The organism is Streptomyces sp. HUAS 31 (assembly GCF_028198125.1).
GTDB classification, from domain to species: Bacteria; Actinomycetota; Actinomycetes; order Streptomycetales; family Streptomycetaceae; genus Streptomyces; species Streptomyces chartreusis.
Window position 1 is genome coordinate 2,732,556 of sequence record NZ_CP116353.1, and the last position, 57,671, is coordinate 2,790,226.

The following is a 57,671-nucleotide window of genomic DNA, read 5'->3' on the forward strand; positions in this document are numbered from 1 at the left end:
GGCCCAGTGACCACCGCTGCCCGCTCGGCGAGACTGAGCGGCATGACCAACGACACGAAGAGCGGCCCCGGTACGGGTTCGAGGGCGCGGGGCATGGGGATCGCCGCGGTGCGCGGGCTGGCGCTGGCGCTGGTGTCCCTGCCGGGATCCGTCCTCTGTCTCGTCCTCTCCCTCGTCTCCATCGCGCTGATACCGATCGGCGTCGGCATCGTCACGACGCCGTGGGTGCTGACGGGGGTACGGGCGTTCGCCGACTGGCGGCGGGTCCTGGCGGCCGAGTGGGGCGGGGTGCGGATCCCGCCCGCGTACCGGCCGCTGCCGAAGGACGCCAACCCGTGGACCCGCACCTTCGGCATGCTGGCCGACCCGGCGACCCGGCGGGATCTGCTGTGGCTGCCGGTCGACATGACGGCGGGGTTCTTCACCGCGCTGCTCCCGGCCGTGCTGCTGCTCTACCCGCTGGAGGGGTTCGCGATCGCGGCGGGCCTGTGGCGGGTCTTCACGGACGCGGGCGGCACGTACTGGTACGGCTTCGTGCCGGTCACCGACCAGACGTCCGCGTTCGGCGCCGCCGCCCTGGGCGTCGGCCTGCTCTTCCTCGCGCACTTCTACACCCCGAGCCTGCTCCAGACCCACTTCCGGCTCACCCGGGCGGTCCTCGGTTCCAACCAGGGCGAACTGGCCGAACGCGTGCGGGTGTTGACGGAGACCAGGCGGGACGCCGTCGACACCTCGGCCGCCGAACTGCGCCGTATCGAGCGGGATCTGCACGACGGGGCACAGGCACGGCTGGTCGCGATGGGCATGGACCTGGGGACGATCGAGATGCTGCTCGACAAGGACCCGGAGAAGGCCAGGCAGCTCGTCGCGCAGGCCCGCAGGTCGTCCGCCGACGCGCTCTCGGAGCTGCGCGACCTGGTGCGGGGCATCCACCCGCCCGTCCTCGCCGAACGCGGACTGGGCGACGCCGTCAGGGCGTTGGCGCTGCGGCTGCCGGTGACGACCGAGGTGAACGTGGAGCTGGGCGGGCGGGCGGAGGCGCCCGTGGAGTCGGCGGCGTACTTCGCGGTCAGCGAGGTGCTCACCAACGCGGTCAAGCACGCGGGCGCCGACCGGATCTGGATCGACCTGCACCACTCGAAGGACATGCTGCGGATCAGCGTCACCGACAACGGCAAGGGCGGTGCGGTGATCGGGGCCGGCTCGGGGCTGGCCGGGGTCGAGCGGCGACTGGGTACATTCGACGGCGTCCTGGCCGTCAGCTCGCCCGCGGGCGGTCCCACCATGGTCACCATGGAGATTCCTTGCGCGTTGTCCTAGCCGAAGACCTGTTCCTGTTGCGCGACGGGCTCGTCCGGCTCCTTCAGGCCTACGACTTCGAGATCGCGGCGGCCGTCGAGACCGGGCCCGAGCTGTCCCGGGCGCTGGCCGAGCTGGAGCCCGACGTCGCCGTCGTCGACGTGCGCCTGCCGCCGACCAACACCGACGAGGGCCTCCAGTGCGCGCTGGAGGCCCGCCGCAGGAAGCCGGGGCTGCCGGTTCTGGTGCTGTCGCAGCACGTGGAGCAGCTGTACGCGCGGGAGTTGCTCGCCGACGGCAGCGGCGGTGTGGGGTATCTGCTGAAGGACCGCGTGTTCGACGCGGACCAGTTCGTGGACTCCGTACGGCGGGTCGCGGCGGGCGGCACCGCGATGGACCCGCAGGTGATCCAGCAGCTGCTGAGCCGGCGCGCGGCCGACGACCAGCCGCTGGCGAGGCTCACGCCCCGGGAGACGGAGGTGCTGGAGCTGATGGCGCAGGGGCGGTCGAACGCGGCGATCGCCGAGCGGCTCGTCGTCACGGAACGGGCCATCGCCAAGCACACCGCCAACATCTTCGCCAAACTGGGTCTGGAGGTGTCGGACGACGACAACCGTCGCGTGCTGGCGGTTCTCGCGTATCTCGACCATGGCCGGTAAAACCGGACCCGCCCATTCACCCGCCGTACGGGATCAACAACTCCAGGTATTTCAGGGGTTGTTGGGTACACAGTGTTCTCACGAATCTCTCAACAATTTCTGTGGCGGCTGAACACCCCTGGGACCCCCTCCGTATGAAAGGGAGCCGCTTCACTCCTGTCGGGCGCCTCGATGCCCCGAAAAAGGAAGTCAGAGGAGTTCCATGGGACGCAACATTCGAAAACGCCGTACGCCGCTGGCCACCAAGGCCATAGCCGCATCGGCGGCCCTAGCGCTCGGTGGGGGCGGGCTTGTCTGGGCCAACTTCTATGCTTCGGCACACGAGGACAACTCCGGGTGGAACCGGACGAAGTCCACGAACGCCCGCGTCGCGACGATCAACTGCCCTGATGTCGGCCAGAAGCTGACGAAGGTGCCGCGGAGCGCACGCAGGGGCGTCGCCAAGGAGCTGGCGCTGCTGGACCGGCAGGTCACGGATGCCTACAAGCGTCTCGCCGAGACGCGGCAGGCCCAGGCGGGGGACGCCAACTACGTCAACAACGCCATCCTGAGCCCGCTGAAGTCCAAGCGCGTGGCCACGCTCGACCGGATCGGCATCAACATCAACCGGGCCGGCGGCAAGCGACCGCAGAACCTCGATCAGCTCGCCCAGTGCCAGGGCGTCCCGGCCGAACAGCCCCAGACCAATGACGGTCAGCAGGGCGGGGACCAGAACCAGGACGGTCAGGACCAGAACAACGACGGTCAGGACCAGAACCAGGACGGCCAGAACAACGGCGGTCAGGACCAGGGCGGCCAGGACGGCGGCGGACAGGACCAGGGCGGCAACGGCGGTCAGGCCGGCAACGGTCCGTCGGCGGACGACTTCGTCGACATCACGCAGGTCCAGGGCAACGCGCAGCTGGGCGTCGGCGCGAACGGCCTCCCCGCGAACGGGGACAGCGGTTCGACCGGCAGCTTCACCACGAGCTGCGGCACCAACGAGAACGAGAACCGCAACTCGGACAACGTGATCGTCGCCCCCGGTGTCAGCAACGGTGCGCAGCACCAGCACGACTACGTCGGCAACCAGGCCAACAACGCTTTCGCGAGCGACCAGGACCTGGCGAACGGCGACACCACCTGCCAGAACCAGGGTGACCGGTCGTCGTACTTCTGGCCCGTGCTGCGTGTGCAGGACGGTCAGGACGACATCGACGCGAACGCCCCCGGTGGCGGTCAGGACGGCAACGTCGGCACGATCGTCCAGGCCAGCGAGGCTCAGCTGAAGTTCGTCGGCAACAAGAACAGCGATGTCGTCGCGATGCCGCAGGCCCTGCGCATCATCACCGGTGACGCCAAGTCCTTCGTGAACGGCAACAACAACGCCAACGCGAACTGGAGCTGCACCGGCTTCGAGGACAAGGTCCAGCTGCACGACAAGCTCCCGATCTGCCCCGAGGGCAGCTCCGTGGTGCGGACGTCGAACTTCCAGAGCTGCTGGGACGGTCAGAACATCGACAGCGCCAACCACCGTACGCACGTGGCGTTCGTCCAGGGCGACGGCACCTGCGCCAACGGTTTCCAGGCGATCCCCCAGCTCCAGGTGCGTCTGGTCTACGACGTCCAGGCCCCGCAGATCCAGAACGGGCAGGTGCAGAACGCCTTCGCGGTGGACTCCTTCCCGGACCAGCTGCACAAGGCCATCACCGACCACAACGACTTCATCAACTTCTTCGACGAGAACACGATGAACGAGATGGTCCAGTGCATCAACAGCGGGCAGGACTGCCAGTAGTCCTCATCCAGTAGGAAGCCGGCGGTGGGATTCCCACCGCCGGCTTTCTTCTGTGCGGAGTTCGCGTTCAGCTGTGGTGGCCGCCGCTGTTGTGGCTGCCTCCGGGATTCATGTGTGCGGAGCCTTCCTCCATGGTTCCGCCGAGCTTGCTCTGAAGCGTGGTGACCGTCTTCTCCTGGCCGACGGCGACCCATTTGCGGCCGACAAGGTAGTAGCCGCCGTAGTCCTTCGCGCCGCTCAGCCATTCGGCCTGGCCACGGTCGGTGGCGAAGGTGGCGAGGATGTACTTGTCCTTGCCGGTCTTGCAGATGGCCTGGCGGATCTCGTCGGCGTCGGTCTGCATGTTCGGGTCGCACTTGGCCATCGATGCCAGATGCTCCAGGCTGCCGGTCGCCGTCTCGGGCATGTCGGCCGCCTTGTCGCCGCCGGCGCCACAGCCGGCCAGCGCGAGCACTGCCACCGCGCCGGTCAGCGCGAGCATCGGTCGGGTCAATGTCATCTGTTCCTCCGGTCCATGCCGCACGGAGCCCCGGCAAGGGCCCTCGTCTCCCATACGGCTGTGGCGGGCGATGCGCTCAAACAGGAGGCTCTCACAGGCACAGGTGTGCGAGTGTGTGCCGGTGAACCAGGACTGGGAAGACCGCGTGGCCGCCGCATGGGCATCCTTCGACACGTACGCCGAGGCGGAGGCGGCCGACTTCCGCGCCGTCGTCGACGCCCTCGTCGCCGAACTGCCCGACGGCAGCCCGCTCGGGCTGTTCGAGCGGGCCTGCGCGTGGGACTCCACGGGCCACTCGGACAAGGCGGTGCCGCTGTACCAGGAGGCACTGGAGCTCGGGCTGACCGGCTACAAGGGGCGGCGGGCCAAGATCCAGCTGTCCAGCTCGCTGCGGAACGTCGGGCGGGCCGAGGAGGGGGTCGCGCTGCTGACGCCCGAGCTGGACGCGCCGTCGGACGAGCTGGACGACGCGGTGCGGGCGACGCTGGCGCTGTGCCTGTCGAGTCTCGGGCGGGATCGGGAGGGGCTGTCGCTGGTGCTGGGTGCGCTGGCCGCGCATTTGCCGCGATATCAGAGGTCGATGGCGAATTATGCGCGGGCCCTGGTGGATGCGCCGTAGGAATTGCCGGGATTGGTCGTGTGGCGTCTGCGGGTGCGTTGTGGCTGGTCGCGCAGTTCCCCGCGCCCCTGGGCGGCGCTGCCGAACCGTTGGCTGTGACCTACCCGCCATTCGCTCGTTCTGCTGAACGTGCAGTCACAGGATGTCGCCCCGCGCCCCGCAGCCGAATCCGTCGATCCGGTCGTCGACGTCGAGCGGGCCGAGGCCGCGCTCGTCGAGCACTACCCGCGTCTGGTCCGGCTCGCCTACCTGGTGCTGCCGCCGAGCCTCGGCCGCAACCGGCGCGTCCTGACCGCGCACTCCCTCACCCAGCGCGCGCTGCCCCGCGGCCGGACGGCGGCGACACCCGTGATCCCGGCGCAGTCGACCGGCCGCGACAGCGACCCCGGGTACGCCTTCCTGCGGCTGCGCGTGCTGCGTACGGCGCTGGAGGCGGGCTGGACGCTCAAGCGCGCCGCCTGGCCCAAGCGCTCCCAACTGCCGCCCCTGCTGCCCCAGGTCTGGGGCCTGCGCCTCTTCCCCAGGTCGGGCGGCGCCGACGAACTCGCCCTGGACCAAAGGCTGTCGGCGCTGTCCGGCCCGGCGCGGGCGGCCTACGTCCTGCGCGGCCTGGAGAAGCTCCCGGACGGTGACGTGCGCGAGGTGCTGACGGCGGCCGGGGTCGAGGACGCGGATGACGCGCTGGAGGAGGCCGACGCCGTACCGGCGCAGTACGCGCTGCTCGACTCCCCCGAGTTCGACCCCTGCTCGCTCCAGGCCCGGCCCACCGACCTGATGCGGCGCAGGCAGCATCTGCGGGCCGCGCTCGCCGCCGGGGCCGCCCTGCTCGTGTGCGGGGCGCTGCTCGGGCTGCCCGGCGAGGGCTGGGGCCCCGACGGTCCCGCCGCGCCCTCGTACGCGCAGAACCCGGCGGCCGAGGCCGCCCTCGACCCGGCCCAGCTGACCAAGGTCCCGGCGCTGGCCTGGCAGTCAGCCACCCGCGCCGACTTCTCCGTGTGGCCGGCGCGCGGCGACCTCACCGGCGACTCGGCCCTGCTGCGCCGCGCCCTCGCCGTGTGGGCCCGCCCCGGCGAGACGGTCACCGTCTCGGCCACCCCCGGCACCCCGGGGGGCGGCCCGCCCGGCGCGCCGCAGCTGCTGTACGCGGGGACGGTCGACACCGCGCGCGTGGTGATCCTCTACGACGGTCTGCGCATCGCCCGATACGCCGAGCCGACGGACGGCACGGCCGGCGCCGCCCTGGACTTCTCCCGGGTCGACGGCGCGGGCCGGGCGGAGGCGAGCGCGGTGGTGCTGAGCCGCGCCGACGGCAATGTCCGCTACCTGCTGGCGCCCTGGGTGAAGGAGGCGGCGGAGCGGGACCTGCTGAAGCCGGGTGCCGGGGCGATGGATCTCGGGGTGCGGGACGGCATCACCTCGCCGCTGTCCAGCCCGATCGGCCAGCAGAGCGGGGCGTGCTCGTCGTGGAACGTCCTTCAGGTGACCGACAGCACGGGCACACGGCTGCTGACGGACCTCGCCGAACTGGTGCCGGCCCGGCTCACCACGGGCCGTCCCGGGGCCGCCGAGGACGTGACCGGGGCACGGGCGCTGCACGCCTGGGCGCCGTACTCCTGCTGGCTGGGCGCGATGCGCTCGGCGGGGGTGCGCTCGGTGAACGCCTGGTCGTTCGCCGTGCAGCCGCTGCCCGACGGCACCGGTGCGGCGGACTGGGTGTGCACCCGCGCCGAGACCTGGCGGGGCGGCGGCGAGCGGGTGCTGGCGCAGTTCCGCACGCCGGGCTCGAAGCTGGGGGCGGTGGCTGCGAAGGCGCAGAACGTTCCGGCGTGCGGACCGCGTGACCCGCATGTGCTGGCCGGGGTGCTGTGGAAGGCGAAGGCGGGCGGCTGGTACCTGCTGGCGGCCGGCACCGCCGACACGGCGTCGATCACCGCGACGGGTGGCGTCCAGGGCACCGCCCGGAACAACCTGCTGGCCACGGAGGCGGAGCAGGGCGCCCAGGCCAAGCTGAAGGGCACGCTGGACAGCGGCCGCGTGATCAACGGGCTCCAGTGAGACCGGGGCGTCCCGGCGCGACACGGGAACCGGCCCTGCTGACAGAAATGTAAATAAGGGCGTGCAGGAGGGTTCACCAGAGCCCTACCCGTCAGTACATTGACGCCATGTCTAACACGCCGGACCGCGTGCCCCTCAAGGCCCGCAAGGTGTCCTTCTCCTGGGACGACACCCCGTTGCACTGGGTGCCTGGGGACCCGTTCAGCACGCACACCATCAACGTGCTGCATCTGCTGCTGCCGGCCGGTGAGCGCTGGTTCGTGCACGTCTACAAGCAGGTGCTGCCGTACATACGCGACGAGCAGCTGCGCGAGGACGTGCTCGGGTTCATCGGGCAGGAGGCGATGCACTCGCAGGCCCACGACGAGGTGCTGCCGCATCTGCGGGAGCAGGGGCTCGATCCGACGCCGTACACCGCGCAGGTCGACTGGCTCTTCGAGAAACTGCTGGGCGACCGCACGCTGCCGCCGGGCCGGGCCCGCCGCTGGTGGCTGATGGAGCGGGTGGCACTGATCGCGGCCATCGAGCACTACACCGCCTTCCTCGGCGACTGGGTGCTCAACGCCGAGGAGCTGGACCGCCGGGGCGCCGACCCGACCATGCTGGACCTGCTGCGCTGGCACGGCGCCGAGGAGGTCGAGCACCGCTCGGTCGCCTTCGATCTGTTCATGCACGTCGACGGCGGCTACCGGCGGCGGGTGCGGACCTGGGCGACCGCGTTCACGGCCCTGGTCTTCCTCTGGCAGCGCGGGGCGCGGTTCTTCATGGAGAACGACCCGACGCTGATCGACGGCCGCGCCACCTTCAAGGACTTCTACGTCCGGGGCCGGCACGGCACGCTGCCCGCCACCGGGGAGATGCTCAAGTCCATTCCGCGGTATCTGAGCCGCGCGTACCACCCCTCGCACGAGGGCTCCACGGAGCAGGCCGTCGCATATCTGGCCTCCTCCCCCGCCGCTCTGGCCGCCGAGACGGCCGAGCAGTCCGCGAAGGGTGCCGCCTGATGCCGAAGCTCCGCACCGTGGCCGTCGTCGCCGGCACCGCCCTGCTCGTCCGGCGGGCGATGCGGCGCCGCATCCGGACCTCGCCGCTGTGGCCGATGCCCGCCCTTCAGGAGCCGATCTCGGGGCGGCCCCGGTCGCGGGCGCTGCGCGTGCTGGTGGCCGCGCGCGAGGAGGTCGCCGAAGGGGTCGTACAACTACGGCTTGAGGGGCACGATCTGCCGGGCTGGGAGCCCGGCGCGCATCTCGACCTCGTGCTGCCGTCGGGCCTCGTGCGGCAGTACTCGCTGTGCGGTGACCCGGAGGACGACTCGTCGTACACCGTGGCGACCCGGCTGGTGCCGGACGGGCGGGGCGGCTCGCGGGAGGTGCACGAGCAGATCCGGGCGGGCATGGAGCTGGAGGTGCGGGGGCCGCGGAACCGGTTCCCGCTCGTCGAGGCCGAGTCGTACGTCTTTGTCGCGGGCGGCATCGGGATCACGCCCGTCCTGCCGATGCTGCGGGCGCTGCCGGACGGCGTCGAGTGGCGGCTGCTGTACTGCGGGCGGGACCGGGCGTCGATGCCGTTCCTGGAGGACGTCGAGAAGCTGGGCCGGGGCCGGGTGACAGTCGTGGAGGGGGCGGCGGACCTCGACGGGTTCCTCGCCGACGTGCCCGAGGGTGCCGCTGTCTACTGCTGCGGGCCGGAAGGGCTGATGGCCGCGGTGGAGGAGCGGTTCCCGCGGGTCCGGCTGGAGCGGTTCGCGCCGCGCGCCTCGGGCGGGGACGCCTTCGAGGTCGAACTGCGGCGCAGCGGGCGGACGTTGAGCGTCGCCGCCGACTCGACCGTACTGGCCGCGGTGCGCGAGGAGTTCCCGAACACCCTGTACTCCTGCGAGCAGGGTTTCTGCGGGACCTGCCAACAGCGGGTGCTGGAGGGCGAGGTGGACCACCGGGACGAGCTGCTGACCGACGCGGAGCGCGCGGACTCCATGCTGATCTGTGTCTCGCGGGCGCGGGGTGATCGACTCGTACTGGACATGTGAACGTCCATGGTCGGTCCGGTCCGTTCGGGGCCGGAATCGATCGGTAAGGTGTTCGCATGACTACCGGGGTACGGCGAAGGATGGGCGTCGAGGAGCGACGGCAGCAGTTGATCGGCGTCGCCCTCGACCTGTTCAGCCGACGCTCGCCCGACGCTGTCTCCATCGACGAGATAGCGTCGGCCGCCGGCATCTCGCGCCCGCTGGTCTATCACTACTTCCCCGGCAAACTCAGCTTGTACGAAGCTGCGTTGAAGCGTGCCTCGGAGGATCTCGCGGGCCGCTTCGTCGAGCCGCACGAGGGGCCGTTGGGGGCGCGGCTGCTGCGGGTGATGCGGCGCTTCTTCGACTTCGTCGACGAGCACGGCCCCGGTTTCTCGGCGCTGATGCGCGGCGGTCCGGCGGTCGGGTCCTCGGCGACCAACGCGCTCATCGACTCCGTGCGACAGGCCGCGTATGTCCAAATCCTTTCGCATCTGGGCGTGCAGGATCCGCCCGCGCGACTGGAACTGGTCGTCCGTTCCTGGATCTCGCTCGCCGAGTCCACGGCGCTGATCTGGCTGGACGGCCGGCGCATCCCGCGCGGCGAGCTGGAGGTCCAGCTCGTGCACGACTTCGCCGCGCTGGCCGCCGTCAGCGCCGCTCAGGACGAGGAGATGGGCACCCTGCTGCGCGGCATGCTCAAGGAGGAGCCGGCCGACGGCCCGTTCGCGGACCTGGTCACCCGGCTGATCGCGCTGGCGTCCTAGGGCGGAGAGCTCCCGGCGCTAGAACTTGCGGTAGGACGGGTCGAGGTCGCGGATCTCGGCGGAGGCGTGCAGCACGATCCCATCGTCCTCGATGTGCCCCCGGAGCAGTTCCAGGACCGTCTCGGTGAGCTTCGCCTTGGTCTCGTCGCTGCGGCCGGCGAGCAGGCCGAGGGTGACGTGGACGACCGCGTGGCGCTGCTCCTCGGGGTCCTCGTAGCCGAAGGCCGTGAAGTCGGCGGGCCGGAACTGCGTCTTGCACGCCTCCGGCTTGGCCGCCGCGATCTCGACGGTCGCGGTGTGCAGGTCCCGGGCGAAGGCTGCCCGGTCGAAGGAGATCGTCTTCGAGTGGTCGACGGTGATCTGCGGCATGAGCACTCCTGTTCTACGTCGGCAGCGCTCACCCTAACCGCAGGGCCAGCATCGCGATGTCGTCCTCCCTGTCGTGCCCGAAGCAGCCCAGCAGGGTGTCGCACAGCGCGTCGAGGCCGGGCGGGGCCCCGGCGGCGGCCGTGCGCAGTTGCTCCATGGACGTGGTGAGGTCGACGCCGCGGGTCTCGATGAGACCGTCGGTGACCATGAGCAGGCGGTCCTCCCGGTGCAGGACGACTTCGACCGGCTCGGGGCGATCGAGCGCGAGCCCGAGCAGCGGTCCGCACACCCGGACGTACTCGGCCCGGCCGCCGTCTCGAAGGATCACCGGCGGAATGTGCCCCGCGTTGGCGATCCGGACCCTGCCCGTGCCGGGGTCGAGCAGGGTCAGACAGACCGTGGCGGTCACCTCCGGGTGGTAGTGCAGCAGCATCCGGTCGAGCCGTTCGGCGAGGGCACGCGGGTCGCTCTCCTCGACGCAGTAGGCGCGCAGCGCGTGGCGGATCTCGACCATGACGGTGGCCGCGTCCAGCGAGTGCCCCACGACGTCCCCGACCGCGGTGAGCACGCCGTCGCGGGTGGGCAGGGCGGCGTAGAAGTCGCCGCCGATCTCGGTCTGCCGGGAGGCGGGCACGTACCGGACGACGAGGTCGACGCCCGGCAGGTGGGGCAGCCGGTGCGGCTGGGGCAGGAAGCTGTGCTGGAGGGTGAGGGCGATGTCCCGTTCGGCCTGATACATGAGGAGAGGTTCGGCGGCGAGGGCGGTGGCTTGTGCGAGGCGCTCCGCGACAGAGAGTGCCGCGTGATGCCGTCGGTCGTCCGCGGCTGCGTCCCGGCTGAGCGCGCAGTTCCCCGCGCCCCTTGGGGGCGCTGCAATTGCCGGAGTTGCCACACAGACCCGGGCCCGGCCCTCCTTCGTCGATGCCAGTACCAGGTGGGCGTCGTCCTGGGCGCCGGGACGGAAGAGGCCCGTCGGCCACAGGGGTGCCGGGACGACCGTGCTGTGCACGCCGTCCCGGCGGTCCCCGATCCGTGTGATCAGCCGGGCCGCCGCCTGGTGCGGGCCCGCGTCGGACAGGGCCAGCCGACTGCGGGACGTGCCGTGGTGGGCTTCGCCGTCCGGGCCGATGACGAAGACGACCGCCGGTGTTCCGGTCAGGCGGGCCGCGCCCGCGGCGGCCGCGTCGGCCAGTTCGCCCAGGCAGCGTGCCGTCTGCACCGTGATGATGACCTGGGACAGCAGCGTCAGCCGGTGGGCCAGCGCCTCGGCGTCGGTGCGCCGGCGCGCCCTGCGGACCGCCGCGTGGACGACGGCCTGGATCTCCCTGGGCTCGGCCGGCACGGGCAGGAAGGCGTCGGCGCCCGCGTCCAGTCCCCGGCACCGGTCCTTCGCGTCCACGGCCGTCGCGGAGAAGTGGACGACGGGCAGCGCGGCCGTGGACGGCGTGGACTTGACCCGGCGGCACAGCTCGAAGCCGCTCATGTCCGGCAGCCCGACGTCGACGAGGGCCACATCGGGCAGGGCGCCCGCTCTCAGCCGTACGTCGAGTTCGCTCAGCGCCTCGCCCGCGCTGGCGACCGGCACGACATGGTGGCCCGCGCGGCGCAGCACCGCGCCCATGGCGTAGCGGTTGGTCGGGGCGTCGTCGACGACCATCACGGTCGTGCCCGACTGCTTGACGTCATCGTTCATCCGCGGCAGCCCTCGGATACGCGTGAGTGGGGCGGACCCGGTGGCCGGGCCCGCCCCACTCAAACTAGTGCCGTATCAGAGGGTTCGGGTGAAGACGGCGACAGTACGCCCCGGAACGGCGAACGTGCCCGTTTCCCCGTCGTAGGAGGCGGACTTGACGATAGGGTCCGCGCCCGCGCGTTGCACCGGGTGCAGCCGATAACCGTCGCCGGTGAGTGACGCCACGCGCTGCTCCTGGCGCTCCGGCGTCGCGTTGAAGACGACGACGAGGTCACCGAGCCGCATGGTGATCACGCCGGGCGTCTCCTCCTTGCCGGACAGCGGGAAGGAGAGCTTCGACTGCACCTGCTCGGCGGTGTCGAGGGAGAAGGTGCTCTCATTCGAACGGATGCGCAGCAGGTCGCGGTAGGCCGCCGAAGCGCCGTCGATCTGCTCGCAGCCGACCTTCACCGTGCCGAGCAGCGGCTTGGCGTACGGCCACTTGGAGGCGTTGTCGGCCGCCGGCGGCAGCCCCCGTCCGAAGCCGTTGCCGTCGGCGCAGTTCCAGTGGATGGCGTTGAACCAGTCGCCGCTGTCGTAGGAGTTGCGGTCCAGCGACTTGGAGCGCAGCAGGTCGGTGCCGGCCTGGGAGAGCGCCGGGCCCTGCGACAGGGTCGCGGTGGCCATGGCGAGGACCTGCATCCGGGCGCGGTCGGCCGCGCTCGTCGTGGCGGGCAGCTTGAACGTCAGCGCGTCGAACAGGGACTCGTTGTCGTGTGCGTCCGCGTAGGCGAGGGCGTCGCCGGGGGCGGCCGCGTAGCCGGCGGGTGCGCCGTTGTAGTCGACCTCGGAGCCCTTGACCTCCTTGCCGTCGGTGTCGGTGAAGCGGTAGTCGGCGAGGTTGCCGGACAGCCCGACCTTGATCAGGTCCTGGTAGTGCAGCAGGCGCGCCTTCTGCTCCGCCTCGGTGCCGTTGTTCTTCGACGAGTTGGGCTCGGTGTACAGCCCGGACGCGAAGCCCTGGACGCCGGGGTCCTCGTCGAAGGGGCCGCCGCCGCGCACCGCGTCACGGGCGCGGTCGGAGAAGGTGGCGATGCCGGTGCCGGCCATGTTCTTCTGGGTGGCCTGGACGAACCGGGCGTCGTCGGCGACCTCGCCGAAGTTCCAGCCCTCGCCATACAGGATGATCTTCTTGCCGTCGACGCCGTCCTTGGCGAGGGTCAGCGCGTCCAGGGCCCCCCGGACCGCCAGGATGTTGGCCTTCGGGTGGTGGCCCATCAGGTCGAAGCGGAAGCCGTCGACCTTGTACTTCTTGGCCCAGGTGACGATCGAGTCGACGACCAGCTTGCCCATCATCGCGTTCTCGGTCGCGGTGTTGGAGCAGCAGGTGCTGTTCGCGACCGAACCGTCGGGCAGGAGCCGCTGGTAATAGCCGGGGACGATTCGGTCAAGGACGCTGGTGTCCGCCTGGCCGCTGGCCGCGGTGTGGTTGTAGACGACGTCCATGACGACGCGCAGGCCGTCCTCGTTCAGCGCCTTCACCATCTTGCGGAACTCGACGGTACGCGCGGTGCCGTCCGGGTCGGAGGCGTAGGAGCCTTCGGGGACGGTGTAGTGGTACGGGTCGTAGCCCCAGTTGTAGGCGTCCTTCGCGGCGGTCTTCGCCACGCACTCCTGCTGCTTGTCGGAGTCGGCCGGGAAGGAGGCTAGGTCGCAGTCGGGGCTCGCCTGGTCGGACTTCCTCTCGGGGATGGTGGCGATGTCGAAGGCCGGCAGCAGATGGACGTACGACGTGCCCGCCTCGGCCAGCTTCTTCAGGTGCTTGGAGCCGTCGCTGAGTTTGTCGGTGAAGGCGAGGTAGGTGCCCTTGTCCTTCGCGGGCACCGTCCTGTCCGCCACCGAGAAGTCGCGGACGTGCAGTTCCTGGATCTGCGCGTCCTTCAGCGGCACGGCCCTGGGCTTGGTGTAGGTGGACCAGCCGCTGGGCGCCAGGGTCCGGTCGTCGAGGTCGACGAGGAGGCTGCGCTCGGAGTTCGCGGTGAGGGCGACCGAGTACGGGTCGGTGACCTTGTTGGTGACGACCTTGCGGACGCTGGGCGCCCAGACCTTCACGACGTACCGGTACGGCTTGTTCTTCCAGGAGCTGGAGCCGGTGACGGACCAGACGCCCGTGCTGTCGTTGCGCTTCATGGCGACCGTGGAGTCGCCGATCTCCAGCTTCACGGACTGTGCCGTGGGCGCCCAGACGGCGAGCGTCGGACGGCCCTTGTCGAAGGTCGGGCCGAGGTCCGCCTTCGTCGCCGCGGGGTACAGGTCGTCGAGCACGCCGGCGATCTGCACGCCGGTCGCGGCGAGCACGGCGCCGTTGGCAGCGCGCTGGGAGGCCACGACCTGACCGTTCAGGGCCTCGCGGACCCGGTCGCGGTCGCGTGGGTCGACGGAGAAGGCGGTGTAGTCCTTCAGGTGCGGGAACTTCGCCTTCTGGGCGTCGGTGAGGGAGCCCTTCGACAGCCGCAGCCACTTGGCGTCGCCGGTCAGCGCGCCGTCCTTCACCTCGATGTCGCCGTCCCGGCTGTACAGCAGCTGGGTGGAGGCGGCGGCCTCGGAGCCGTTCCAGGCGAGGGTGTCCCGGTCGATCCAGACCGCCTTGGAGGTGGTCAGGTCGAGCGCGGCGGCGGACCCGGCCGGCTGCGGCAGCAGGTACTTCTCCTGGCCGCTCAACAGCCACACCTCGTGTCCGTTCGCCGTGAGGTCGAGCGACTGGTCGGAGGGCAGGTCCTTCTCGTCGCCCTTGTGGAGGATGTAGCTGAGGCTGGTGGCACCGCCGGTGAGCGGTACCTCGAAGACCGCACCATAGCTGTCAGTCTTCACCGGCTTCAGGGGGTTCGACCACTCGGTGGGGTTCGCGGCACCCGTCCAGGTGTGCAGTCCCCAGCCGTCGTAGTTCCCGTCGGCACGGTGGTAGTGCAGGACGGCCTTGGACTTGTCCGGTGCCGGGTAGTCGGCGGCCGGCTTCTCGGTGAGTACGGCCTCCTTGCCCTGCTCGACCCAGATCTCACCGGTCTTGGTGACGTCGATCGTGCGGTCGGTGGAGACGTCCTTGTTGCCGTTCTTGTCGATGACGAGGTAGCCGACGGACGAGGCTCCCGGCTTCAGCTTGACGTAGGCGAAGGCGCCGTAGGCGTCACGGCCGGTGAAGGGGTGGCTGTCCGGCCAGTTCGTGGACTCGCCCTCGGCGATGTCGCCCCAGGCGTACACGCCCCAGTTCGCGTAGTCGCCGTCGGCGCGCTTGTAGTGGACGACCGCGTAGTCGCGGGAGGAGGCGGTGGGCGTCTCGGGCGCGGGCGGGGTGCCCGTGGTGGAGGCCGCCGTGGCGCTCTTCGTGCGGCCCGCCGAGTCGATCACGACCGCCTTGTAGCGCAGGGCGGTGCCGGCCGGCACGTCCTCGCCGATGACCTGGGTGACCTTGTACGGGGCGTGGTCGGCGGAGCCCAGGGTCTTCCACTTGCCGTTTCCGACCTGGGCGGCGAACACGACTCGGTTGAGCTGTCCGCCGTCGACATCGGCACCGATCTCGACGGTGCCGGTGGCGCCGGCGGCCGGGGCCTTGAGGCTGATCGTCGGCGCGGTGGCGGGCTTGGCGAGCTTGCCTGCCGCCTTGTAGACGACCGCCGAACCGGCCGGGACGGTGACGGTGACCTTCTTGTCGGCGTCGCTCTTCAGGGTGGCGCCACTGCCGTGGATCCCCTTGAAGGTCATGCCGGCCGAACCGGTCGCGAAGGTCGCCGTCTTGGCCTCGTCCGCGTTGTTGAAGGCGACGACGTACTCGGTGCCCGTGCGGGCGTCGGTGCGGGAGAAGGCGTAGATGCCGGCGCCGTCGGCCGCGTAGCGCTCGCTCTGGACGCCGTCGGCGAGGGCCGGGTTGGCCCTGCGGAGCTCCGAGAGGGCACTGATCTGCCGGTAGAGCGGGGCCTTGGTGTCGTAGGCGTCGCTCGCGTGGGTGCGGTCGGTGCCGAGCTGGTCGTCGTCGAGGTAGTCGGCGGTCTTCGAGGCGAACAGGGTCTGGCGGGCGTCCTTGTCGCCGCCGGCGCCGGTGAAGCCCTGTTCGTCGCCGTAGTAGACGACCGGGTTGCCGCGGCTGAGGAACATCAGCTCGTTGGCGAGCTTCGCCTTCTTCACCAGCTCGGCGTCGGTGGCCTTCGGGTTGTCCTGGTTCAGGAAGTACCCGATGCGGCCCATGTCGTGGTTGCCGAGGAAGGTGACCTGCTCGTAGGCGTTGGCCTTGTCGGTCGTGTACTTGTAGTCGTCGCCGAAGACACCCGCGAGCTTGCCCGCGCCGGCGCCCTGGGAGGCGTACTGCCGTGCCGCTTCCTGGAAGGGGAAGTCGAGGGTGGCGTCGAGGCGGCCCTCGGTGACGTACGGCGAGGTGATGGAGGTGTCGGCGGAGTAGACCTCACCGAACATGAAGAAGTCGTCGCGGCCCTGCTTGGCCGCGTAGGAGTCGAGGGCCGTGGCCCACTGGGTCCAGAACTCCATGTTGACGTGCTTCACGGTGTCGATCCGGAAGCCGTCGATGTCGAAGTCGCGCACCCAGCGCTGGTAGATCTTCTCCATGCCGCCGACGACCTCGGGGCGCTCGGTCCACAGGTCGTCGAGCCCGGAGAAGTCGCCCTGGTCGGAGCTCTCGCCGGCGAAGGTCGAGTCGCCCCGGTTGTGGTACATCGTCGGGTCGTTGAGCCACGACGGGACCTTGGCGTTCTTCTTCGCGGCGGGCACGGTCGGCGTGCGCGGGAAGGAGTCCTCGTCGACGGCCGGGAAGGCGGACTTTCCGTCCGCGTAGTCGGCGTCGTCGAAGGGCCTGCCGTCCTTCGTCAGGTACGGGAAGGCGCCCTTGGCGAGGTAGTCGTAGGACTTCTCCTCGTAGTCGACGACGTCCGCCGTGTGGTTGGTGATGACGTCGAAGAAGACCTTCATGCCCTTGGCGTGCGCCTTGGAGATGAGGATTTCCAGGTCCTTGTTGGTGCCGAAGTGCGGGTCGACCTGGGTGAAGTCGGTGATCCAGTACCCGTGGTAGGCGGCGGAGGCGTCGCTCCCCGTGCCCTGCACGGGCTGGTTCTTGAAGATCGGCGCCATCCAGATGGCGGTGGTGCCGAGGCCCTTGATGTAGTCGAGGCGCTTGGTCAGGCCCTTGAGGTCGCCGCCCTGGTAGAAGCCCTTGTCGGTGGGGTCGTACCCGGTGGACAGGCGGGAACCGGTCAGGCCGCCCTTGTCGTTGCCGGTGTCACCGTTGGCGAAACGGTCCGGCAGAACGAAGTAGAACTGGTCGCGGGTGGCGTCGTGCCGGGCCGGCTCTGCGGCGAGCCGGGCGTCTGAGGGAGGCGGGGGCGGTGTGTCGGCCCGCGCCGCGAGTGGCTGGACGAGCGCTGCGGCCAGCGCGGTCACGGTGACCGCAGCGACCCGTCCGGCATGGGCGGTTCGGCGCCTCGACGGCGTCGGCCATCTCGGTATCACAGATGGGCTCCTTGCGATTACGGCTCTTTGGGTCCGACCCCGCGCGACCGTATCGCCGCCGCAACCCTTACAGCAAGAGGCTTGAAACCATCGGCAAAAACTTTCAGCTGGCCGCTCAGCAGCTCGACTTGCCGGCGTAGATCGCCAGAGCCGTGTTGGCACCGAGAGTGGCGGTGAACTGGCCACTGGAGTTCACGGTCACGCTCGTGTTGTTCTGCACGTTGCAGTACGTCCCGGCGGGCAGGGACGTCTGGTAGGTGCGGCTCAGGCTGCCCGACTCGTGGTTGATGGCGACGTAGCCCTTGCTGCCCCGTCCGAAGGCGATGGCGTCGGCTCCGTTGTCCCACCAGTTGGTGACGGCCTGGCCGCGCGTGGCGTTGCGGAAGGCGACCATCGACTTGATCTCCGGCCAGTTGTGCTGGCACTTCCAGCCGTTCTGCCAGCAGGCGGTCACCGAGCCGCCGTTGGGCGGCCCGGCGTCCGTGTCGGAGAACTCGTAGCCGGAGTTGATGTCCGGGGCGCCGTACGGGTACGCCAGCATGAAGACGTTGGCCAGCGTGTAGTTGGCGTTGTCCTTGTAGCTGAGCGTGGAGCCGTTGCGCTCGGTGTCGTGGTTGTCGACGAAGACGCCGGAGACGGAGCTGTTCATGTAGCCCCAGCCCTCGCCGTAGTTCTTCAGGTAGGCGAGGTTCTCGTTGTTGAAGACCCGCTTGAGGTCGTAGGCGTAGCGGAACTCCTGGACGTCGCCGTTGCCCGTGTACTCGGTGGGCTGCACGGCCTCCCCGCTGCCGTAGATGGCCTCCTGCTTCCAGTACACCGACGGGTTGCTGAGCCGGGACTTGATGTTGGCGAGGTCGGCGGCGTCCATGTGCTTGGCCGCGTCGATGCGGAAGCCGTCGACGCCGAGCGAGAGCAGATCGTTCATGTAGCCGGCGATGGCTCCGCGGACGTAGGACTCACCGGTGTCGAGGTCGGCGAGGCCGACCAGCTCGCAGTGCTGGACGTTCCAGCGGTCCTGGTAGTTGCTGATCTGGCTGGTGCAGTCGTCGAAGTCGTACGACGAGTACAGGCCGGGGTAGTTGTACTTCGTGTACGACGAGCCGCCGGTGCCGGTGCCACTGCCCGCCGACATGTGGTTGACGACCGTGTCGACGACGACCTTGACGCCGGCCGAGTGGCAGGTGTTCACCATGTTCTGGAAGGCGGTGCGGTCGCCGAGGCGGCCGGCGATCCGGTAGCTCACCGGCTGGTACGAGGTCCACCACTGGGAGCCCTGGATGTGCTCTGCGGGCGGGGAGACCTGGACGTAGCCGTAGCCGGCGGGGCCGAGGGTGTTGGTGCACTCCTTGGCGACCGAGGCGAAGTTCCACTCGAACATCACCGCGGTGACGTCCTTGGTGCCGGGCGGAGCCGCGGCGGCGGGAGTGGCGGGGGCCATCAGGGCCGCCGAAGTGGCGGCCAGCGCGGTCGCGGTGACGGACCATCTCGATATCACAGGCGTGACTCCTTGCGATGACGGCCAGGCGTCGTTGCCGGGCGCCGGCGTGACCGTACCGCCGCGAAAGGTTTACAGCAAGAGAGTTGAAAGTCATAGCAAGTACTTTCATCCGCAACCTTGACGTGCCCTTCTCAACTCCCTCACGCTCACTCGTGGTTGAACCTCTGGCCTGTGATCGACATCCGACGTCATCCGTCCACGGAGCCGCACATGACGACCAGACCTCGTTCCCCCGGCGCACTGCGCCGCACTCTCACCGCCGTGACAGCCGGCGCGCTCGCCCTCGCCGGGGCCGTGGCCCTGCCCGCCTCCCCTGCCCGCGCCGACGCCACGACCTCGGGCGATGTGATCGCCAACCTGTGGTCCTACAACTGGGACTCGGTCGCCTCGGAGTGCACAAACGTACTCGGCCCGAACGGCTACGGCGCGGTCTGGGTGGCCCCGCCGGCCGAGTCGCTCAAGCAGCCGAACTACTACTGGTGGGACGTCTACCAGCCCTACTCGTACGAGCTCAGCGGCCGCTTCGGCACGGCCGCCGAGTTCGCCTCGATGGTCACCGCCTGCCATTCGGCGGGCGTGAAGGTGTATACGGACGCGGTGATCAACCACACCGCCGCGCAGACCGGCACCGGCTACAACGGCACGACGATCACCGACAAGTACGACACCCCCGACTGGGACCCCGACGACTACCACACGTCGGCGGAGTGCAACGACTCCGACCTGATCATCGACGACTGGTCGAACCTCGCCGAGATCCAGAACTGCGAACTGCTCGGCCTGCCCGACCTGGAGACCGAGGACGACGACGTCCGCTCCGGCATCGCCGCCTTCCTGAACAAGCAGATCGCGCTGGGCGTGGACGGGTTCCGCGTCGACGCGGCCAAGCACATGCCGGTCGCCGACCTGGACGCGATCCGGGCGAAACTGACGGACACGACGTCGGGCGCCGAGCCGTACGTCTTCCAGGAGGTGTACCCGGGCTCGACGCCGGCGGCCTCCGACTACTACCCCGTCGGTGACGTCCTGGACTTCACGTACGCGAGCCGCGTGAAGTCGGCGTTCCAGGGGAACGTGAGCGACCTGGAGTCGCTGCCGACCTCGGGTGTGCTGCCGGCGGCCAACTCGGTGTCCTTCGTGACCAACCACGACACCGAACGCAACGGTCTGCACATGAGCTACAAGGACGGCGACACCTACCGGCTCGCGAACGTCTTCCAGCTCGCCTACAAGTGGTCGACGCCGACGGTCTACTCGGGCTTCGAGTTCTCCTCCTCCGACCAGGCCCCGCCCAACTCCGGCGGCTTCGTCACGGACACGAACTGCTCCGGCGGCTGGTACTGCCTCCAGCGCGACACCGCCGTCACCGGCATGGTGAAGTGGCACAACGCGGTGGGCTCGGAGGCGGTGGCCAACTGGGCGACGAAGTCGTCGAGCGTCATCGGCTTCGGCCGCGGCAGCGCCGGCTACGTCGCGATCAACAACGGCTCGTCGGCGGCGACGTACACCTTCGCGACCGGGATGGCCGACGGCACGTACGCGAACGTCACCGACGACGGCGCCACGACGGTGACGGTCTCCGGCGGCAACACCACCCTCACCATCCCCGCGAAGAGCGCGATCGCCTTCTACGACGGCGAGTTCACGCCCTGCGACACCTCCTGCGAGGAGCCGGGCGACAGCACCGAGATGACCTTCAACGTCACCGCCACCACCGTCTGGGGCACCAACGTCTTCGTCGTCGGCTCCATCGCGGCCCTGGGGTCCTGGAACCCGGCCGACGCGATCCCGCTGTCGTCGGCGTCCTACCCGAAGTGGAGCGGATCGGTGACCGTGCCGAGGAGCACGGCCTTCGAGTTCAAGTACATCAAGAAGGACGGATCGGGGAACGTGACCTGGGAGTCCGGCGCCAACCGGTCGTACACCACGGGCACTTCCCCGGAGTACTCGACCGACGACACCTGGAAGTAGCCGGCCCGCACAACGGCCTGTGGCCCACCACCGTGCGGTGGTGGGCCACAGGAGTTGACCGTCAGGCCCTCGTCCACCACACGGTGGTGTCCGACGGGACCTTCGTCTCGCCGTCGGCCTCGGTGATCTCACCGCTGCTCAGCAGCACCCGGCCGTGGGCCGGCAGGGTCACGGACTCGCCGGTGGTGTTGGCCACGCACACGAACTCGCCGCGGCGGAACGCCAGCACGCCCTCGGGCGCGCGCAGCCACTCCACCGACTCGCCGGCGCCGAGGTCCGGCTGGGCGCGGCGGACGGCGAGCGCGGAGCGGTACAGCTCCAGGGTGGAGTCGGCGTCACCGGTCTGCGCCTCGACGCTCAGCTCGCCCCAGCCCGCTGGCTGCGGCAGCCAGCTGCCACCGTCGCCGAAGCCGTACGACGACCCCGTGCGCGTCCACGGGATCGGCACCCGGCAGCCGTCGCGGAAGCCGTCCTGGCCGGCGCCGCGGAAGTACGCCGGGTCCTGCCGGACCTCGTCCGGCAGGTCGACGACGTCCGGCAGGCCCAGCTCCTCGCCCTGGTAGATGTACGCCGAGCCGGGCAGGGCCAGCATCAGCAGGGAGGCGGCGCGGGCGCGGCGCAGGCCCAGCGCGCGGTCGCCGGCGGTGCGGATCTGGGTGCCGAGACCGGGCGGGTTGGCGAAGCGGGTGGCGTGCCGGGTGACGTCGTGGTTGGACAGCACCCAGGTGGCGGGGGCGCCGACGGGGCGCATGACCTCCAGGGTGCGGTCGACGACCTCGCGCAGCTCCTCCGCGTCCCAGGCCGTCGACAGGTACTGGAAGTTGAAGGCCTGGTGCAGCTCGTCCGGGCGGACGTAGTTGGCGGTGCGCTCGACGGTCGGGGTCCACGCCTCGGCGACGAAGATGCGCTCACCGGAGTACTCGTCGAGGATCGTGCGCCACTGGCGGTAGATCTCGTGCACACCGTCCTGGTCGAAGAACGGCATGACATCGTTGCCCAGCAGCTTGAGCTGATCGTGGGATCCGAGGTCGGGCAGCCCCTCCGCCTTCACCAGGCCGTGGGCGACGTCGATACGGAAGCCGTCGACGCCCATGTCGAGCCAGAAGCGCAGGATCGAGCGGAACTCGTCGCCGACCGCCGGGTGCTCCCAGTTGAAGTCGGGCTGCTCGGGGGCGAAGAGGTGGAGGTACCACTCGCCGGGGGTGCCGTCGGGCTCGGTGACCCGCGTCCAGGCCGGGCCGCCGAAGATGGACTCCCAGTCGTTGGGCGGCAGTTCGCCGTCCGTGCCCTTGCCGGGACGGAAGTGGTAGCGGTCGCGCAGCGGGGAGCCCGGCCCCTCGGCGACGGCACGCTTGAACCACTCGTGCTGGTCGGAGGAGTGGTTGGGGACCAGGTCGACGATGATCCTGAGGCTCAGCTCGCGGGCGTCACGGATCAGCGCGTCCGCGTCGAGCAGATTGCCGAACATCGGGTCGACGGCCCGGTAGTCGGCGACGTCGTAGCCGGCGTCGGCCTGCGGCGAGGCGTAGAAGGGGCTCAGCCACACGGCGTCGACACCGAGGTCGCGCAGGTACGGGAGTCGGGAGCGTACGCCTTCCAGGTCGCCCATGCCGTCGCCGTTGCTGTCGGCGAAGCTGCGCGGATAGACCTGGTAGATCACCGCGTCCCGCCACCAGTCGCTGCGCTTGGCTTTGGCGGGGTTCGGGGCCGGGGCGATGGCGGAGTGCTGCTGGCTCATGGCGTCCTTGGTGCGGTGGGGGAGGGTCATGGGGTCGGGTGTGCATACGGCGGGGATGACGAGGCGGCCGCAGTGACAGCGGGGTCGGATGGACACGGCGGCCGCCTCGAGCTTCAGGGGCGAAGCGCCCCTTCAGGGGCGCGGGGAACTGCGCGACCAGCCACAGCGGCGCGTCAGCCCTTCGTCCCACCCGCGGTGAGTCCGGTGACGAGGTTCTTCTGCACGAAGTAGAAGAACGCGGACACGGGTATGGCGATCAGCACCGCGGTCGCGGCCATGAGGTTGCGCTGCGCGTCGTGCTCGCTGACGAAGGTCTGCAGGCCCACCGCGAAGGTGTACTTCGTGTCGGACAGCATGAACGTCGACGCGAACGCGACCTCGCCGAAGGCCGTGAGGAAGCTGTAGAACGCGGCGACCGCGAGGCCCGGCTTGGCGAGCGGCAGGATCAGCCGCGCGAACGTGCCGAAGGGGCTCAGTCCGTCGACGCGTCCCGCCTCGTCGATCTCGAACGGGATCGTGTCGAAGTAGCCCTTCATCAGCCAGGCGCAGTACGGCACGGTCGTCGAGCAGTAGACCAGGATCAGACCGAGGTAGTTGTCGATGAGCTGGACCTCGGACAGGATCTGGTACATCGGCACCATCAGCACGGCGACCGGGAACATCTGGGTCACGAGCAGCACCCACATGAACTTCTTGTAGCCCGGGAAGCGCATCCGCGAGACCGCGTAGCCGGTGGTCGCGGAGATCACGACGCCGATCAGCGTGGTGCCCAGCGTGACGATCATGGTGCTCGTCAGCCAGTCGAAGAACTTCGTCTCCTGAAGGACGAACGTGTAGTTGTCCAGCGTCATCTTCTTCCAGATGCCGCCGGGGTGCAGATAGTCGTCCTTGTCCGGGCCGAGCGAAAGGAAGACCAGCCAGGCCACCGGGAAGAGCGCGATCAGGCTCGCCACGATCAGGATGCCGTGCGAGACCACGGACGTCCCGCGGCTGTTCTCGCCGCGGCGCACCGGGCGCGGGGCGGCCGGCTTCGCGGAGTCCTTCTCGTTCACCGGGTTCTCAACAGTGGTCGTAGTCATGGGGACTCCTGCCTCAGATCGCGAGCTGCTGCTCATTGCGGTTCAGCCAGCGGCGGTAGAAGGAGGTGAAGACGATCAGGATGGCCAGCAGCAGCATGCCGTAGGCGGCCGACTGCGCGAAGTCGCGCGGCTGCTGTCCGAAGCCGAGGTAGTAGGCCCAGGTGACCAGGATCTGCGCGTCCGGGGCGGTGTCGCCGAACAGCAGGAAGATGATGGCGAACTGGTTGAAGGTCCAGATGATGCCGAGCAGTACGACGGTGGAGCTGACGGACCTCAGGCCCGGCAGGGTGACGTACCGGAACTGCTGCCACCTGCTGGCACCGTCCATCTCGGCGGCCTCGTACAGCGAGGAGTCGATGGACTGGAGCCCGCCGAGCAGCGAGAGCATCATGAACGGCACACCGCACCAGGTGTTGACCATGATCGCGGCGAACCGCTGCCAGAAGGTGTCCTCGAGCCACAGCGGCGTCGGCAGGTGCAGTGTCTCCAGGAACGAGTTGATGATGCCGCCGTCGGCGAGCATGAACCGCCAGCCGAAGACGGTGACGAAGGTCGGCACGGCCCACGGCAGGATCAGGATCAGCCGGTACAGGGTGCGCCCGCGCAGCTTCTGGTTGAGCAGCAGGGCCAGGCCCAGGCCGATCGTGTAGTGGAGGGTGACGCAGGCCGCCGTCCAGAAGACCGTCCAGATGAAGTGCGACCAGAAGCGGTCGTACGCCGTGTCGCCCCACAGGATGTCGGCGTAGTTGTCGAGGCCGATGAACTTGTAGGTGGCGTCGATGTGGTTCACGCCGATGGTGCGGGCGCTGTTGAGGCTGTTGGCGTCGGTGAGCGTGAGGTACAGGCCGTACACCAGCGGGTAGAGCACGAGGACGCCGAGGACGATCACCACCGGGGCGATCATCGCGTAGGCGTACCAGTGCTTCTGGTAGCCGTGCTTCAGGCGCTGGCCCAGTCCGGGCCGCGGCGCGCGGTCACCGCGGCGCTTGCCGGTCGCGCGGTCGATGGCGACTGTCATGGTTCGACAACCTTCGTGAAGATCGACAGATCAGGGTGTACGGCACTCAGGCCGATGGCCGCCGGAACTCTCCCCCCATGGTCAGGGAGTTCCGGCGGCCGCTCGGGGTTACTTGGTGAAGTCCGGGACCAGCTTGGCGATGGAGGTCTCGGCGGTGCCCAGGCCCTTGTCCAGGGACTCCTTGCCACCGGCGATCTTCAGCAGCTCGGTGTCCAGCGGGCCCCACAGGGAGCTGTACTCGGGCAGCGCCGGGCGCGGCTGGGCGGCGGCGAGGACACCCTGGTAGCCGGCGATGCCCGGGTCGGCCTTGACCTCGGCGGTGTAGGCGTCGTCACGGGTGGGCAGCGTGTTGTTCTTCAGGGCGATGGTCTCCTGGGCCTTCGCCGAGGTCATGAAGTTCACGAACTTCAGCGCGGCCTTCTGGTGCGCCTCGTCGGAGCCGGCGTACACGGAGAGGTTGTGGCCGCCGGTCGGGGCGCCCGCCTTGCCGGCGGAGCCGGCCGGGACGGTGGCGATGCCGAGGTTGGCCTTGTCCTTGAACGCGGAGCCCTTGTAGAAGTTGGTGATCTCCCACGGGCCCTGCATGATCGAGGCGACCTTGCCGTTGACGAACGCCTCCTGGATGTGGGCGTAGGCGTCGGCGGTGGTGTCGGCCTTGTGCAGGCCCTTGCCGTCGAAGAGGCTCAGCCAGGTGCCGTAGCCCTTCTTGGCCTCGGCGCCGTTGACCGTGATCTTCTTGGCGTCGGCGTCGACGGTGTCGGTGCCCTCGCCGTAGAGGAACGTCTGGGCGTAGTAGGCCTGGGTGGAGCCCCAGTAGCCGTCGACGCCGGTCTTGTCCTTGATCTTGGCGGCGGCCTTCTTCAGGTCGTCCCAGGTCTTGGGGGCCTCGACGCCGGCCTTCTTGAACAGGTCCTTGTTGTAGACGAAGGCGAGGGTGTCCGTGGTGAACGGAACGCCGTAGACCTTGTCCTCGTACTTGGCCTGCTCGATCAGGTTGGGCTGGAACTTGTCCTGGTCGGCGAGGGCCTCGGTGCCGTCCAGCGGCAGGAAGTAGCTCTTCTTGGCGAAGGCGGGGGTCCAGCCGACCTCGGAGCGGAGGATGTCCGGGGCGCCCTTGGAACCGGCGGCGGTGTCGAACTTGTTCTGCGCCTGGTCGAAGGGAACGTTGACGTACTTGACCTTGATGTCCTTGTTGGCGGCCTCGAACTCCTTGACCAAGGCCTGGTACGTCGGCGCCTCATTGGTGGCGTTGGAGGTGTCCCACCACGTGATGGTCACCGGCCCGCTCGAGTCGCTGCCACTGTCGTCCCCGCCGCCGCAGGCCGTCGCCGCCAGGGCGAGGGACGCCACCAGCGCGGTGGCCGCTATGCCACGCCGCATGAGTTCTCCTTGAGGGTGAAAGCCCGTGTGATGCAGGGCGGCCCCGTCTGCCGAGCCCTGCTGTCTTGCCGACTGCGCCGATGGAGCCGCCGGGCGACGTGAACGTAACAGCGCTGAAAGACTTGCGAAAGACCTTGCAGAAAAAAAGTGCAAGAGAACACGGAAGTTACCGGGGCGTGACCGCTGTGCGACCGCCGTGAGACGCTTCTTTACAGCGGTGGAGCGGTACACGGACCGCTTGTGCAAGACTCTGCAAGCTCTTGCCATCACTTTCACGAGGGAGCGCGATGACGCAGCAGCCCGGGCGCGGCCGGTCAACAGGTCGCCCACGGCGTCCGATTGGTGTGCAAGGCGACATACGGCCGGTACAGTCCAGTGCCGTGACCACACGGCTTGCGGACATCGCTGCGCAGGCGGGGGTGAGCGAAGCGACCGTCAGCCGCGTCCTCAATGGGAAGCCGGGCGTCGCCGCCACCACCCGCCAGTCCGTGCTGGCCGCACTCGACGTACTCGGCTATGAGCGCCCGGTGAGGCTGCGCCAGCGCAGCGAGGGCCTGGTGGGCCTGATCACCCCGGAGCTCGAGAACCCGATATTCCCCGCCCTCGCCCAGGTCATCGGCCAGGCGCTGACCAGGCAGGGATACACGCCGGTGCTGGCCACCCAGACCCCCGGCGGCTCCACGGAGGACGAGCTCACCGAGATGCTCGTGGACCGCGGGGTCGCGGGCATCATCTACGTCTCAGGACTGCACGCCGACACCACCGCCGACATGCAGCGCTACGAGCGGCTGCGCGCCCAGGGCGTTCCCTTCGTGCTGGTGGACGGCTTCTCCCCCAAGGTCCAGGCACCGTTCATCTCCCCCGACGACCGCGCGGCGATGACCCTGGCGGTGACGCACCTCGCCTCTCTGGGCCACACCCGCATCGGCCTGGCCCTGGGCCCCAAGCGCTTCGTCCCGGTCCAGCGCAAGATCGAGGGCTTCGTCCGCGCGGTCCAGGACCAGCTGAACCTTCCCGCGGACGTCATCGAGACCGAGCTGATCCAGCACTCCCTCTACACCCTGGAGGGCGGCCAGGCGGCGGCCACGGCGCTCATCGAGCGCGGCTGCACCGCGGTGGTCTGCGCCAGCGACATGATGGCGCTGGGCGCCATACGAGCCGCCCGCCGGCACGGCCTGGAGGTCCCCACGGACATCTCGGTCGTGGGCTTCGACGACTCCCCCCTGATCGCCTTCACCGACCCGCCCCTGACGACGGTCCGCAAGCCGGTCCCGGCGATGGGCCAGGCCGCGGTACGCACGTTGCTGGAGGAGATCGGCGGGACTCCCGCGCCGCACAGCGAGTTCGTGTTCATGCCGGAGCTGGTGGTGCGCGGTTCGACCGCTTCGGCACCTGGTGACAGGGTTCGTCCGTAAGTCGTCCGCAAGGCGGAGAATCACCGCGCCCGCCCCTGCGTTGGTAGGAGAGCGGACCGGTCCGCGGGCCGTAGAACGTGCGTCCTGAACCCAACCGCGGGATGATCGGTCAGGGAAGTCTTTTCTGGCAGACTCTGTGCCTATGGGTGACACGACCGTGACGACATTGGAGGGCCGGGAAGCGGCCGTTCTGCCCCCCGTCGCGGACGAGACGGGGCGGGGACTCCTGCGCCGGCTGCGCACCCCCCGCCGCCCTCGTCTCTGGTTCGAGATCCTGCTGATCGCGGTGAGTTACTGGACGTACTCACTGATCCGCAACGCGGTCCCGGAGCAGAAAGCGGAGGCCCTCCGCAACGCGGACTGGCTCTGGAAGCTGGAACACCACCTGGGCCTCGCCGTCGAGGAGTCGATCAACCACACCGTGAACGGCGTGACTTGGCTCATCGTCGGCATGAACTACTACTACGCGACGCTGCACTTCATCATCACCCTCGCAGTCCTGGTCTGGCTCTACCGCAGCCATCCCGGCCGCTACGCGGCGACCCGTCTGGTCCTCTTCGCGACCACGGGCGTGGCCCTGATCGGTTACTACCTGTACCCGCTCGCTCCCCCACGGCTGATGACCAACACCACCTTCATCGACACGGTCCTGGTCCACGACACCTGGGGCTCCATGGCCTCCGGCGACCTGAAGAACATGTCGAACCAGTACGCCGCGATGCCGTCGATGCACATCGGCTGGTCGGTCTGGAGCGGCCTGACGATCTTCGCCCTGGCACGGACCCCCTGGGTCCGGATTTTGGGCCTGCTCTACCCCACGGCCACCCTCGTCGTGATCGTCGCGACGGCCAACCACTTCTGGCTCGACGCGGTCGGCGGCCTCATCTGCCTGGCCTTCGGCTACACGGTGGCACGCCTCTGGTACGGAGCGCTGCCGTACTCCCTGCCCCGTTCGGTGCCCAAGCCGCCCACGGCGGGGAGGGGCCGTGCCGGGGGGTGTCCGCCCGCAGCGGCGGGCGTCAAGGAACAGCACATCTCAAGCGACAGCAACCGCCCGACCGAGGACGGACACCCCCCGGCACGGCCCCGCACCACAACAAAACCGTAGGCGCCCGGCGCACCCCCACGCACCGCAACGGGCCGCCGCAGGCATCCCGGCGCACCCCGGCCGTCACCCCCCGTAGAACAGCTCCTCCACCACACCCCGGGCCCGCCGAGCCGTACGCCGATACGCGTCGAGCATGTCCCCCACGTGCCCCGGCTCGTACCCCAGATACCGCCCCACGGCCGCCAGCTCCCGGGCGTCCGACGGAAACGTGTCCCCGGCCCGCCCCCGCACCAGCATCACGGCGTTGCGCACACGCGTGGCCAGCACCCACGCCTCGTCCAGGATCGCCGCCTCCTCGCCCGGAATGAGCCCGGCCGCACAGGCGGCGGCGAGAGCCTCCCGGGTCCGTGTCGTCCGCAGCCCCGGCTCGGCCCACCCGTGCTGGAGCTGGAGCAGCTGCACGGTCCACTCCACGTCGGACAGCCCGCCCGGCCCGAGCTTGGAGTGCAGCTTGGGGTCGGAGCCGCGCGGCAGCCGCTCGGACTCCATACGGGCCTTCAGCCGCCGGATCTCGCGTACGGCGTCGTCGCCGAGCCCCTCCGCGGGATAGCGCAGCGGATCGATCAGCTCGATGAACCGCCCCGCGAGCTCCGCGTCGCCCGCGACCGGCTCGGCCCGCAGCAGCGCCTGCGACTCCCACACCAGCGACCACCGCCGGTAGTAGGCCGCATACGAGTTCAGCGTGCGCACCAGCGGCCCCGTCTTGCCCTCCGGCCGCAGATCGGCGTCGATCAGCAGCGGCGGATCCGCGCTGGGGACCTGGAGCAGTCGCCGCATCTCGCTGACGACCCGGTTGGCGGCCGCGGCGGCCTCGTGCTCGTCGACCTCGTCCCGCGGCTCGTGCACGAAGAGGACGTCGGCGTCACTGCCGTAGCCCAGCTCGTGCCCGCCGAACCGGCCCATGCCGATGATCGCGAACCGGGTCGGCAGGGTGTCCCCCCACCCTTCCCGGACGACCGCCCGCAACGTGCCCGCCAGCGTCGCCGCGGTCAGGTCGGACACCGCGCCCCCCACCCGGTCCACCAGCGCGCCCTGATCGGCCTCGGCGGGCTTGGTCTCGGTGCCGTAGGAGTCGACGATGTCGGCGGCGGCCGTACGGAACAGCTCACGGCGCCGTACGCCGCGCGCCGCGGTGACGGCCTGGACGCCGCCGTCGGCGCGGTTGACCGCGGCGAGGATCTCCTGCTCCAGGTGGGCGCGCGAGCGGGGTTCGAGACCGGTGCCGCCGTCGCCGTCGCCGAGCAGCGCGACCGCTTCCGGTGCCCGCATCAGCAGGTCGGGGGCGAGACGGCCGGCCGACAGCACCCGGGCGAGGTTCTCGGCCGCGGCGCCCTCGTCCCGCAACAGCCGCAGATACCAAGGGGTCTTGCCGAGCGCGTCCGACACCTTGCGGAAGTTCAGCAGCCCCGCGTCCGGATCGGCCGAGTCGGCGAACCAGCCCAACAGGACGGGCAGCAGGGTGCGTTGGATCGCCGCCTTGCGGGTGACGCCGGAGGCCAGCGCCTCCAGATGCCGCAGGGCCGCCGCCGGATCGTCGTACCCGAGCGCGACCAGCCGCTCCCGTGCCGCTCCGGCACTCAACCGGGCCTCGCCGGGGGCGAGTTGGGCGACGGCGTCGAGCAGCGGCCGGTAGAAGAGCTTCTCGTGCAGCCGCCGTACGACACTCGCGTGCCGTCGCCACTCGCGGTTCAGCTCGGCGACCGGGTCGACGCGCAGCCCCAGCGAGCGCCCGATGCGCCGCAGGTCGGCCTCGTCCTCGGGCACCAGGTGGGTGCGCCGCAGCCGGTAGAGCTGGATGCGGTGCTCCATGGAACGCAGGAAGCGGTAGGCGGTGTCGAGCTGCGCGGCATCCGCACGCCCGACGTAGCCGCCCGCGGCGAGCGCCTGCAAGGCGTCCAGGGTGGTGCCGCTGCGCAGCGAGGCGTCGTCGCGGCCGTGCACCAACTGCAGGAGCTGCACGGCGAATTCGACGTCCCGCAGCCCGCCGGGGCCGAGCTTGAGCTGCCGGTCGACCTCGGAGACGGGGATGGTCTCGACGACCCTGCGCCGCATCTTCTGCACGTCGGCGACGAAGTTGTCCCGTTCGGCGGCCTTCCAGACCATCGGTTCGAGGGCGGCGACGTACTCCTCGCCGAGGTCGATGTCGCCGGCCACCGGGCGGGCCTTGAGCAGCGCCTGGAACTCCCAGGTCTTGGCCCAGCGCCGGTAGTAGGCGAGGTGGCTGCTGAGCGTGCGCACCAGCGGGCCGTTCCTGCCCTCGGGGCGCAGATTGGCGTCCACGGGCCAGATGGAGCCCTCGACGGTGGTCTCGGAGCAGATCCGCATCATGTGCGAGGCGAGCCTGGTGGCCGAGCGCAGGGCCTTGGCCTCGTCGGCTCCGTCGGCGGTCTCGCCCACGAAGATGACGTCGACGTCGGAGACGTAATTGAGCTCGTGGCCGCCGCACTTGCCCATCGCGATGACCGCGAGCCGGCACTGCGAGGCGTCCTCGGGAGCGGCGGCGCGGGCGATGGCGAGGGCGGCGCGCAGGGTCGCGGTGGCGAGGTCGGCGAGCTCGGCGGCGGTCTGGGCGAGGTCGGTGGTGCCGCACACGTCGCGGGCGGCGATGGACAGCAGGCAGCGCCGGTAGGCGACGCGCAGCGACACCGGGTCGGTGGCGCCGGCCAGGCCCTGCTCGAACTCCTCGACCCCGGGGTGCAGGTCCCGCGGCTCGTACATGGCCAGCGCCTGCCAGTCGCCGGGGTGGCGGGCGAGGTGGTCGGCGAGCGCGGCGGAGGCGCCGAGCACGCCGAGCAGCCGGTCGCGCAGCGGCTTGGCCGCTATCACCGTGTCGAGCAGTTCCCGCTGTGCGGTGGGTTCGGGCTGGGCCTCGACGAGCTTGACGAGGCCGTCCAGGGTGAGGTCGGGGTCGGCGGTGGCGCCGAGGGCCTCCAGCAGCACCGGATCGTTGCGGATCGGCGCGAGCTCGGGGCTCTCCAGGAGCCGCTCGGCGGCCGAGGGGTGGGTGAATCCGTGCCGCAGCAGCCGCGTGAAGGTACTGCTCCTGCGCCCCGGCGCCGTCATGCTCGCCCTCCCGTCCGATCGGGGTCGTACGCACCCGATCAAGGTCGTACGCGATCGAGCCTAGCCGCAGACCCTGGAAGTGGCGCCGATGAGTTCCGGCGCTCAGGGTGGTCTTCTCTGCAGAGGGAGAGGTCCGGCGACACATCTGGAGGGCGGCCGATGACCGACAACCAACCACAGACCCGACTGGACGCGCGCTACAGCGACGAGAAGGCCACCGCGACCCCCTGGTCCGAGGCGGAGAAGCGGCTGTCCGAGGCCGAGCTGTTCTGGATCTCGACGGTACGGCCGGACGGGCGTCCGCATGTGACGCCGCTGCCGGCGGTGTGGTCGCGGGGTGCGCTGCACTTCTGCACGGGCCCTGAGGAACGCAAGGCGCGCAACCTCGACGAGAACCCGAATCTGGTGCTGACGACCGGCACGAACCTCTGGAACGAGGGCTACGACCTGGTGGTGGAGGGCGTGGCCGAAAGGGTCACCGACGACGCCCGGCTGCACGAGCTGGCGGTGGCGTGGGAGACGAAATACGGACCCTTCTGGCACTTCGAGGTGGGGAACGGAGCATTCCGCCACGGATCGGGGCACGCTTACGTCTTTTCGGTGGCGCCACGTACCGTTTTCGGCTTCGGTAAGGGTGAGCCGTTCAGCCAGACCCGCTGGCGATTCACCAGGGAGGACCACCACTGATGGACTTCACCCTCGAAGTGATCCCGCTGCCCGTGAGCGACGTCGACCGGGCCCGCGACTTCTACCGGGACAAGGTCGGCTTCCACGTCGACATCGACCAGGAGGTCATGCCGGGCATGCGCATCGTCCAGCTGACCCCACCGGGTTCCGGCTGTTCGATCGCTCTCGGCGACAGCATCTGGGACATGACCAAGGGCGAGACCAAGCCGGAGCCCGGCTCCTACCAGGGCCTCCAGCTCTGCGTGGCCGACATCAAGGCGGCCCACGCCGAACTGACGGAACGCGGCCTCGAAATCTCCGAGCCGGTCCAGTACACCCCCGACGACGGCGCCACCTTCATGTACTTCACCGACCCGGACGGCAACGGCTGGTCCATCCAGGAGTACCGCCGCCGGGCTACGGAGCCGCTGCACGAGCTGCTGTCGAAACAGGCGAACGGATAACACCCACCCCCCGAAGGACGCGGGGCCGGCAACCCCCCGACCCCGCCCCGCACCCTTCGCGGTCCTACAGAACCGGCAGGTTCTTCCGCAGTTCGAAGGCGGTGACCTCGCTGCGGTACTCCTCCCACTCCTGCCGCTTGTTGCGCAGGAAGTGATGCGGCCTAGACGCGACCTCGCGTGGGTGGTGTCCGAGCCGCGCTGGCGGGCGCCCGAGCCGTCGTCGTTGGTCGTCATCGGTCGCCCTGGGCCGACCTTCGACGGCCCACAGACGGCCCAAGCCACGTCCAGACCGCTGGCTCGGCAGATTTACAGCGGGCTCAGTCCCTGCCCCCCACCTGCGACTCTTCGCACGGAGAGCATCGTTGGGGACGCCTGGGGGAATAACGAGGGTCAGCATCGTGCTCGCCTCGGCCGTCTGGCCGTCCGGAGCCGCTGATCGCGTCGTGCTGGAACGCAGCTAGCGGTTGTCCCGTATGAGGCGTGAGTTATCCGGTGAGGGCCAGGTTGTGGAATCGGGCGATGCCGAGCATGGCCTGATGAACCCCGTTGCCCTTGAGGCTGCAGTCCCGCAGGATCTTCCAGTTCTTCAACCGCGACAGGGCATGCTCCACCCGGGCTCGGGCCCTGCGGTGGACGGCATTCTCCGCTTCCTGATGTGGGCTGAGGTGCGTCTGACCTCGTCGTCTGCGGTGCGGGATGAGCAGGCCGGTGCCTTGGTAGCCGCCGTCGGCGATGGTCGGTGCGCCGCGGCAGGCCCGGTCGAAGCCGGACTCCGTGAAGGCCCGGCAGTCGTTGCGGCTGCCGGGCAGCGGCATGCCGATCGCCACGACCAGACGGCTGTTGGCGTCGATGACGACCTGCAGGTTCGTCGAGTAGCGATAGTTCTTGCTGGAGGCGGCCACGCTGCGGTCGCGGGTGGGCACCAGCGTGCCGTCGACGATGTAGACCGTGTCCTTGCGAGGCCGACGGGCCGGCGAGATGGCCAACAAGGGCGCCAGGTGATCGAGGATGCGGTCTGCCGAAGACTTCGAGACTCCGAACAGCGGCGCCACCTGCCGCAACGTCAGGTTCGTGCGCCAGTACGTCGCCACCAGCAACACCCGGTCCTCCAGAGGCAGTCGCCAGGGACGGCCTCGTTGGATGTCACCACCGCGACGCCGCACCGATGCCACCAGCCTGGCGAACTGCACCTCGCTCAGCCCGGAGAGCGGCTCGATCCACTTCGGATCATCCGCAATCACCCCACCCATGCCCAGCCAACGCACCAACCGCCCCACTGGTTACGGGACAACCTCTAGCGAGGAGTGGCACAGCCATGTCTACTTCCCGTAAGCCACTGACGCAATCACAACTCCTGCGGGATGATGAAGTCATGGCTCGACGACGTGTCCTGTTGGCGGTCGGCATGGTCACCCTGGGTGGCGCGTTTATCTGGCTGGGGGTCCACTTCGCGAAATCTGGCTGGGATGCATCCGACAAGCAATCGAGCGTAATTGGTGGCTTTTCCGGATTATGGGGGCTAATACTCGCAGGATTCGGGATATGGCAAGCCACTAGGCAGCAACTTCCGCTTTCGACGCAGGATTTGACTCGCTATCTCGCGGATAACGTCCAGAGGGAGTGGAACGCCGAGGTACAACTACGTGGACTGCATGGAACACCGTGGATTTCCGTCTCCTGGAATACGGATATGACACCTCACCAGTGGGCGAATCTGCTATCCGTTAGCCCAGGCGCAACGGGTCCTTCCGATTCGACGCAGGATATACAGGCATTGGCGGGTGAGCATAAGATCATTGAGATCCTTAATAGGATCCCCGGTCGGCAGCTGATAATACTGGGCGAGCGTGGATCGGGTAAGACGACGCTCTTGATAAAGCTTCTGCTCGACCTTCTCGAGCAGCCAGAATCGGACACAGCGGTACCGGTGCTGATGTCGCTGTCTTCCTGGAATCCGAATCAAAAAGACCTAAAGTCCTGGATTGCATCGGAGCTTGCTCGCGAACACCCGCTATTAAGTATCGCTGACCGACGGAGGAACGCACGCTCTTACTATTATTCTCGCGCTCGAGCACTCCTCGATCAAGGTCGAATAATTCCACTACTTGACGGCTTTGATGAGTTGCTGCCAGATCTTTACATGAAAGCGATCGAAGAAATCGGTAAGGCACGACTTCCAGGTTTAGTGCTCGTCAGCCGATCTAGCGAGTTCGAACAGGTTATCCATGCGACCGAGGGGACTATTCCACTCGCTAGCGCTCCTCGGATATACGTAGAGCCTGTGAATTACACAAAAGCGGCCGACTACTTAAAATTTGGCATGCCGCCAGGTCGATGGGATCCAATCCTGCCCCACCTAACCGGCGATGGCCCACTGGCTCGGGCTCTCAGGACCCCGCTCCACCTATTCCTAGCCAGAACCATCTACATGCCGCATGGCCACCAATGGCCGAATCCTAGCGAGCTTCTGGATGGCCAGCGATTCCGAGACGAACATGACATCCGCGCGCATTTGTTCGACGGATACATTGATTTCATATACGGAGACAGCTCGGATCATACAAAAAGATGGACGGTACAGCAGGCTCGTCGCGCTCTTTCCTTCATTGCCCGTAAATTACAGGCTACCGGAGAAGGTAAGGACATCAAATGGTGGCAGATGAAGAATTGGTGCAACCCAGGAATACCGGGGTTGATAATCGGTTCGACAGTCGGCGTCGCAACGGGCCTCACTCTCGGAATTCCCACAGCCCTCGGACTACTTCAAAGCGCATATGTGGCTCCCGGAATTTCCGAGGGCTTGCTGGTGGGGACATTCTGCGGAGGATTAACGGCGATTTTCACTGCGTTCCTCGCGGGAGAATTCTCTCTGCGAGAGGATCCAGCAATCGCATTGAGCTGGTCGCCCGTCAAACTGGTTGGGCTGGTTTCCATAGGAATAATTCTGGGTTTTACGCTGCAATCGATAGGGGTCGTTTACCAGTCCGGGATTTTCTTCGGACTGGCATTATTTGCCCCTAGCGCCATAGGGCGAGGAGTCGCGACTGTTGCCCCTGTCTTCACAGCTTCCGTAGGGCCAAACCGAATCCTTGCACAAGACCGGCGTACTTTCTTGATGATTACCACCCTTGTCGGGCTGGTTAGCGGCCTGCCACCTCTCTTCATGATCAACAGGGCAGATGAGGTGGTACTTATGCTGTGCATTTCCGGCTTCGTGGGCATGTTTAACGGACTGAGAGTCGGCCTGAAGACGACCGCATGGGTTCCCTTCATTTCAGTTCGTTTCTACTTTGCGTTGCGTGGTCATGTCCCACACAACCTCATGGCCTTTCTTTCAGATGCCCACAAGCGGGGAATTCTGCGTCAGGTCGGAACCGCTTATCAGTTCCGTCATATTGACCTCCAGCGCCATCTCGACCAGGACTAGTCCAAGAATTGCCGCGCCGAAGCAATGCTCTCTCGCATGTTTAGGCGTCATACTCCGCCGGGTTTCGTCGGTTGCTCAACATCACACGGAGTACCAGCAGGGAGACATCTACAAGGGAGACCCCTGCGTCCTGCAACTTGTGCATCTTTTTGATCTAAAGGGGCGCAGGCTGCGCGGGCTATAGGAGTGAGTAACAGGCGCTCTCGCTGTGACGTACCCCGTCTCTGGCATCAGGCGGCTGATTGCGCTGAGCGCGGCACGGGCGCCGGCCGGGCCGCGCGCGGGGAGCGGAGCGAGCCGCCTTGATCGATGTAGTGAAAGTTCACCCACTGCGGGAGCGCCTGGCGGTGGGCTCAGCGCGTTAAGGACGCTCCGACGGCCCACAGACGGCCCGAACCATCAAAACCCAGTGGGGTTGACGATCATTCATCGTCAACCCCACTCGCGATGCTGAGAGAAAACTACCTCCGACCTGCCCTTACAGAACCGGCAGGTTCTTCCGCAGCTCGAACGCGGTGACCTCCGAGCGGTACTCCTCCCACTCCTGCCGCTTGTTGCGCAGGAAGAAGTCGAAGACGTGTTCGCCCAGGGTTTCGGCGACCAGGTCGCTGTTCTCCATGAGGGTGAGGGCCTCGCCGAGGTTCTGCGGGAGGGGCTCGATGCCCATGGCGCGGCGTTCGGCGTTGGAGAGGGCCCAGACGTCGTCCTCGGCGCCCGGCGGGAGCTCGTAGCCCTCCTCGATGCCCTTCAGGCCCGCCGCGAGCAGGACGGCGTAGGCCAGGTACGGGTTGGCGCCGGAGTCGATGGAGCGGACCTCCACGCGCGCGGAGCCGGTCTTGCCGGGCTTGTACATCGGGACGCGGACCAGGGCGCTGCGGTTGTTGTGGCCCCAGCAGATGTACGACGGGGCCTCGCCGCCGGCGCCGGCGGTGCGCTCCGAGCCGCCCCAGATGCGCTTGTAGGAGTTCACCCACTGGTTGGTGACGGCCGAGATCTCCGCCGCGTGCCGCAGCAGGCCCGCGATGAAGGAGCGGCCGACCTTGGAGAGCTGGTACTCGGAGCCCGACTCGTAGAAGGCGTTGCGGTCGCCCTCGAAGAGGGACAGGTGCGTGTGCATGCCGGACCCAGGGTGCTCGGAGAACGGCTTCGGCATGAAGGTGGCCTGCACACCCTGCTCCAGCGCCACCTGCTTCATGACCAGGCGGAACGTCATGATGTTGTCGGCCGTGGAGAGCGCGTCCGCGTAGCGCAGGTCGATCTCCTGCTGGCCCGGCGCACCCTCGTGGTGCGAGAACTCGACCGAGATGCCCATGGACTCCAGCATGGTGATCGCCTGGCGGCGGAAGTCCATGCCGATGTTCTGCGGGGTGTGGTCGAAGTAGCCGGAGTTGTCGGCCGGGGTGGGGCGCGTGCCGTCGAGCGGGCGATCCTTCAGCAGGAAGAACTCGATCTCCGGGTGGGTGTAGAAGGTGAAGCCCAGGTCGGAGGTGCGGGCCAGGGCCCGCTTCAGGACATAGCGCGGGTCGGCGAAGGACGGAGAGCCGTCCGGCATGAGGATGTCGCAGAACATGCGGGCCGTGCCGGGGGCCTCGGCGCGCCAGGGCAGGATCTGGAACGTCGACGGATCCGGCTTGGCGATCATGTCCGACTCGTATACGCGGGCGAAGCCCTCGATCGCCGAGCCGTCGAAGCCGATGCCCTCGTCGAAGGCCTGCTCGAGTTCGGCAGGGGCCACGGCCACGGACTTGAGGAAGCCCAGCACGTCCGTGAACCACAGCCGTACGAAACGGATGTCGCGCTCCTCCAACGTCCGGAGCACGAACTCCTGCTGCTTGTCCATCTTCCGCTTCCCCATCCTTGCTGGTCAGGCCGCCTGTCTCCGTGTCCCGCAGGAGGCGGTCGGGCACCTGAGCATCACACCACAACACCGTTTCAGGCGCGTTGCGGACCTTGATCGCCAGGGCGACCGCGGGTCGAACGTCCGGCCTACGACAGGTGTCCCGTCACGGCCCCGGTATGCCGGTGTACTGCTCCGTCGCCCATCTTGCCTGCTCGGACCCCCATTCGTAATGCCCGGCCCCTCAGGACCCACCCCGCTTTAATTTGCATCTTGGATGCAAGTTTTAATGGAGGCACGGCACTCGACCGAGCCTGAGGAGACCTGATGCTGTCCGAGCAGTCCGCCGCCACCGTCCGCGCCACCCTTCCCGTCGTCGGCGCGGCCATCGGCGAGATCACCGAGCGCTTCTACGCCGGGATGTTCGCCGCCCGCCCCGAGCTGCTGCGCGACCTGTTCAACCGCGGTAACCAGGCGGCCGGCACCCAGCGCCAGGCGCTCGCGGGGTCGATCGCTGCCTTCGCGACGCACCTGGTGGCCCGCCCCGACGAGCGGCCCGACGCGATGCTGAGCCGGATCGCCCACAAGCACGCCTCCCTGGGCGTCACGGCGGAGCAGTACGAGATCGTCCACGAGCACCTCTTCGCCGCCATCGTCGACGTGCTCGGCGAGGCAGTCACGCCCGAGGTGGCCGCCGCCTGGGACGAGGTCTACTGGCTGATGGCGAACGCGCTGATCGCGATCGAGAAGCGGCTGTACGAGGAGCAGGGCGGGCCCGAGTGGCGGGAGTGGGAGGTCGTCGAGCGCGTCGAGGAGACCGCCGACGTCGCCACCTTCCGGCTGCGCCCCGCCGACGGCCGCCCGGCACCGGGCTTCCGGGCCGGGCAGTACGTCTCGGTGCAGGTGGAGCTGGCTGACGGGGCCCGGCAGATACGCCAGTACAGCCTCTCCGCAGCGCCCGGCTCACCGGTCCGCCAGTTCAGTGTGAAGCGGGTGCACGGCGAGGCGGGGCCCGACGGCGAGGTCTCCAACCATCTCCACGCGCACGTGGCGGCCGGCGACCGGCTGCGCCTGTCGGCGCCGTACGGCGATCTCGTGCTCACGGACCTCGCGGCCGACGCGCCGCTGCTCCTCGCCTCCGCCGGCATCGGTGTGACGCCGATGGTCGCCATGCTGGGCCAGCTCGCGGACCAGGGGCACCAGGGCCAGGTGCTGGTCGTGCACGGTGACCGCTCGCCCGCCGAGCACGCGCTGCGCGCGGACCACGAGGCGTACGCCGGGAAGCTGGCGGACGCGTCGGTCCACTTCTTCTACGAGGACGGCGCCGAAGCGTCCCACCGCAACGGCCTGGTCGACCTCACCGGCGTCGACGTACCGCAGGGCACGCGCGCGTACCTGTGCGGTCCGCTGCCCTTCATGCGGGCGGTGCGCACCCGGCTGATCGAGCGGGGCGTGGCGCCGGCCGACATCCACTACGAGGTGTTCGGGCCCGACCTCTGGCTGGCCCAGTCGGCCTGAAGCCGCACCGGGCACCGGGCGGGCCGAGGCCGCAGCATGAAGCCGCAGCGGGCACCGGGCGGGCCGAGGCCGCGGGGGGCTCAGGGCACGCGGCCAGGAAAGCGCACCGACGCTCAGGGCACGCGGCCGGGAAAGCGCACCGGGGCTCAGAGCACGCGGCCGGGAGGCCGCACCGGGGCTAGGGCGCGCGGCCGATCTGGAGCAGCAGCGGCCCCGTCGGGTCCGCGCTCACGTCGGCCACCGTCAGCGGGTCCAACGAGGCGAAGAACGCCTCCTGGGCCCGCCGCAGGGCGCCGCGCAGCCGGCACGCGGAGTTGAGCGGGCAGGGGTGGTCGCCCTCGCACTCGACGACGTCGCCCTCCCCCTCGAAGGCGCGCACGATCGCGCCGACCGAGGCCGTACGGCCCCTGTCGCTGACCGAGAGCCCGCCGCCGCGACCCCGGCGGGCGTCGACGAGGCCCATGTGCTGGAGCTCGGCGACGACCTTCGCGGCATGCGTGTACGGCACCTCCATGTCCGCCGCGACCTCACGGGTCGTCGGCGTGGCGTCCCCGAGGACGGCGAGTCGCATCAGGAGGCGCAGTGCCAGATCGGTCGAGCGCAACAGCCGCATGCAGGGAAGCGTAGATAATGCGCATCCGCGGTTCAAAATATGACCGCCGGGCCGCCGTCGGGCCGCCGCCCGGCCGCCGTCGGACTCCTGCCGGTCGACCGGCTCGACCCGTTCCGGCCTTTCCCGTCACCTCTCTACGAGAGGCCACTCCTTCCCCATTACGATCAGCGGACCCGACCGTCCCTTTCCCCCCGAAGGACATGACCTCATGGGCTCCGCCAAGAACCAGAGCAACGCGGCGCGCAAGGCGCGTATAGAGGAGATGCGGCGCGCCGAGCGTGTCCGTGAGCGGCGCAACCGGATCCTGACGATAGTGGCCAGCAGCGTGGTGGTCGCGGGCCTCGTCGTCGGCGGTGTCTTCGTCGTGCAGTCCCAGGCCGACAAGGCCGAGGCGAGCGACGCCAAGGACAAGAAGGACGACAAGGTCAAGACCGCGGGCAAGCTCGTCGCGGACAAGGACGGCCTGAAGACCTGGAAGGGGACGCTGGGCCGCACCCATGTCACCGAGGCCGTGAAGTACCCGGTGGAGCCCCCGGTCGGCGGCGACCACGACCGGGTCTGGATGAACTGCAACGGCGACGTCTACACCAAGGCCGTCAACAACATGAACGCCGTGCACTCGCTGGAGCACGGTGCCGTGTGGGTGACGTACAACTCCAAGGCGCCCAAGGCCGACGTCGAGGCGCTGGCGGCGAAGGTGAAGGCGACGCCGTACACGCTGATGAGCCCGGACGACGGCCAGCAGGACCCGATCGTGCTGACCGCGTGGGGCGTGCAGCGCACGGTGACCGGCGCGAAGGACCCGAACGTCGGCAAGTTCTTCGAGACCTACGTCCAGGGCAAGCAGACGCCCGAGCCGGGCGCGGCGTGCACGGGCGGTATGTCGGAGTGAAGCAGCACGTCGGCTGGATCGCGGGGGCCGCGGCGGCAGTGCTCGTCGCGGTCGGCGCGCTCACCTACGCCGTCGCCGAGGACGGCGGCGGCAGCAGCAGCGGTACGCCGGCCGCGGACTCGGCGGACGCCGGGTTCGCCCGGGACATGGCGGTGCACCACCAGCAGGCCGTGGAGATGTCGTACATCGTGCGCGACCGCACGGACGACAAGGACGTGCGCCTGCTGGCGTACGACATCGCGCAGACGCAGGCCAACCAGCGCGGGATGCTGCTGGGCTGGCTGGATCTGTGGGAGCTGCCGAAGGTGTCGTCGAAGCCTCCGATGACCTGGATGGGGATGGGCGGCATGCCCTCCGCCGGGGACGGCTCCCTGATGCCGGGCATGGCGACGAACGCGGAGATGAAGAAGCTCCAGGGCCTGAGCGGCAGGCAGGCGGAGGTCTTCTACCTCCAGCTGATGACGGAGCATCACAAGGGCGGCATCCACATGGCCGAGGGCTGTGTCGACAAGTGCACGGTCGGCGTGGAGAAGCGGCTCGCGCAGGGCATGGTGGACGGACAGCAGTCGGAGATCGAGCTGATGGCGGACATGCTGAAGGAGCGGGACGCGAAGCCTCGCTCCTAGCTGCCGCGAAGCCTCGCTCCTAGCTGCCGCGGAGCCTCGCTTCCAGCTGCCGCGGAGCCGCAGTCCCAGCCGCGCACCCCAGCTGCCGAAATGGCCTTGTCATTGCGTTAGTTGGGACCTTCTTGAGCCGCGCATTCCCCTGGCGTGAACGGTTCGTCGCTTAAGTGGCCACCGTCGGGTGATCCACTCGCACACGAATCGCACAGGGGGTTCCATGAGATCTCGACGTGCCGCGCTGCGCACCTCGGTGAGTCTGGCGGCGACACTGCCTCTCCTCACCGGCGCGCTGGCCATCGGCATACCGGCGGCGCACGCCGCCGACGCCCCGGGCCGCGACCGGCTCGCCGGCACCAAGCCCGCGTGGGCCACGGCCCGGGCGGACAAGGGCGCGACCTCGGACAGCGCGCGGGTCTCCGCGCGCGTCTACCTCGCGGGCCGCGACGCGGCCGGCCTCGCCGCGTACGCGAAGGCCGTGTCGGACCCGGCCTCGGCGTCCTACGGCAAGTATCTGAGCGCCGACCGGGCGCAGGCCCGCTTCGGCGCGACGAAGGCCCAAGTGGCCGCCGTCAAGAGCTGGTTGAGGGCCGCGGGGCTGAAGGTCACCGGCGTCACGCAGCACTACGTCGCCGTCAGCGGCGATGTGGCCGCCGCGGAGAAGGCGTTCGGCACCCAGCTGCACGACTACGCCAAGGGCGCCCGGACCTACCGCGCCCCGGCGACGACGGCCTCGGTGCCGGATGCGGTCAAGGACGCGGTCCTGACCGTCACCGGCCTCGACAACGCGCCGCACCTGGCGAGCCACCGGGACCAGCTCCCGCCGCCGGAGACGGTGTTCCGCAACGCCGGGCCGTTCTCGACCTACCACGGCTCGAACGTGGCGAAGACGCTGCCGGACGCGTACGGCACGAAGGTCCCGTACGCCGTGAAGGGTTACACCGGCAAGCAGCTGCGTGCCGCGTACGGCGCGGGCAAGCGCACCGGCAAGGGCGTGCGCATCGCCATCACGGACGCATACGCCTCCCCGACCATCGCCTTCGACGCGGCCACCTACGCCAAGCGGAACGGGGACGCGGCCTGGAGCACGGGCCAGCTGCGGCAGGTCCTGCCCGCGAAGTACACGCGGACCAAGGAGTGCTCGGCGGCCGGCTGGTACGGCGAGGAGACCCTGGACGTCGAGTCCGCGCACGCGGTCGCGCCGGGCGCGCAGATCACGTACGTGGGCGCCGCCTCCTGCTACGACGAGGACCTGCTCGACTCGCTGAGCAAGATCGTCGACAACCATCTCGCCGACATCGTCTCCAACTCCTGGGGCGAGACCGAGGACGCGCAGACGCCGGACCTGGCGGCCGCCTACGACCAGGTCTTCCAGTTCGGCGCGGTGGAGGGCATCGGCTTCTACTACTCCTCCGGCGACGACGGCGACGAGGTGGCCGCCAGCGGCACCAAGCAGACGGACATCCCGGCGAGTTCGGCCTGGGTGACGGCGGTCGGCGGCACCTCGCTGGCGGTCGGCAAGGGCGAGAAGTACCTGTGGGAGACCGGCTGGGGCACGCAGAAGGCGACCCTCGCGGCCGACGGCAAGAGCTGGACCGGCTTCCCGGGCGCGTTCACCTCGGGCGCGGGCGGCGGCACCAGCAGGACGGTCGCCGAGCCCTACTACCAGCAGGGCGTCGTCCCGCCCGCGCTGGCGAAGGCCAACAGCGCCGACGGCAACCGGGTGGTGCCGGACATCGCGGCGATCGCCGACCCGAACACCGGGTTCCTGGTGGGCCAGACGCAAACCCTGCCGGACGGCAGGACGCAGGCCTACGACGAGTACCGCCTCGGCGGCACCTCGCTGGCCGCGCCGGTCGTCGCGGCCGTGCAGGCCCTCGCGCAGGAGGCGGCCGGCAAGCCTCTCGGCTTCGCCAACCCCGCGATCTACGCGCGGTACGGCTCGAAGGCGTACCACGACGTCACGGACAACCCGACGGGCTCCGGACTCGCGGTGGCCCGCGTCGACTTCGTCAACGGCTATGACGCGACGGGCGGTCTGAGCACGTCCGTCCGCAGCCTCGGCAAGGACAGTTCGCTGAGCGCCGTGAAGGGCTACGACGACGTGACGGGCGTGGGCACGCCCGCGGGCGGCTATGTGGAGTCGTACAGCCGCCACTGATCACCGGCAGAAGGAGGCGCCCCGCCGACGGGGGATGATCGGCGGGGCGCTTGGTGCCGCAGTGGTTCAGGGGTGGCGGCGGGCCGAGCTCAGAGGTGCCGGAAGGGCCGGCTCAGTGGACGGAGTGCTCTTCCAGCGGGAACGTGCCGCCCACGACGTCGTCCGCGAACGCCTTCGCCGCGTCGCCCATGGCCCGGCGCAGGTCGGCGTACTGCTTGACGAACTTGGGGACGCGGCCGCCGGTCAGGCCCATCATGTCCGTCCAGACCAGGACCTGTGCGTCGGTCTCCGGGCCGGCGCCGATGCCGACGGTCGGGATGTGCAGGACGCGCGTCACCTCGGCCGCCAGCTCCGCCGGGACCAGCTCCAGGACGACCGCGAACGCGCCCGCGTCCTGGACCGCCTTGGCGTCGCGCAGCAGTTGCTGGGCCGCCTCCTCGCCGCGGCCCTGGACGCGGTAGCCCATGGCGTTGACGGACTGCGGGGTCAGGCCGATGTGCGCCATGACCGGGATGCCGGACTCGACGAGAAGCCGGATCTGGTCGTGCGAGCGCTCGCCGCCCTCCAGCTTGACCGCGCCGACGCCGGCCTCCTTGACCAGCCGGGTCGCCGAGCGCAGCGCCTGCACCGGGCCCTCCTGGTACGAGCCGAAGGGCAGGTCGCCGACGATGAGGGCGCGGGAGGTGCCGCGTACGACGGCCGCCGAGAGCATGGTCATCTCGTCGAGCGTCACGGGCACGGTGGTCTCGTAACCGAGGTGGCAGTTGCCCGCCGAGTCGCCCACGAGCATGACCGGGATACCGGCCTCGTCGAAGACGGACGCGGTCATCGCGTCGTAGGCGGTGAGCATGGGCCACTTCTCGCCCCGCTCCTTGGCGAGGGCGATGTCCCGAACAGTGATGCGCCGAGTGCCCTTGCCCCCGTACAGCGCCTTGCTGCCGTCGGAGGTCTTCGCCTGAGGCGTCTGGGCAGCCGAAAGCTGCGTCATTGCAACGGCTCCTTCTGTCATCTCGAGGCGCCCTGACGGCGTCCCCGGATCCCTCCCATGGTGGCACTTCGTGCCAGTCGGGGCCAGGCCCCCTCGTGTGAGATCCACCCCGCGTAAGTTCTCGGTAAGAAATTAAGATACGAGACGGTTCCGTATCGTAAATGCGATAGCTTCGAACGCATGACTTCTCCCGCCCCAGCCACCCGTATACCCGAGGCGGTGCACCGGCGCCGCTGGGCGATCCTCGGCGTGCTGATGCTCAGCCTGCTGATCGTCGTGCTGGACAACTCCATCCTGAACGTCGCCATCAAGACCATCTCGACCCCCGCGCCGACCGGCCTCGGCGCCACGCAGAGCGAGCTGGAGTGGGCGATCAACGCCTACACCCTCGTCTTCGCGGGCCTGCTGTTCAGCGCGGGCATCCTGGGTGACCGGCTCGGCCGCAAGAAGGTGCTGCTCGGCGGGCTCGCCGTGTTCGGCATCGGCTCCGCGCTCGCCGCGTTCTCCGGCTCCCCCGGCGAGCTGATCACCTTCCGCGCCGTGATGGGCCTCGGCGCGGCCTTCGTCATGCCGGCCACCCTCGCCGTGCTGATGAACGTCTTCGAGCGGGACGAGCAGCCCAAGGCCATCGGCATCTGGGCCGGCGGCGTCGGACTCGCCATCGCCATCGGCCCCATCACGGGCGGTCTGCTGCTCGACCACTTCTGGTGGGGCTCGGTCTTCCTCATCAACGTGCCGATCGTGCTTCTCGCGCTCGGGCTGATGCTGTGGCTGGTCCCGGACTCGCGCGACCCGAACCCCGGCCGGATCGACCCGATCGGCGTGGTGCTCTCCGTCGTCGGCCTGGTCCTGCTCGTCTACGGCATCATCAAGGGCGGCCAGCTCGCCGACTTCACGGACGTGACGGTCCTCGCGACGATCGCCGCAGGTCTCGCCGTACTCGCGGCCTTCGTGGTGTTCGAGAAGCGCAGCGACCATCCGTCCATCGACATCACGTACTTCCGCAACAAGGTCTTCTCCGCCGCGATCGGCGTCATCGCGCTGGTCTTCTTCGCGCTGATGGGCGTGACGTTCTTCTCGGTCTTCTACACCCAGAGCGTGCGCGGCTACTCGCCGCTGGAGACCGGTCTGCTGATGCTGCCGCTGGCCGCCGCGCAGATGATCTTCGCGCCGCGCGCCCGGCTGCTGGTCGACCGGTTCGGCAACCGGGCCACGACGACCGGCGCCATGCTGCTGATCGCGCTCACGCTGGCCGCGTTCGCGACCTTCGAGGCGGACACGCCGATCTGGCTGCTGGAGGTCGTGTTCTTCCTCATGGGCGCCGCGATGGCCCACATCATGACGCCCATCAGCGTCGTCATCATGCAGGCCCTGCCCCGCGAGAAGGCCGGTTCCGCCTCCGCGCTGAGCAACACCTTCCGCCAGGTCGGCGGCGCCCTCGGCATCGCCGTCCTCGGCTCGGTCCTGTCGACGGCCTACCGCAACGGCATCGAGGACCGGCTCGGCGCGCTGCCCGCGGGCGTACGGCACACGGCGGGCGAGTCCATCGAGGCCACGCTCGGCGTCGCCGACCGGCTCGGCCCGCGCGGCGAGGCCCTCATCGGCCCGGCGCACGACGCGTTCCTGCACGCCATGCACATCACGGCGCTGTGGGGCGCCGGGATCGCGGTGCTCGGCGCGGTGGTCGTGGCGCTGTTCCTGCCGGGACGGCCCGCCGCCACGCAGAAGAGCGAGGAGGAGCAGGAGTTGGTGGCCTCGGAGTAGCGGAACCCACTCATGCGGCCGGCGCGCGCCACGGTGCCGTACCCGGGGGACAATCAGCACAGCCCACGGAAAGGACCGAACAAGTGAGCCTCGCCGACAGTCATCCCCGGCCGGAGGGACCCGGCCGGGGCCGCCCCCGCAGCGAGGCCGTGGAGCGGTCCATCATCGAGGGCGTCATCAGACTGCTGGAGGAGGGCGTGCCGCTCGCGGAGCTGTCCATCGAGCGCATCGCCCGCACCGCCGGCGTCGGCAAGGCCACCATCTACCGCCGCTGGAACGGCAAGGAGGAGCTCTTCGTCGACGTCGTACGCGCCGCCGAGCCCCCGGACCCCGAACTGCCCGGCACCTCGGTGCGCGACGATCTCGTGACGCTGCTGGAGCAACTGCGCCAACGCGGCCTGATGACGCGTTCGTCGGTGCTCATGCACAACGTCATCGCCCAGATGAAGAGCAGCCCGAAGATCTGGGACGCCTACCACTCGATCGTCGTGGAGCCGCGGCGCAGGACACAGCACGCGATCCTGCGCCGCGGGCAGGAAGGCGGCGAACTGCGCACGGACATCGACGTCGACGTGCTGAACGACATGATCTTCGGCCCGATGCTGGTGCGTGCCGTCATGCGCCCGGACGCCGACCTTCCCGAAGGGCTGTCGGAGCAGATGGTCGACGCCGTCCTCGAAGGTCTACGGCCCGTCAGTTCGCGCACTCCGTAGTACGCATGTGCGCGTTTCGTCACAGAGCGCGCTTTCCCCGCCCTTGACCGGAACTCCGGAAGCCGACTTGTACGTCCTCGACCCCGTACGGCCGTCATGAGTACGGCATGAACGGAGCCGATCATCCCCTAGGGTTTCTTTGGGCGCGGGGGGACGACGGTGTGCACGGCAGGTAGTGAGGCGACGGTATGGCGCAGCAGGCGTACGTGACGGAGACGGACAGCGGCGGCTCGGAGCCCGACCGCAGAGCTTCCGGGCTTCGGCGCCTGAACCGCCTGGTCTCGGGCTGGCGCGGCGACCCGCACATCTGGCGGCGCGGGATCGTGCTGGCCGCCGTCGCGGTGGTTCTCGCCCTGGTGATGGGGCTGCACGCACGGATCCCGAACGCCATCGGCAACCTCGGCTCCCTGATCGAGACGTTCCTGCCCTGGCTGGGCCTGCTCATCCCGGTGCTCGTAGTGCTGGGCCTGGTGCGCAAGTCCGCGACCGCGCTGATCGCGGTGCTGCTCCCGGCGATCGTCTGGCTGAACCTCTTCGGCGGCCAGCTCAGCGACAAGACCGGCTCCGGCGGCGATCTGACGGTGGCCACGCACAACGTCAACGCCGACAACCCCGATCCCGCCGGCACCGCCCAGGACGTGGCCGCCTCCGGCGCGGACGTCGTGGCGCTGGAGGAGCTGACGGCCGACGCGGTCCCGACGTACGAGAAGGCGCTGGCGTCGACGTACAAGTACCACTCGGTGCAGGGCACGGTCGGGCTGTGGAGCAAGTACCCGCTCAGCGGCGTCCGGTCCGTCGACATCCAGCTGGGCTGGACCCGCGCCATGCGGGCCGCGGTGACCACACCGGCCGGGCAGGTCGCGGTGTACGTGGCCCATCTGCCGTCGGTGCGCGTGAAGATGGAGGCCGGGTTCACCGCCCGGCAGCGCGACAAGAGCGCCGACGCGCTGGGCGAGGCCATCGCCGACGAGCCGCTGCAGAAGACCGTCCTGCTCGGCGACCTGAACGGCACGATGAACGACCGCGCGCTGCGGGCCATCACCGCCCAGATGCGCTCCACGCAGGGTGCCTCGGGCAGCGGGATGGGATTCAGCTGGCCGGCGTCGTTCCCGATGGCGCGGATCGACCAGATCATGGTGAAGGGCATCGAGCCGATGAGCTCGTGGACGCTGCCGGAGACGGGGAGCGACCATCTGCCGATCGCGGCGCGTGTGAAGGTCGACACATCCGCGTCCTGAAAACCCCAGGTCAGCGTCGTCTGGACGGGTATTTGCAACCGGGCTGCCACCTGCCGGAATACTGCACCTGAGAGACTTTGTTCCGTACTTGAACATACGAAGTCGCGGAACACCGCTCTCGACACCCCGAAAGGCAACGGCCCTCCATGCCCCTGGCCCTGCTCGCCCTCGCCGTGGGCGCGTTCGGTATCGGTACGACCGAGTTCGTGATGATGGGCCTGCTGCCCGAAGTCGCGGGCGACCTGGACATCTCGATCCCCACCGCCGGGCATCTGGTCTCGGCCTACGCCCTCGGCGTCGTCATCGGCGCCCCGCTGCTCGCCGCGGTCACGGCGCGGATGCCGCGCCGCACCGTACTGATCGGCCTCATGGCCCTGTTCGTCGCGGGCAACGCCCTGTCCGCGTTCGCCCCTGACTACGACTGGCTGGTGGCCGCCCGCTTCCTGAGCGGCCTGCCGCACGGCGCCTTCTTCGGCGTCGGCGCGGTCGTGGCGACGAGCATGGTGGCGCCGGAGCGCAAGGCCCGCTCCGTGTCGCTGATGTTCCTCGGCCTGACGGTGGCCAACATCGCGGGCGTGCCGGCCGGCACGCTCCTGGGGCAGCACCTGGGCTGGCGGGCCACGTTCCTCGGCGTGAGCGCGATCGGTCTGGTGGCGATGGCGTCGCTGGCGCTGCTGATCCCGCGCGCGCAGGAGAGCGCCGCCCCGGCCGCCGGGCTGCGCGGCGAGCTGGCCGCGCTGCGCTCGGTCCCGGTGTGGCTGGCGCTCGGCACGACGGTCGCGGGCTTCGGGGCGCTCTTCGCCGCGTACAGCTACGTGACGCCGATGCTGACGGACGCCGCCGGTTACGCCGACAGCAGTGTGACGCTGCTGCTGGCGCTGTTCGGTGTGGGTGCGACCGTCGGCAACCTGCTGGGCGGGCGGCTGGCGGACCACGCGATGCGCGGGACGCTGTTCGGGGGCCTGATCTCGCTGGCGGTGGTCCTGGCGCTGTTCCCGCTGCTGATGACCACGGCGTGGAGTGCGGCACTGGCGGTGACCCTGCTCGGCATGGCGGCGTTCGTGACCGGCTCGCCGCTGAACCTGATGGTGATGGAGAAGGCGGCGTCTGCTCCGTCGCTGGCGTCCTCGGCCAACCAGGCGGCCTTCAACCTCGCCAACGCCGGCGGCGCCTGGATCGGCGGGCTGGCCCTCGCGGCGGGCTTCGGGGTGACGTCCCCGGCGCTGGCGGGCGCGGTACTGGCGGTGCTGGGGCTCGGCGTGGCCGGTGCGGCGTATGCCGTGGACCGGCGGCGGGGTGCTGCGTCCTCCGGGCGGGCGCGGGTGGTTGCGGGGCGGGTTCCTCGGCCGGCCGAAACGGTTCAGCGCTGAGGTCGTCCGGGTAGGGCGCGACTACGGATGTGGCGCGGTGTGCCGTCGGTCGGATGCCGCGCCGTCGTGGCTGGTCGCGCAGTTCCCCGCGCCCCTTCACGGCGCTATCCGTAGGTCCCTTGTCGGGCGTGTCGGTGGGCTGTCGGTGGTTTGTCGGTGGGGACTGGCACTGTCGTTGCCATGACGCGAATCGACATGAAGCCGGGCGGCGCGGCCAGCGCCGTCTCCGTGCGGGGGTTGGTCAAGCACTACGGCGAGACCAAGGCTCTGGACGGTGTGGACCTGGAAGTACGTGAGGGCACCGTCATGGGGGTGCTGGGACCGAACGGGGCGGGCAAGACCACCCTGGTACGGATCCTGTCGACACTGCTGGCGCCGGACGCCGGGCAGGCGACCGTCGTCGGCTACGACGTCGTGCGCCAGCCGCGGCAACTGCGCCGGGTGATCGGGCTGACCGGGCAGTACGCCTCCGTGGACGAGAAGCTCCCGGGGTGGGAGAACCTGTATCTGATCGGGCGGCTGCTCGATCTGCCGCGCAAGGAGGCACGCACGCGTGCCGACGAGCTGCTGGAGCGGTTCTCGCTGACGGAGGCGGCCAGGCGGCCCGCCTCCACCTATTCCGGCGGTATGCGCCGCCGGCTCGACCTGGCCGCCTCCATGATCGGCCGGCCGGCCGTGCTGTTCCTCGACGAGCCCACCACGGGGCTCGACCCGCGCACCCGCAACGAGGTGTGGGACGAGGTCAAGGCCATGGTCGGGGACGGTGTGACCGTGCTGCTGACCACGCAGTACATGGAGGAGGCCGAGCAGCTCGCCACCGAGCTGACCGTCGTCGACCGCGGCAAGGTCGTCGCCGGCGGCGGCATCGAGGAGCTCAAGGCGAAGGTGGGCGGGCGGACGCTCAGGGTCCGCCCGGTCGACCCGCTCCAGCTGCGCCCGCTCGCCGGGTACCTCGACGACCTCGGCATCACCGGTCTCGCCGCCACCACCGTGGACACCGCGGGCGGCACCCTGCTGATCCCGATCCTCAGCGACGAGCAGCTGACGGCCGTGGTCGGCGCCATCACCTCCCGAGGCATCACGCTCGCCTCCATCACCACCGAACTGCCCAGTCTCGACGAGGTGTTCCTGTCCCTCACCGGCCACCGCGCCAGTGCCCCGCAGGACACCGTGCCCACCGACGACCGCGAGGAGGTCGCCGTATGAGCGCCACCACCATGACCGACGCCGGCGTCAAGGACGACGCTCGCATCCCGCTGCGCGGCCACCTGCGGCACACCGGCGCGCTCGTGCGCCGCAACCTGCTGTGGATCCGGCAGGACCCGGAGTCGATGGCCGACGCGCTGCTGATGCCGGTCATCTTCACCCTGCTGTTCGTGTTCGTCTTCGGCGGCTCGATCGGGCAGGCGCTGGGCGGCGGCCAGGACCAGTACGTGCAGTACGTGATCCCCGGCATGATCGCGATGATGAGCATGACGCTCTCCCAGGGCGTCGGCACCGGCTTCAGCCAGGACTTCAACTCCGGTGTCATGGACCGCTTCCGGTCCCTGCCCATCGGGCGCGGCTCGGTGCTCTTCGCGAAGATCTCCGTGGAACTGCTGCGGATGCTGTTCGCCACCGCCGTACTGATGATCGTCGCCGTCCTGGTCGGCTTCGACATCACCAGCTGGCCGGGGCTGCTGGCGACCGTGGCCCTGTCCACGGCGTTCGCCTCGTCGATCATGTGGGTGTTCCTCACCCTCGGCGTGATCATGAAGAGTGCGCAGTCCGTGCAGGCGATGGGCTTCCTGGTGCTGTTCCCGCTCCAGTTCGGCTCGTCGATCTTCGCGCCGACGGACTCGATGCCGGGCTGGCTCCAGGGCTTCACCGACTACAACCCGCTGTCCACCCTCGCGGACGCCTCGCGCGGCCTGATGGTGGGCGGGCCGGTCGCGCACGACCTGTGGGTGACGCTCGGCTGGTCGGTGGCGATCACGGCGGTCATGGCGCCGGTCGCGATCCACAAGTTCCGTACGAAGAGCTGACGTCGTCCGCGCGGACGGGTCAGACGAGGGCGGCGGCCTCCCGGGGGGAGAGTCCGCCGCCTTCCGCGTACGCCGCCTCGTAGGCCGCGTCGCCGAGCACGGCACGGGTGCGCTCCACCGCCCGCTGGTGCACCTCGCGCTCCTGGCACGACGGCACGTGCCGGTGCGGCTGCATCGCGTCGGCGGCGCCCAGGCAGCGGGCTGCGTCGCCGGCCCGGCAGCCGCCGTCGACCCGGGCGAGGGCGAAGGCGGCGGTGGTCAGATACGCGGACTGCATCTGGGGTGCGATGGCCGCGGCGAGCGGGTCCTCGGCGCGTTCCAACGCCTTCCTGATCGTCTCCAGGGACTCCTGGTAGCGGCCGTCGAGGGCGTCCAGCCAGGACTCGGAGCCGAGGATGAAGGCGTCGAAGACGATGAAGTGGGCGATCTTGAACTGCTCGCGCAGCAGCCGGATCTGTTCACGCGCCTCGGGAACCCGGGCGGTCAGGCTGAGCCATCCGGCCAGGATGAGCCGGGCGAAGGGCATCGCGTGCTCGCTCGCGCCGCCGTCCTGCTCGATCACCGTCCGCAGCAGGGCCTCGCCGCGCTCGCCCTGCCCCGCCTCGATCAGGGCGCTGCCGAGCCGGGAGCTGAGCACCCCCACCTGAGCGCGGGCGCCGAGCCGGTCGGCGTGTTCGATACCCGCCTCGTAGTCGGCGGCGGCCCGCAGGTACGCGCCCCTGCGCTCATGGGCCTCGGCACGTGCCGAGTACGCCTCGGCCGTGCCCCACAGGTCGCCGAGGCGCTGGTAGATCTCCAGCGACTCGTCGGCGTCGCGGATGGCGTCGCCCGCCCAGTCGGTGCGGTTGGCCAGCAGATTGGCCCGCATGTGGAGATTGGCGGCGAGGTCCCACTCGTATCCGGGCACGCTGCGGCAGGTGTCGACGGCGGCGTCGACGATCGTCCGCAGCCGGTCCATGTCGCCGGTGAGCATGACGGCGAAGAACCACAGGGAGCCCGGACTGTGACAGGCCTGCGGGAGGCCGGGCTCGTACGTCTCGGCGATGACCCGCAGCTTGGTCTGCGCCTCGGGCGTCTGCCAGGCCTCCAGCTCGGTGTCCATGCAGGCGAGGTGGATGAGGTGCACTCCGCGTCGGGCCTCGTCCAGGACCGGACCGGTCCAGGGCGGCGGGGAGGCGGTGCAGCGCTCCCACAGGGGTGCGGCGGGGCGGGCCGGTTCGACGAAGGGGTCGGGGCCGAGATGGTGCACCTCTCGCGACCAGTTGCGGGCGACGATCCGCAGGTCACGCATCTGCCAGTACCAGCCCATCGACAGCACCAGGCAGAGCGCCTCCTGTTCGTCGCGCACGGCGACGGCGTAGTGCAGGGCGGCCCGGAGGTTCTCGCTCTCGCGCTCCAGCCTGCGGATCGCGGCGAGCTGGTCGGCGCCGCGCAGCAACGGCTCGGTGGTGCGGGCGAGTTCGCGGTAGTACGTCAGATGCGCGCGCTCGGCCTCCGCCCGCCGACCGGTCTCGTCGAGCCGTTCGGCAGCGTACTCGGCGACGGTTTCCAGAAGCCGGTAGCGCATCTCTCCGTCGCCCGGCTCGGCCGCCACCACCAGGGACTTGTCGACGAGCGAACCGAGTGTCTCCAGGGCGGCCGGTCCGCAGACGGCCTCGGCGGCCGCGAGGTCGCAGCCGCCCGCGAACACGGACAGCAGCCGCAACACCTCGCGTTCGCTGTCGTCCAGCAGTTCCCAGGACCAGTCGACGACGGCCCTGAGCGTCTGCTGGCGGGGCAGGACGGTACGGCTGCCGGAGGTGAGCAGCCGGAAGCGGTCGTCGAGCCGGTCGGCGATCTGGCGGGGCGTGAGCATGCGCAGGCGGGCGGCGGCGAGTTCGATGGCGAGGGGCAGGCCGTCGAGGCGCCGGCAGATCTCGGCGCACGCCGCGGCAGTCTCCTCGTCGGCCTCCACCCGGAAGCCCGGCCGCGCCGCGGCTCCCCGGTCGGCGAGCAAGCGCAGCGCGAACGGCTCGGGCAGCGGCTCGACGGGGCGCAGCAACTCGCCCGGTACGCCGAGGGGTTCACGGCTGGTGGCGAGCACCGTCAGCTCGGGGCAGCGCTCCAGCAGCGCCTCCACGAGGCGGGCGGCGGCCTCGATGACGTGCTCGCAGTTGTCGAGGATCAGCACCATGCGGCGTTTGGCGCAGTGCTCGGCGAGGCGGTCGACCGGGTCGTCGTGGCGGTCGGTGCCGGCCCGCATGGCCTCCGCTCCGGCGCCGTACAGCACGGTCTCACGGGCGCCGAGGGCGGTGAGTACGGCCTCCGGCACGGCCTCGGGGTCGTCGACCGGCGCGAGCTCGGCCAGCCACACCCCGTCCGGCGCCGCGTCCCGCACCCGCTCGGCGGCCTCCTGCGACAGCCGTGTCTTCCCGGCACCGCCGGGACCGAGCAGGGTGACCAGCCGGGCGGCGGCAAGGTCGCCGCGGATGGCATCGATGTCGCTCTCGCGGCCGACGAAGGAGGTGAGGCGGGCGCGGAGGTTGCCCGCGGACGGGGTCGCGGCGGGGGTGCCGAGCGGGCCGGCGGCGGAGTGCGCGGGGCCGGCCGGGGAGCCGTCGGGGTGGGACCGGTCGTGCGAGGCGGTGGCCCGCCCGCCCGGCCCGCTCGGGGAGGCGTCGCCGTACACGTCGCCGTGCGGGGCCGTCGCTCCGCCGCCGAGACCGCCCGAGGAGCCCTCGCCGTGCACCTGCCTGTGCGGGGCCGTCGCTCCGCCGCCGGAACCGCCCGGGGAGCCGTCGCCGTACACCTCGCCGTGCGGGGCCGTGACTCCCCCGCCGGGACCGCTCCGGAAGCCGTCCCCACGTGACTCTCCGTGCGGTGCGCCCGCCGTTCCGGCGGGGCCGGGCGGACGCGGCGCGTAGGGCCCGCGGAACGCACGCGCCCCGGTGCCGGAGGCCCCGGCCGTGCTGCCCGGACGCGCGGCCGTCCCCCGCCCCTCCTCCATCGGCCGGAGCAACTCGCCGTGCAGGGCGCGCAGTTCCGGGCCCGGGTCCGAGCCGAGCCGGTCCGCCAGGAGGCGTCGTACGTCCTCGTAGGCGGCCAGGGCCTCCGCCGTGCGGCCCGCGTCGCGCAGGGCGCGCAGGCGCAGGGCCTGGAGGGGCTCGTCCAGCGGGTGGGTGTCGCACAGGGCGGTCAGCTCGGGCAGGGACTGCTCGGCGTGGCCGAGGGCGAGGGCGGCGGTGTGCCGGGTGCGCAGGGCGTCCAGGCGACGGGTCTCCTGGCGGGCCGCCTCCGCGGTGTGGTCGGGGAGGTCGGCGAGGGCCGGGCCGTGCCACAGGGCGAGGGCGTCGTCGAGGACGCCGGCCGCCTTGGCCGGGTCGCCGTCGGCGAGCGCGCGCGTGCCCTCGCCGACGAGCCGCTCGAAGCGGTTCAGGTCGATGTCGTCGGGCGCGGCGGCGAGCCGGTAGCCGCCCTCGGCGGAGAGGATCGCGTCCGCCCCGAGGGCCCGGCGCAACCGCCCGACCAGCGCCTGGAGCGCGCCCGTCGCGTCGGCGGGCGGCTCGTCGCCCCACACCTCGTCGACCAGCAGCCCCACGGGCACGGTCCGGCCGGCCCGCAGCGCCAGCACGGTCAGCAGGGCACGCAGCCGCGCCCCGCCGACCGGAACGGGGCGGCCGTCGGGGCGGAGTACCTGGGTGGTGCCGAGAATGCGATAGCGCACGGGATCCATTGTCTCTGGTGGGCTCGGGGACGGTCACAGGGTTGGGGTCCGAGGCGCGGCGGCCCCGGCGGAGCGGGACTGCCCGGCCGGGCGGTCGGCACGGGCGGGCAGTTTGGGCTCCACCCTCTCCGGAACCGGTGCCCCACCGCGAGACGTTTTCCGCGTACGCCCGGTACGGTCGGGCAGGTCCCCACGCGGTCCCGCGTGCACAAGAGCTCAGGGAGCCCCATGACCACCGCCCTCAGCCGCCGCAGCGAGCGGCGGATCAGCCCCGTCTTCGTCGGGATCGTCGCCGTCACGGCGGTGACGGGCTGGGCCACCTGGACCGGGTTCGCCGAGCAGCCCGGGCTGGCCGTGTTCCTGTTCGTGACGGCGGCCTGGATCGTGTCGCTGTGTCTGCACGAGTACGCACACGCGCGTACCGCCCTGCACAGCGGCGACATCTCGGTCGGCGCGAAGGGCTACCTCACGCTCAACCCGCTGAAGTACACGCACGCGCTGCTCAGCATCGTGCTCCCGGTCATCTTCGTGATCATGGGCGGCATCGGTCTGCCGGGCGGTGCCGTCTTCATCGAGCGCGGCCGGATCCGGGGGCGCTGGCGGCACAGTCTCATCTCGGCGGCGGGCCCGCTGACGAACGTGCTGTTCGCGGTCGTGTGCACCGCCCCGTTCTGGCTGGACGCGCTCGACGGCGTGCCGCGGGACTTCCGCTTCGCGCTCGCCTTCCTGGCGCTGCTCCAGGTCACGGCCGCGATCCTGAACTTCCTGCCGGTCCCGGGCCTGGACGGCTACGGCGTGATCGAGCCCTGGCTGTCGCACAACGTCAAGCGTCAGGTGGAGCCGTTCGCCCCGTTCGGCCTGCTGTTCGTGTTCGCGCTGCTGTGGGTGCCGTCGGTCAACAGCGTGTTCTTCGACATGATCGACGCGGTCCTGCGCGGCCTCGGCATCAGCGACTTCGACACCTACTGCGGCTACGACCTGTTCCGCTTCTGGCGGGACTCGAACGAGATCTGCTCGATCGCGCAGTGACTCAGCCGGTGGCGGAGCCGCGCCGCTCGTCCTTGGCGCGCTTGAAGTAGTACCAGGTCATGTTCGACGAAAGGCCCGCGAGCAGCACCCACACGATCCCCAGCCAGCTGCCCTGCGCGAAGGAGACCACGGCCGCGACCACGGCCAGCACACAGACGATCAGGGCATAGACACCAAGGCGGGGCATTTCACTCGGCTCCTTCGGGGGACACTGCTACCCGGACAGTGTCCCCCATCGGCTCAGACGTCAGTGACGCGGAGCCCCGCGTGCGCCTTGTAGCGGCGGTTCACCGAGATCAGGTTCGCGACCAGCGCCTCCACCTGGTGGGCATTGCGCAGCCGCCCCGCGAAGATGCCGCGCATGCCGGGGATCCGGCCGGCCAGCGCCTGGACGATCTCCACGTCGGCGCGGACCTCGCCGAGGACCATGACGTCGGTGTCGATCTCGTCGATCTCCGGGTCCTCCAGCAGGACCGCCGACAGATGGTGGAAGGCCGCCGTCACCCGGGAGTCCGGCAGCAGGGCGGCAGCCTGCTCGGCGGCGCTGCCCTCCTCCGGCTTGAGGGCGTAGGCGCCCTTCTTGTCGAAGCCGAGCGGGTTGACGCAGTCGACGACCAGCTTGCCGACGAGGTCCTCGCGCAGCGCTTCCAGGGTCTTGCCGTGGCCCTCCCACGGCACGGCGACGATCACGATGTCGCTGCGCCGGGCGCACTCGGCGTTCTCGGCGCCCTCGATGCCGTGCCCGAGCTCCTCCGCGGCGGCTTCGGCCCGCTCGGCGGCCCGCGAGCCGATGATCACCTTCTGGCCGGCGCGGGCGAGCCGGTAGGCCAGGCCCTTGCCCTGCGGCCCGGTCCCGCCGAGCACGCCGACGACGAGACCGGAGACGTCCGGGAGGTCCCAGGGGTCCTTGGCCGGGGCCTTCGCGGGCGCGTCGGCGGGCTGCTGTGCACTGTCGGTAGAGGTCATGGGCCGACTTTACGTCCGTGCGGCGGGCGCCGACCGCTCAGGTGAGCCGGTTCACGGGTACCCGGCGGAAGGTGATGCTCTCGTAGGGGCCGAAGTCGCCGGTCTCGTAGAGGAGTCCGACCGTGCCCTCGTCGATCCGGGTCAGGTCCGAGTAGGCGGCGGGCAGTCCGTCCACC

At 69.7% G+C, this 57,671-nt stretch carries 43 protein-coding genes and 1 pseudogene (1 of these 44 only partly in view); 25 read left to right on the forward strand and 19 right to left on the reverse strand.

The genetic code is table 11. The features are described 5' to 3' along the window. Nucleotides 1-42: 42 nt before the first annotated feature. From PGH47_RS12075 to PGH47_RS12085, 3 genes are all read left to right on the forward strand, one after another. Entirely contained in the window at nucleotides 43-1,320 is a 1,278-nt protein-coding gene (locus PGH47_RS12075) for a sensor histidine kinase (RefSeq protein ID WP_271663417.1), read from the forward strand. After that, entirely contained in the window at nucleotides 1,305-1,958 is a 654-nt protein-coding gene (locus PGH47_RS12080; protein WP_271663418.1) for a LuxR C-terminal-related transcriptional regulator, read from the forward strand. Before PGH47_RS12075 ends, PGH47_RS12080 begins: the two co-directional genes overlap by 16 nt. Before the next feature lie 202 nt (nucleotides 1,959-2,160). Beyond that, nucleotides 2,161-3,735, forward strand: a complete 1,575-nt coding sequence (locus tag PGH47_RS12085; RefSeq protein ID WP_271663419.1) for a DUF1996 domain-containing protein — start codon at nucleotides 2,161-2,163, stop codon at nucleotides 3,733-3,735. A gap of 67 nt (nucleotides 3,736-3,802) precedes the next feature. Here PGH47_RS12085 and PGH47_RS12090 read toward each other — a convergent pair whose 3' ends face one another. Beyond that, complete coding sequence (locus PGH47_RS12090; RefSeq protein WP_093745748.1) at nucleotides 3,803-4,234, reverse strand: hypothetical protein; 432 nt, start codon at nucleotides 4,232-4,234, stop codon at nucleotides 3,803-3,805. Nucleotides 4,235-4,304: 70 nt separating this feature from the next. Between PGH47_RS12090 and PGH47_RS12095 the strand changes: the two genes are divergently transcribed. The 5 genes from PGH47_RS12095 (at nucleotide 4,305) to PGH47_RS12115 (ending at nucleotide 9,680) form a co-directional block, all read left to right on the forward strand. Further along, nucleotides 4,305-4,853, forward strand: a complete 549-nt coding sequence (locus tag PGH47_RS12095) for a tetratricopeptide repeat protein (RefSeq protein WP_271663420.1) — start codon at nucleotides 4,305-4,307, stop codon at nucleotides 4,851-4,853. A gap of 129 nt (nucleotides 4,854-4,982) precedes the next feature. Beyond that, the gene (locus PGH47_RS12100; protein ID WP_271663421.1) at nucleotides 4,983-6,908 is read left to right on the forward strand and encodes a hypothetical protein; all 1,926 of its coding nucleotides are present in this window, start codon (nucleotides 4,983-4,985) and stop codon (nucleotides 6,906-6,908) included. A gap of 107 nt (nucleotides 6,909-7,015) precedes the next feature. Further along, nucleotides 7,016-7,912, forward strand: a complete 897-nt coding sequence (locus tag PGH47_RS12105) for a metal-dependent hydrolase (RefSeq protein ID WP_093745751.1) — start codon at nucleotides 7,016-7,018, stop codon at nucleotides 7,910-7,912. Next, nucleotides 7,912-8,934, forward strand: a complete 1,023-nt coding sequence (locus tag PGH47_RS12110; RefSeq protein ID WP_271663422.1) for a PDR/VanB family oxidoreductase — start codon at nucleotides 7,912-7,914, stop codon at nucleotides 8,932-8,934. The genes PGH47_RS12105 and PGH47_RS12110 overlap by 1 nt, the downstream gene beginning before the upstream one ends. Before the next feature lie 56 nt (nucleotides 8,935-8,990). Next, entirely contained in the window at nucleotides 8,991-9,680 is a 690-nt protein-coding gene (locus PGH47_RS12115) for a TetR/AcrR family transcriptional regulator (protein WP_271663423.1), read from the forward strand. Nucleotides 9,681-9,698: 18 nt separating this feature from the next. Here the strand turns inward: PGH47_RS12115 and PGH47_RS12120 are convergent, their stop codons facing one another. From PGH47_RS12120 to PGH47_RS12135, 4 genes are all read right to left on the reverse strand, one after another. Then, on the reverse strand, nucleotides 9,699-10,049 hold the full coding sequence (locus tag PGH47_RS12120) for a 5-carboxymethyl-2-hydroxymuconate Delta-isomerase (protein WP_271663424.1): 351 nt from the start codon (nucleotides 10,047-10,049) through the stop codon (nucleotides 9,699-9,701). Nucleotides 10,050-10,077: 28 nt separating this feature from the next. Beyond that, nucleotides 10,078-11,742, reverse strand: coding sequence for a fused response regulator/phosphatase (locus tag PGH47_RS12125; protein ID WP_271663425.1), 1,665 nt, complete (start codon nucleotides 11,740-11,742; stop codon nucleotides 10,078-10,080). Between the two features lie 75 nt (nucleotides 11,743-11,817). Further along, complete coding sequence (gene pulA / locus PGH47_RS12130) at nucleotides 11,818-17,232, reverse strand: pullulanase-type alpha-1,6-glucosidase (RefSeq protein ID WP_271663426.1); 5,415 nt, start codon at nucleotides 17,230-17,232, stop codon at nucleotides 11,818-11,820. A gap of 115 nt (nucleotides 17,233-17,347) precedes the next feature. Then, entirely contained in the window at nucleotides 17,348-18,670 is a 1,323-nt protein-coding gene (locus PGH47_RS12135) for an alpha-amylase (protein WP_271668035.1), read from the reverse strand. 270 nt (nucleotides 18,671-18,940) lie between these two features. Here PGH47_RS12135 and PGH47_RS12140 point away from each other — a divergent pair, with 270 nt between their 5' ends. After that, the gene (locus PGH47_RS12140; protein WP_271663427.1) at nucleotides 18,941-20,701 is read left to right on the forward strand and encodes a carbohydrate-binding module family 20 domain-containing protein; all 1,761 of its coding nucleotides are present in this window, start codon (nucleotides 18,941-18,943) and stop codon (nucleotides 20,699-20,701) included. Between the two features lie 61 nt (nucleotides 20,702-20,762). Here the strand turns inward: PGH47_RS12140 and PGH47_RS12145 are convergent, their stop codons facing one another. From PGH47_RS12145 to PGH47_RS12160, 4 genes are all read right to left on the reverse strand, one after another. Beyond that, a complete protein-coding gene (locus PGH47_RS12145; RefSeq protein WP_271668036.1) occupies nucleotides 20,763-22,439 on the reverse strand; it encodes a glycoside hydrolase family 13 protein in 1,677 nt (558 codons plus the stop codon). Nucleotides 22,440-22,612: 173 nt separating this feature from the next. Continuing rightward, entirely contained in the window at nucleotides 22,613-23,518 is a 906-nt protein-coding gene (locus PGH47_RS12150; RefSeq protein WP_030952894.1) for a sugar ABC transporter permease, read from the reverse strand. Nucleotides 23,519-23,531: 13 nt separating this feature from the next. Continuing rightward, entirely contained in the window at nucleotides 23,532-24,536 is a 1,005-nt protein-coding gene (locus PGH47_RS12155) for a carbohydrate ABC transporter permease (RefSeq protein ID WP_271663428.1), read from the reverse strand. A 108-nt stretch (nucleotides 24,537-24,644) separates the two neighbouring features. Next, entirely contained in the window at nucleotides 24,645-25,916 is a 1,272-nt protein-coding gene (locus PGH47_RS12160) for an extracellular solute-binding protein (protein WP_271663429.1), read from the reverse strand. 380 nt (nucleotides 25,917-26,296) lie between these two features. Between PGH47_RS12160 and PGH47_RS12165 the strand changes: the two genes are divergently transcribed. Together PGH47_RS12165 and PGH47_RS12170 are read left to right on the forward strand one after the other, a co-directional pair. Beyond that, nucleotides 26,297-27,331 (forward strand): LacI family DNA-binding transcriptional regulator, encoded by a 1,035-nt coding sequence (locus PGH47_RS12165; protein ID WP_260474789.1) that lies wholly within the window; start codon nucleotides 26,297-26,299, stop codon nucleotides 27,329-27,331. A gap of 142 nt (nucleotides 27,332-27,473) precedes the next feature. Next, nucleotides 27,474-28,439 carry a phosphatase PAP2 family protein gene (locus tag PGH47_RS12170; RefSeq protein WP_271663430.1) on the forward strand — a complete coding sequence of 322 codons (966 nt, stop codon included), beginning with the start codon at nucleotides 27,474-27,476 and terminating at the stop codon, nucleotides 28,437-28,439. A gap of 63 nt (nucleotides 28,440-28,502) precedes the next feature. Here the strand turns inward: PGH47_RS12170 and PGH47_RS12175 are convergent, their stop codons facing one another. Further along, a complete protein-coding gene (locus PGH47_RS12175) occupies nucleotides 28,503-31,502 on the reverse strand; it encodes a bifunctional [glutamine synthetase] adenylyltransferase/[glutamine synthetase]-adenylyl-L-tyrosine phosphorylase (protein ID WP_271663431.1) in 3,000 nt (999 codons plus the stop codon). Nucleotides 31,503-31,661: 159 nt separating this feature from the next. On the opposite strand from PGH47_RS12175, the gene PGH47_RS12180 reads away from it, so the two are divergent. Together PGH47_RS12180 and PGH47_RS12185 are read left to right on the forward strand one after the other, a co-directional pair. Continuing rightward, the gene (locus PGH47_RS12180) at nucleotides 31,662-32,189 is read left to right on the forward strand and encodes a pyridoxamine 5'-phosphate oxidase family protein (RefSeq protein ID WP_271663432.1); all 528 of its coding nucleotides are present in this window, start codon (nucleotides 31,662-31,664) and stop codon (nucleotides 32,187-32,189) included. Then, nucleotides 32,189-32,632 carry a VOC family protein gene (locus PGH47_RS12185; RefSeq protein ID WP_271663433.1) on the forward strand — a complete coding sequence of 148 codons (444 nt, stop codon included), beginning with the start codon at nucleotides 32,189-32,191 and terminating at the stop codon, nucleotides 32,630-32,632. Before PGH47_RS12180 ends, PGH47_RS12185 begins: the two co-directional genes overlap by 1 nt. Nucleotides 32,633-32,696: 64 nt before the next feature. On the opposite strand, the pseudogene PGH47_RS43230 reads toward PGH47_RS12185, so the two are convergent. Both PGH47_RS43230 and PGH47_RS12190 read right to left on the reverse strand, forming a co-directional pair. Continuing rightward, nucleotides 32,697-32,783: pseudogene (locus PGH47_RS43230) on the reverse strand (glutamine synthetase); the annotation flags it as partial. Between the two features lie 334 nt (nucleotides 32,784-33,117). Continuing rightward, a complete protein-coding gene (locus PGH47_RS12190) occupies nucleotides 33,118-33,882 on the reverse strand; it encodes a transposase (protein ID WP_271668037.1) in 765 nt (254 codons plus the stop codon). A 65-nt stretch (nucleotides 33,883-33,947) separates the two neighbouring features. Between PGH47_RS12190 and PGH47_RS12195 the strand changes: the two genes are divergently transcribed. Further along, nucleotides 33,948-36,059: an NACHT domain-containing protein gene (locus tag PGH47_RS12195; protein ID WP_271663434.1), complete on the forward strand. Its 2,112-nt coding sequence runs from the start codon at nucleotides 33,948-33,950 to the stop codon at nucleotides 36,057-36,059. Nucleotides 36,060-36,537: 478 nt separating this feature from the next. Here the strand turns inward: PGH47_RS12195 and PGH47_RS12200 are convergent, their stop codons facing one another. Further along, nucleotides 36,538-37,899, reverse strand: coding sequence for a glutamine synthetase family protein (locus PGH47_RS12200; protein WP_269639511.1), 1,362 nt, complete (start codon nucleotides 37,897-37,899; stop codon nucleotides 36,538-36,540). Between the two features lie 324 nt (nucleotides 37,900-38,223). Between PGH47_RS12200 and PGH47_RS12205 the strand changes: the two genes are divergently transcribed. Then, nucleotides 38,224-39,414: a globin domain-containing protein gene (locus PGH47_RS12205; RefSeq protein WP_271663435.1), complete on the forward strand. Its 1,191-nt coding sequence runs from the start codon at nucleotides 38,224-38,226 to the stop codon at nucleotides 39,412-39,414. Nucleotides 39,415-39,592: 178 nt separating this feature from the next. Here PGH47_RS12205 and PGH47_RS12210 read toward each other — a convergent pair whose 3' ends face one another. Beyond that, on the reverse strand, nucleotides 39,593-40,027 hold the full coding sequence (locus tag PGH47_RS12210; protein ID WP_107906931.1) for an Rrf2 family transcriptional regulator: 435 nt from the start codon (nucleotides 40,025-40,027) through the stop codon (nucleotides 39,593-39,595). A 208-nt stretch (nucleotides 40,028-40,235) separates the two neighbouring features. On the opposite strand from PGH47_RS12210, the gene PGH47_RS12215 reads away from it, so the two are divergent. From PGH47_RS12215 to PGH47_RS12225, 3 genes are all read left to right on the forward strand, one after another. Next, on the forward strand, nucleotides 40,236-40,919 hold the full coding sequence (locus tag PGH47_RS12215) for a DUF3105 domain-containing protein (protein WP_271663436.1): 684 nt from the start codon (nucleotides 40,236-40,238) through the stop codon (nucleotides 40,917-40,919). Next, the gene (locus PGH47_RS12220; RefSeq protein ID WP_271663437.1) at nucleotides 40,916-41,545 is read left to right on the forward strand and encodes a DUF305 domain-containing protein; all 630 of its coding nucleotides are present in this window, start codon (nucleotides 40,916-40,918) and stop codon (nucleotides 41,543-41,545) included. Before PGH47_RS12215 ends, PGH47_RS12220 begins: the two co-directional genes overlap by 4 nt. A 214-nt stretch (nucleotides 41,546-41,759) precedes the next feature. After that, complete coding sequence (locus tag PGH47_RS12225) at nucleotides 41,760-43,700, forward strand: S53 family peptidase (protein ID WP_271663438.1); 1,941 nt, start codon at nucleotides 41,760-41,762, stop codon at nucleotides 43,698-43,700. A 112-nt stretch (nucleotides 43,701-43,812) separates the two neighbouring features. Here PGH47_RS12225 and panB read toward each other — a convergent pair whose 3' ends face one another. Continuing rightward, nucleotides 43,813-44,688, reverse strand: coding sequence for a 3-methyl-2-oxobutanoate hydroxymethyltransferase (panB, locus tag PGH47_RS12230; protein ID WP_271663439.1), 876 nt, complete (start codon nucleotides 44,686-44,688; stop codon nucleotides 43,813-43,815). A gap of 180 nt (nucleotides 44,689-44,868) precedes the next feature. Between panB and PGH47_RS12235 the strand changes: the two genes are divergently transcribed. The 6 genes from PGH47_RS12235 (at nucleotide 44,869) to PGH47_RS12260 (ending at nucleotide 51,797) form a co-directional block, all read left to right on the forward strand. Beyond that, on the forward strand, nucleotides 44,869-46,452 hold the full coding sequence (locus PGH47_RS12235; RefSeq protein ID WP_271663440.1) for an MFS transporter: 1,584 nt from the start codon (nucleotides 44,869-44,871) through the stop codon (nucleotides 46,450-46,452). An 83-nt stretch (nucleotides 46,453-46,535) separates the two neighbouring features. After that, on the forward strand, nucleotides 46,536-47,165 hold the full coding sequence (locus tag PGH47_RS12240; protein WP_107906925.1) for a TetR/AcrR family transcriptional regulator: 630 nt from the start codon (nucleotides 46,536-46,538) through the stop codon (nucleotides 47,163-47,165). A gap of 188 nt (nucleotides 47,166-47,353) precedes the next feature. After that, nucleotides 47,354-48,403, forward strand: coding sequence for an endonuclease/exonuclease/phosphatase family protein (locus tag PGH47_RS12245; RefSeq protein WP_176577387.1), 1,050 nt, complete (start codon nucleotides 47,354-47,356; stop codon nucleotides 48,401-48,403). 146 nt (nucleotides 48,404-48,549) lie between these two features. Beyond that, nucleotides 48,550-49,773: an MFS transporter gene (locus PGH47_RS12250; RefSeq protein WP_271663441.1), complete on the forward strand. Its 1,224-nt coding sequence runs from the start codon at nucleotides 48,550-48,552 to the stop codon at nucleotides 49,771-49,773. 180 nt (nucleotides 49,774-49,953) lie between these two features. Then, on the forward strand, nucleotides 49,954-50,979 hold the full coding sequence (locus PGH47_RS12255; RefSeq protein ID WP_271663442.1) for an ATP-binding cassette domain-containing protein: 1,026 nt from the start codon (nucleotides 49,954-49,956) through the stop codon (nucleotides 50,977-50,979). Next, nucleotides 50,976-51,797, forward strand: a complete 822-nt coding sequence (locus PGH47_RS12260) for an ABC transporter permease (RefSeq protein ID WP_271663443.1) — start codon at nucleotides 50,976-50,978, stop codon at nucleotides 51,795-51,797. Before PGH47_RS12255 ends, PGH47_RS12260 begins: the two co-directional genes overlap by 4 nt. Before the next feature lie 19 nt (nucleotides 51,798-51,816). On the opposite strand, the gene PGH47_RS12265 is transcribed toward PGH47_RS12260, so the two are convergent. Next, a complete protein-coding gene (locus PGH47_RS12265) occupies nucleotides 51,817-55,509 on the reverse strand; it encodes an AfsR/SARP family transcriptional regulator (RefSeq protein WP_271663444.1) in 3,693 nt (1,230 codons plus the stop codon). Between the two features lie 219 nt (nucleotides 55,510-55,728). On the opposite strand from PGH47_RS12265, the gene PGH47_RS12270 reads away from it, so the two are divergent. Beyond that, entirely contained in the window at nucleotides 55,729-56,529 is an 801-nt protein-coding gene (locus PGH47_RS12270; RefSeq protein ID WP_271663445.1) for a site-2 protease family protein, read from the forward strand. Nucleotide 56,530: 1 nt separating this feature from the next. On the opposite strand, the gene PGH47_RS12275 is transcribed toward PGH47_RS12270, so the two are convergent. The 3 genes in view from PGH47_RS12275 to PGH47_RS12285 are tightly spaced (at most 53 nt apart) and all read right to left on the reverse strand, a layout consistent with a single transcriptional unit that may run on beyond the window. After that, the gene (locus PGH47_RS12275; protein ID WP_030957588.1) at nucleotides 56,531-56,716 is read right to left on the reverse strand and encodes a hypothetical protein; all 186 of its coding nucleotides are present in this window, start codon (nucleotides 56,714-56,716) and stop codon (nucleotides 56,531-56,533) included. A 53-nt stretch (nucleotides 56,717-56,769) separates the two neighbouring features. Next, complete coding sequence (npdG, locus tag PGH47_RS12280) at nucleotides 56,770-57,495, reverse strand: NADPH-dependent F420 reductase (RefSeq protein ID WP_271663446.1); 726 nt, start codon at nucleotides 57,493-57,495, stop codon at nucleotides 56,770-56,772. A 37-nt stretch (nucleotides 57,496-57,532) separates the two neighbouring features. Continuing rightward, nucleotides 57,533-57,671, reverse strand: the final stretch of a protein-coding gene (locus PGH47_RS12285; RefSeq protein WP_271663447.1) for a sialidase family protein. It continues 935 nt past the right edge of the window; the window shows 139 of its 1,074 coding nt (coding positions 936-1,074); its start codon lies beyond the right edge, outside the window — the gene reads right to left on this strand; it ends in the stop codon at nucleotides 57,533-57,535.

Bases quoted from the DNA above. Each gene is read 5' to 3' on its own strand.
- PGH47_RS12075 (WP_271663417.1), top strand. From the start codon at position 43: ATGACCAACGACACGAAGAGCGGCCCCGGTACGGGTTCGAGGGCGCGG.
- PGH47_RS12085 (WP_271663419.1), top strand. From the start codon at position 2,161: ATGGGACGCAACATTCGAAAACGCCGTACGCCGCTGGCCACCAAGGCC.
- PGH47_RS12090 (WP_093745748.1), bottom strand. From the start codon at position 4,234: ATGACATTGACCCGACCGATGCTCGCGCTGACCGGCGCGGTGGCAGTG.
- PGH47_RS12095 (WP_271663420.1), top strand. From the start codon at position 4,305: ATGCGCTCAAACAGGAGGCTCTCACAGGCACAGGTGTGCGAGTGTGTG.
- PGH47_RS12105 (WP_093745751.1), top strand. From the start codon at position 7,016: ATGTCTAACACGCCGGACCGCGTGCCCCTCAAGGCCCGCAAGGTGTCC.
- PGH47_RS12110 (WP_271663422.1), top strand. From the start codon at position 7,912: ATGCCGAAGCTCCGCACCGTGGCCGTCGTCGCCGGCACCGCCCTGCTC.
- PGH47_RS12115 (WP_271663423.1), top strand. From the start codon at position 8,991: ATGACTACCGGGGTACGGCGAAGGATGGGCGTCGAGGAGCGACGGCAG.
- PGH47_RS12120 (WP_271663424.1), bottom strand. From the start codon at position 10,049: ATGCCGCAGATCACCGTCGACCACTCGAAGACGATCTCCTTCGACCGG.
- PGH47_RS12125 (WP_271663425.1), bottom strand. From the start codon at position 11,742: ATGAACGATGACGTCAAGCAGTCGGGCACGACCGTGATGGTCGTCGAC.
- PGH47_RS12135 (WP_271668035.1), bottom strand. From the start codon at position 18,670: ATGGCCCCCGCCACTCCCGCCGCCGCGGCTCCGCCCGGCACCAAGGAC.
- PGH47_RS12140 (WP_271663427.1), top strand. From the start codon at position 18,941: ATGACGACCAGACCTCGTTCCCCCGGCGCACTGCGCCGCACTCTCACC.
- PGH47_RS12145 (WP_271668036.1), bottom strand. From the start codon at position 22,439: ATGAGCCAGCAGCACTCCGCCATCGCCCCGGCCCCGAACCCCGCCAAA.
- PGH47_RS12150 (WP_030952894.1), bottom strand. From the start codon at position 23,518: ATGACTACGACCACTGTTGAGAACCCGGTGAACGAGAAGGACTCCGCG.
- PGH47_RS12155 (WP_271663428.1), bottom strand. From the start codon at position 24,536: ATGACAGTCGCCATCGACCGCGCGACCGGCAAGCGCCGCGGTGACCGC.
- PGH47_RS12160 (WP_271663429.1), bottom strand. From the start codon at position 25,916: ATGCGGCGTGGCATAGCGGCCACCGCGCTGGTGGCGTCCCTCGCCCTG.
- PGH47_RS12170 (WP_271663430.1), top strand. From the start codon at position 27,474: ATGGGTGACACGACCGTGACGACATTGGAGGGCCGGGAAGCGGCCGTT.
- PGH47_RS12175 (WP_271663431.1), bottom strand. From the start codon at position 31,502: ATGACGGCGCCGGGGCGCAGGAGCAGTACCTTCACGCGGCTGCTGCGG.
- PGH47_RS12180 (WP_271663432.1), top strand. From the start codon at position 31,662: ATGACCGACAACCAACCACAGACCCGACTGGACGCGCGCTACAGCGAC.
- PGH47_RS12185 (WP_271663433.1), top strand. From the start codon at position 32,189: ATGGACTTCACCCTCGAAGTGATCCCGCTGCCCGTGAGCGACGTCGAC.
- PGH47_RS12190 (WP_271668037.1), bottom strand. From the start codon at position 33,882: ATGGGTGGGGTGATTGCGGATGATCCGAAGTGGATCGAGCCGCTCTCC.
- PGH47_RS12195 (WP_271663434.1), top strand. From the start codon at position 33,948: ATGTCTACTTCCCGTAAGCCACTGACGCAATCACAACTCCTGCGGGAT.
- PGH47_RS12200 (WP_269639511.1), bottom strand. From the start codon at position 37,899: ATGGACAAGCAGCAGGAGTTCGTGCTCCGGACGTTGGAGGAGCGCGAC.
- PGH47_RS12205 (WP_271663435.1), top strand. From the start codon at position 38,224: ATGCTGTCCGAGCAGTCCGCCGCCACCGTCCGCGCCACCCTTCCCGTC.
- PGH47_RS12210 (WP_107906931.1), bottom strand. From the start codon at position 40,027: ATGCGGCTGTTGCGCTCGACCGATCTGGCACTGCGCCTCCTGATGCGA.
- PGH47_RS12215 (WP_271663436.1), top strand. From the start codon at position 40,236: ATGGGCTCCGCCAAGAACCAGAGCAACGCGGCGCGCAAGGCGCGTATA.
- PGH47_RS12225 (WP_271663438.1), top strand. From the start codon at position 41,760: ATGAGATCTCGACGTGCCGCGCTGCGCACCTCGGTGAGTCTGGCGGCG.
- panB (WP_271663439.1), bottom strand. From the start codon at position 44,688: ATGACGCAGCTTTCGGCTGCCCAGACGCCTCAGGCGAAGACCTCCGAC.
- PGH47_RS12235 (WP_271663440.1), top strand. From the start codon at position 44,869: ATGACTTCTCCCGCCCCAGCCACCCGTATACCCGAGGCGGTGCACCGG.
- PGH47_RS12245 (WP_176577387.1), top strand. From the start codon at position 47,354: ATGGCGCAGCAGGCGTACGTGACGGAGACGGACAGCGGCGGCTCGGAG.
- PGH47_RS12250 (WP_271663441.1), top strand. From the start codon at position 48,550: ATGCCCCTGGCCCTGCTCGCCCTCGCCGTGGGCGCGTTCGGTATCGGT.
- PGH47_RS12255 (WP_271663442.1), top strand. From the start codon at position 49,954: ATGACGCGAATCGACATGAAGCCGGGCGGCGCGGCCAGCGCCGTCTCC.
- PGH47_RS12260 (WP_271663443.1), top strand. From the start codon at position 50,976: ATGAGCGCCACCACCATGACCGACGCCGGCGTCAAGGACGACGCTCGC.
- PGH47_RS12265 (WP_271663444.1), bottom strand. From the start codon at position 55,509: ATGGATCCCGTGCGCTATCGCATTCTCGGCACCACCCAGGTACTCCGC.
- PGH47_RS12270 (WP_271663445.1), top strand. From the start codon at position 55,729: ATGACCACCGCCCTCAGCCGCCGCAGCGAGCGGCGGATCAGCCCCGTC.
- PGH47_RS12275 (WP_030957588.1), bottom strand. From the start codon at position 56,716: ATGCCCCGCCTTGGTGTCTATGCCCTGATCGTCTGTGTGCTGGCCGTG.
- npdG (WP_271663446.1), bottom strand. From the start codon at position 57,495: ATGACCTCTACCGACAGTGCACAGCAGCCCGCCGACGCGCCCGCGAAG.